This window comes from Photorhabdus stackebrandtii (assembly GCF_011189495.1).
In the GTDB taxonomy this organism is placed as follows: domain Bacteria; phylum Pseudomonadota; class Gammaproteobacteria; order Enterobacterales; family Enterobacteriaceae; genus Photorhabdus; species Photorhabdus khanii.
The window spans coordinates 115,343-163,732 of sequence record NZ_PUJV01000010.1 but is presented as its reverse complement, the minus strand read 5'-3'; the positions used below and the strand labels follow the sequence as shown (position 1 = coordinate 163,732).

Sequence of the window (48,390 nt, the reverse complement as noted above, 5' to 3'; positions counted from 1 at the left end):
TATCACGGCAGGTGTGATGGAGGTGTTCAAGTTCGGCTTTTTGTTCATCGGTAATGAATATTTTCATGACGGATACCCTGAACCTCATTTGGGCGAAAATCAAGCAGTTTCAATGAGCACAGGTATATACCTCTATTTGCATCAGGCCGAAAAGTATTATCAAAGTATGATGTCAGCATGCCGACCAAGTTAAATATTATTGATAATGACAAGACAAATCATAATCCATAGTACGTATTTAAATAAACAACAAATAAGGGAATGACTATCCTGCTAAAGTTAATAATATATCCATAAATTTCATAAAATCTTTGGGATTCATTATCATCTACATTCAATTTTGTATTTGATATTCCAAGACCACACCGACAGGTTGTCTTGATTAATGTAATAACATAAAGAAATATAATTGGATCAGCTACAGATAAAAAAGCATGACAATGCCGTTAATAAAGAACAATAGCATCCTCCATTTTAATATATTTCCGTTGTCAAACAGCTTGCCGAATAATCCACTTGCCACCAAAAATGGAATAGCAAAGCAAGCACCTAATATTCCCATTTCAGATGGCGTAGAATGCAGACTATATATCGCTATGATGATTAAAATAGCGTAATCAAGATAAGTATCAAGTTCATTTACACCTATACTAATGTACTTTTTCATCGGTTATCACCCAGATTAGGATAGGCATAAACATATATTTACACCTATCCTTAGTTTGTAAAAAAAACATATTAGCTAGCCAGAGGTTGGTAATCAATAATTACTCCTTTCAAAATTTAGGTTAACATTAAATCATTTCCCGATAGGGAAACTAAATATAAGCAAACATATTCCTCCATGTAAATTAGCTGTTAAAATAAAAATTTTATTATTGTGAGCCAACTCATATTTTTCTAACTTTCCAATATTCCTTATTCTTGTATTTGAAAAACCATTTAAATACATACATATACCACATGAAATATTGAATAATTTTTCCCGCATTAATCTCATTGCCCACATTTATTTACATCCAGAATTAATAAATGCATTACATATCAACACGTATAAAAAAAGAAGCCCCAATCTTGTATTCACAAAACCGGAGCCTAGTGCCTTTCGCTTTATGTCGGGGATCTGAGCACCATGACAAGATGGGAGAAGAACCGTCAACTAGCTACGCCTTGGAAGCTGGCTCATAACTTGAACCATTTTCACCGAAAAAACATTTACTATCGAGATAACGATCGCACATAAACTGGGTAGTAGCTGCGCAATAAAACCAAGAATAGTTCCCTGGCTTACCGGGGAATGATGATTGAACCTCACCACCCATAGCAATCTGCATGAAAGCGGGGTTTGTCAGGTAAGCATAAACCAGACCGCAAATCCCCGTGACCAGCAGAAAACTTATCAGCATGGCGACCACCGCCCCCACCATCTGAGATAATCTTGTTCTGATTGAATTGATGGTGAGAGCAGTCAGGCAACCTGGAGCAAAACCCCAGCCCAATATATACCAAACAATAATTAACCCCTTCAGCGCAGTGTTGTGCGCCATTTCCAGAATATCGGCACGCCACAATATCAAATTCAGACATGCAGCCAGCACAGCCAGAAATACGGAAATAGCGAAACTGTTGGGTAAACTCGATTCTTTATTCACTAAAACACCTTTAGACAGTCAAGGAATCTTGCACCTTTTATCGAATTAAGAAGAAAACTACCCAAAATGCCAGCAATGAGTGCAGCAGTGTATCCTTTAATAAGGAACAACAACGGCATTTCTATTGAGCCCCAATAATTCAGCCCCACGTTGTGATCCAGCCCCCAGCAAAGTGTCTGGCAAACACTGAAAAACAGAGCGCTACTTACTGCGGTCATGATATAAGCTCCGGCACTTCCAGGCATAAAACGAGCTGAGAGCAGATAGGTCAATCCCCCAACGGCGGCCCCCATGCCGATACCGCATAAACCAAGAGCCCATACCAGACGCCATACCAGCGGACCATTGTCGGGAAATAAAATAAAACTCATTAAAAGAAATCCAGCCTCTGCGATAAAACCCAGAGAAATAAACAGTTTAATCGTGCGTATAGCACGTTTTTCACCTTCTGCCACCGCATATTGCCGATGTTGTTCATTCACAGTTTGATTAGACATTTTTCATCTCCTTAACGTCCGTTAAGCATCACAAAATACCGCGGAAAATGGTCTGATAGAGCTTTTTAAAGCTGAATCCAAATTGTCTTTCTCCAAAACAGAGGAAATTGCATTTCCTTCATAATTTACCTCTAATTTATTTCAATCACTGGTTTTGCTTAATTATATGAACTATTACTGAATAAAGTCCGAATAATAGATCAAATAAATTATTTGAGAATACAAGAAATCAACAGGTCAAAGAAAACAAACTATATATGATGTAATTACTATGGTATGAGGATGAAAACCTGTCAATGTAAAAGAAGAAATTAAGAAAACAGTCCAATATATAGGCTTAATATTTTGATACTTTATCCGGCCAACCTGACAGAGCCCTTGCGTTATTATCATATTGATCTACAGAGATAAACAGCAGGAATAAACACTGAACTTGAGTTGGCAAACAACGGCACGCATATTCTATCTTGTCAATTTAACTGCCACATTCAAAGAACTGGTTTTCAAATGATAAAAAATGTGATCCCATTTATTTCCACAAGAAATAACAGCGTTCATTTCTGCGTTCTCAACTCCCGAATACTCTTAGCGTCATAATTATTTCATCATAGTTAATAACTTGCGATTTGATTTTTTATCACTAAAGTATAATAAATAATTCCGAGCGTTTAATTTTATAATAAAAATATTCAAGTATAGGCACAGTTTCAACTTTATGGATTTGACAATAACCTGATACTTAGTTATGACTTTATTTAAGAAACAACAAGATAATTATTTAATGAACTTATTGCTATCAAGACAGAATAATGACAATCATGATAATCAATAAAGCTCAATATTTAGATTCTACTGCCCCATATCTATAGGGAGAGATATAACTGCCATGAATAAATCCGATCAAGAATTTAATGTTAATGAAAGTACTGTAAAGGTAGATGGAAAGGATGTCAGGTTCTTCACAGCTAAACCTCCGGGCCTAACTAAGGATAATGCCAAGAGTAATACCGTGGTGTTGGTGCATGGTACCAGCGGAAATACAACGCTGCATTTCTGCCATCTATTTCCACTACTTGCCACAAAACACGCCGTTATATCACTGGATTTTTCTCAACCAGTGAAAGCGGGTGAGCCCCTTACTCTTGAACATCTTGAAAAACAGGTCGAAGCCGTTATTGAAACAGCTGCACCAGGGGAATCTGTCACTCTGATAGGTTATTCTCTGGGCGCAGTCGTTGCTGCTTCTGTTGCCGCTAAACGTCCGGATCTGGTTCGTAATTTAGTTATGCTCGCAGGATGGATGAAAACAGATTTACAGATAGAAAGGCTTGTTGCTGTCTGGCGTCATTTATGTGAAACCAACTCACCTGTTCTTACCGAATTCGTCATGTATTGTGCTTCTGGTGTCCCCGGTCATGTGAATATGGTTCCAGACCCGCCTGCAACCGGATTTGAAAATATCAATCCGGGGGAATTCGATATATTGCAACTAGACCTTGATGCCCGGGTTGATATCACTCAGATTGCACCAGCAATAAAAGCTACAACGCTGATTATTGGCTGTACACACGATAAAATAATACCTACCTACCATAGCAAAGCACTTTTCGGCGCAATCCTGGATGCACGCTATACAGAGATAGAAGCCGGACATGCTGTCATTTATGAACGCCCTGCCCAGTTAATGCTGGTTATTGACCAGTTCTGCACGGCACCTTCACTTTACCCTGCCGGGACCATTATTCCCGCAGACCAGCTATAATCCCTTTTACGCTTTGGAGAACTATTATGAATAAAAGTACACCAGACCATAATCCAGAAGCAGATATATCACAGGTCACAGATGCGGAAATTATCATCATCGGCGCAGGTTTTGCCGGCCTTGGTATGGGAGCCCAGCTTAAGCGCCGATCTCAGCACAATTTTCTCATCCTTGAACGTGCCGATGATGTAGGAGGCACCTGGCGCGATAACACTTATCCCGGTATAGCCTGTGACGTCCCCTCACACCTTTATTCTTACTCATTTCGCCCCAATCCTGACTGGTCTCATGTTTTTTCACCAGGGAATGAAATATTCACCTATCTTCAGGATACCGCTCGGGATGAAGGGCTATTGCCTCACATCCACTTTGGCGCCAACGTTGAAAAAGCCTATTGGGATAACCAAAAAGAGCGCTGGATAATTATCACCGCCGCAGGTGTTTTCAGTGGGCGGTTCTTGATAACAGGCACCGGGCATTTAACAGATGCAAATCTTCCACAGATCGAAGGTTTGAGCAGCTTTACTGGGGAAGTTTTTCATTCAGCCCGCTGGAAAAATGATGTCTCTCTTCAAGGTAAGCGAGTCGGTATCATCGGATCGGGTGCTTCAGCAACTCAGATAGTGCCTGAAGTAGCTCAAAGTGTCTCTGAACTTGTTGTTTTCCAGCGAAGCCCATCCTACATTATTCCACGTCCTGACCGAAGTTATTCAGATAGTGAAAAACAGCGTTTCCGACGCGATCCAGAGTCTATTCCCGCTGTTCGTTCAGATATATTCTGGCATTTTGAATCTCTGTACCCAGCCCGTCGTTCCATTCCTCAATATCTGGCAGAATTCAAACGCATAGCCTCAGATCATCTTAAACGGCAAATCCCCGATCCAGAATTACGTGCAAAACTCACTCCCAACTATGAAGCGGGTTGTAAAAGGTTTGTGATTGCAAGCAATTATTATCCTACGTTTCTACGAGATAACGTTAAACTCGAAACATCAGCCTTGCAGCGTATAAATGGGCAAAATGCAATTTCAGTGGCCGGCAACAGTTATCCACTTGATGTGCTAATCTTCTGTACTGGCTTTCAAACCACCCAACCACCTTATTCCCGCCTGGTTCATGGCCGTGATGGCCTCAGCCTTGCTGATCACTGGGCCCAAGGTATGGAAGCATTTGCATCAACCACAGTGACAGGTTTTCCAAACCTATTTATTATCAACGGACCGAATGCAACGCTTACTCATAACTCAATAATTTATATGATTGAGTCTCAAATAGAATACATTCTCGGTGCTATTGAATACAGCAGGAAAAATAACAACTACGTACTTGAAGTTTCTCCCGAAGCTCAACATCGTTATGTAACCGAATTACAAGAGCAAATTAATGGCACAGTATGGGTTGGAGATAATTGTACAAGCTGGTACCGTGATTCCCGAAACAAGCGTTTAACACTGATATGGCCTGATTTTGCTCACACATTCAGGCAACACAATAGCAAATTTGATCCTGCTCCTTATATGTCTCATACGACGACCGAAATCACTAACCCATAAGCTCTCAGCAGCGATTGGATATTCATTCTTTGAGACGGCAAGGGAAAGAGCTTGTCCCCCTTGCCGATACCAACAATCACTTTAGAATGGTTTAGTCGGCAAATACTTCCCGTCAAGCGTAATCACGGCACGGGAACCGCCATTAGGGTCATCAACCTTCTTGATATCAAGCTTGAAGTCAATCGCACTGATAATGCCATCACCAAACTTCTCATGGACCAGCGCCTTTAACGTTGAACCGTAAACTTGCACCATTTCGTAGAATCGATAAATAGTCGGATCAGTCGGTACACCTCCAGGGATGCTGCCGCGCACAGGGATAGTTTGCAGCAAAATGAAAGCATTCTCATCAAGTTCAAGCCGGTCAACCACAATCTTCGCAGCATCGGCAGGCAATGGATGCTGGCCGAGCAGTGCAGCGGTAACGAATGCAAGACTCAAGCCAGTTCCTTGTGCAATATCTTCAAACGTCAAATTCTTGCGTGTTTTGGCGTCGATGATAGCATCGGTAAGGATCTGGCGGGGAGTTTGGGAATATTGAGATTGTGTCATAACGATTTCCTTTGGATTAATGGGCTATTCAAATGCCGTGGTGAAACATGGATTGTGTTGCAGAAACATGCGGATAATCAGCAAGCGAAACAAATTGGCCAAGCAAGCCGTCTAGTGCATCGATCGAACCAGCCTCTATGTCGTAAATCCAGCCGTGTAGATTCAGGTGTCCTTGTTCCAGCGCGAACGCCACGGACGGATGGGTTTTGATATTGGCAATTTGAGCGATGACGTTTTCGCGCGCCATCGAGTCAATTCGAGCAGGCTCACGTTGGGTTAGAAGCTCTGGAACCACATGGCTGTCGGAGCACGCGACAAACAAAATACGCGGATTTTGGCTGGTAGCAAGTCGCTTGAAAAGCTTGCAACGCTTCGGAAATATCTCGCGCTGGAATTGCAAAAAGCCTTCGATAATATCTTGCATGTCTTCACTCCATCGTGATGGATAAGAAAGCTGATGGATGAAGAATGAACGAATTTATCTATAGCGTCAAAGATCGGATTACTATCATCTCTATAGTATTTCCCAATAGTTGATTGTCGTTCTGCGGCGACACATTTGTTAATAATCCAGTAGTCACATCTTTTTATTTCAGGAACTGGCATATAAACTTTGCTACCTACTATTATTAGTCGGTTTTGGAACCATTTGAGAAAGTTGCACGCAATTTCCCAAATGATGCGGATGCGATTATTGCAACGTATAAGCAGTTAAAAGAAAAAGATTTTGACAACCCTGCGGAATTACGAAACCAGTTCCCTAGTCTTGATAATTTCAAGTACAGAAATAAGTGGTGGGTGATAGACATAGGCGGGCAAAACTTACGAATGATTGCCTATATAAATTTCGTTAATAAATGATGCGGCTTTTTTATCGTCTTCATTCTGTTCAAACCTTACCACCGGGTTGCCAAGCAAGCGGCCTATCACTACTTGGTAAACAGGAATAAGCTGCGGGGTAATACCCGGTCTTTCCTACACAAATCTCTTGGTCTATTCGAGGGATTTTTTTGAACTTTTGCTTGTCTTGCTGATCTCAACAAAAAACAGTGATTGAGGTAACTTAGGATGTTTTCAGCCAACACCGAGCAATGGGCAAAAGAGCTCTTTCAACATGCTGAATTAGGCGATACGCGCCGTTCGAAACGTCTGGTTCAGATTGCCTGTTCGCTGGCTAACCACACAGGACAATCTCTCGTGTAATCTTTGAAAGACACCACTTCGCTGCTTTTTTCCCATGCTTCTATGGTTGATGAGTTGGGACATACCACATCCAGCAAATATTCCCGTGGACTGCATGCCCACTCTGTCTTGCTGTTTGCCCCCAATGAACAGCAGGTGGTTGGGCTTATTGAACAACGGTTAAAGACTTACGGATGCAAAGTAAAGAGAATCTGGAGCGGATAAGAGTGATATTGGCTTTCATCGCGGTACGTCTACACCAACTTCGTTACCTCGGACTTAACAGAGAAGCCGCAGAAAAGCAAAGTCGTGAAGAGGTTCGAAGTCCTCTGGCCTGGAAACTTCTGTAGTCTAGGCAAGAGAAGAGTCAACCCTCTAAAACCCCCAGCCTTTATTAGGCCTATATTAGCTTAGGTAAGCTGGCAGGCTGGTATGATTCCAAACGGAGAGGCCGAGTGGGCAGGGATAAGGTTATGGGAAGGATGGTTCATGTTACAAACCATCTAGGAGGGTTACCTGCTAGCTCAGTCTTTTGACCTGTAAATGTGATGCAAGAGACAGCTCCCTGTGGGGGTTTTGCTTTTATGCTAGTGTCAAAAATATCTTGGCTAATTTTATAAGGTTGAATGCCATGTAAAAATGTAAAGAAAGGAGTCTTTTATGGAGCTGTCTACGCGCAGAATTAAGGCTCTGTACACTTGGCAGAATTACTACTGTATTGATGTCAAATCACGTTTTTTGCAAAGTGAGCTACTTCAAGCTCATGAAGTACATTATTTGGGTGATTTTATGCAGAAACCATTAGCCAATGAGTTCAACATCAAGGTTGCCCCTATTTCCCGCCGCCCAAAAACTAAAAGATGCCCATTTTTTTAACTGGGCATATTAGTTTAGCATCTTAGAGTCAACTTATTTGCGCTATAATTTTGTTTGAGATCTCTTCCACCTCATACAATTTGTGGATCGCGATATCCCGGATTAATGTTGGCTTAAGCGGAATGATAATGTCGTGAATTGGATTGTGCAACCATAGAGCCACGAAATGACACCAAGGTAAATTAAGTTGCCGCACTTCATAGCTTTGCTGTTGAACCCTACTATCCATTTCCGCTGCAAGGAGCGCCTCCACTGTCGAGACGGGTATCGGGCCATCAAGAGTCATCGAAGAGACGATGAGATTTGCATCGTGCATGTTCAAATGGAGGTCGGACACGGCAGAGCTGCCTGACAACAATAGATACCTCCAACCTGTAGCATGGGCAGCTTTGGTCAAAGATTTCGTTTTTTCAAATTCATTGCGATCGACATAGTACATTTTAATCGGGTTCGACGATGAGACATCGTTGGTATTTATTTTATTGTTTTTGTCAGCTTCGCTAAGCGAGCCTCCGTCTATAATACCTTGCAAAAAAGAAACGATAACACTGTCCGCTCCGCTTGGATCGTTCACAAAGGAAATAGTCATTTACGTGCCTCATGTATTGTTGGTTGTTTTGTTGGTTGTTTAGTAAAGCAGGTTTGCCTCCAGTCAGCTTCTGAATCTCCATAGTAATATAACGGGAATATATGGGCATTCTCGAGCGTTTTCGTATTGTCCCACGGATTGCAAACCTCCCAAACTGGATATGGATTTGTCGATGATTGTGGCACCAGATCGAATCCGCCTGATATCACTACTGCGTGACCCCCAGTATCACCCAAGGCGGGAATTTTCTTTGAGAAAATAACGGCAACGACAAATGGACTATTATTAGCCAGTTCTTGTGCACAACGGTTAAAATCAGCTTTTCCTTTTATTTCTTCCTTAAGCGCCCCTATCACCTCCAAGGACGTGTTTGGCATTCCCTCCTTATTGCAATTATCACCACCTGGAAAATGGTTGTAGGGAGCTACACAAGATCCAGGGTTAAGCTGTCGGGCACCAGAATAAATCGGCTCTTGTAGGTAACGATACGGTCTCCGCGCATAATAACTGCCTACACTCGCAGCCACAGCGATCCAGCACCAAAACGTTTGCTCCTGCCTCTGCGCGTACCCTTTACGCCAGAAATCCGTGACATAGGGTTGTTTGTCAGCTTCTATGCTACGTTTGGAGGCAGAAAGCGCCACTCTCTTTAAAGAGAGGCATCTTGGTAAATTGCCATTTTGAATATCAGTCATGTTGTCCTCACTTGTTGAAAATGCGACTCCAGTTTTAGAATTTCAGATCACCAATCACATTGGATTTTATGTTCGTAAATTATAAAGATCACATATAAAAAAAGACGTTATATTAACATATTGTGGTAGCGTAGTTAATTTGGCTCTCGGATTAGTTGTTATTTGTTTTGTATAAACATGGGGTTGTGAAGAGACATATTTATACAAAAAATAGCTATTAATCTGATGTTCAAATTAACTATGACGGCATCATAAACAGGATCTTTAGCGCCAACCGGTTATTTTAGATAGAAAAAAGGCTTTATTTATGATCTGATAATTGTCGCCAAACAAAATACCGAGATCAGAGAATAAAGCCGATGACAATTATCCCCACAAAACTTCAGTTAATGCCATTCTTCAGTGACGTTTTTCTTGAAAAAACCGCCCGCCGAGGTGGCTTTATGGAACGGCTCAGAAATATTGGGCCGCTGTTTCTGGTTCTCAGTCTGATTGCCGCACTGAGCAAAGGAAACTGCACCTCCATCGCTGACCTGCACCGGCAATTTAACGGCATGTGTCTGAGTGAAAAACACACTGTCGCCTATAAACCCTTCCATAATCAGTTGCGTAAAAGCGCCTTCGCCGATTTTATGAAGACACTGGTAACTTGGGCGCGATTATTCATCATGCCGGGTCGGAAATAGAACACCCTCTGGATTGGGCCCTGAAATATCTCGCCAAAAATGCGTTGAAGTTGCCCCAAGGAAAATCCAATAAAAATAATGGGTTGGAGGGTATTTTCGAGAGACTTAATGCTTAAGGTTCAGTGTATGATGACGGCATAATATGTTAATTGTGGCTGTTTTTTTATATATGTTTTTTATAATTTACGAGCTTAAAATCCAATGTGATTGGTGATCTGAAATTCTAAAACTGGAGTCGCATTTTCAACAAGTGAGGACAACATGACTGATATTCAAAATGGCAATTTACCGAGATGCCTCTCTTTAAAGAGAGTGGCGCTTTCTGCCTCCAAACGTAGCATAGAAGCCGACAAACAACCCTATGTCACGGATTTCTGGCGTAAAGGGTACGTGCAGAGGCAGGAGCAAACGTTTTGGTGCTGGATCGCTGTGGCTGCGAGTGTAGGCAGTTATTATGTGCGGAGACCGTATCATTACCTACAAGAGCCGATTTATTCTGAAGTCCGACAGCTTAACCCTGGATCTTGTGTAGCTCCCTACAACCATTTTCCAGGTGGTGATAATTGCAATAAGGAGGGAATGCCAGACAAGTCCTTAGGAGCAATAGGAGCTCTTGAGAAAGCAATAGAAGGAAAAGCTGATGCAAGTCTTTGTACAGAAGAACTGTTTAATAGTCGGCCATTTGTCGTTGCCGTTTTTTTCTCAAAGAAAATTCCCGCCTTGGGTGATACTGGGGGTCACGCAGTGGTAATATCGGCCGGATTCAATATGAAGGAGTCACAACCACCGTTACATCCAGTTTGGGAAGTGTGTAACCCGTGGGACAATACGAGATCTTTGGAGAATTACGAGACATTCCCGTTATATTACTATGGAGATCCAAAAGCTCGCTGGGCGCAAACCTGCTTTACTAAACAACCAACAAAACAACCAACAATACATGAGGCACGTAAATGACTATATGGACACCGACTCAATTCAAGTGGGTGAGTAAATTTTTCTGACAACGTAGTCGCAAACATATATTCGGCTTCAATGAGCCCTGATGAAAATCCGCACTCTCTGCCCTAATTATTTCAACAGTCTAAATCCGGTATCAAAGTTTGATACCGGATTTTGAAACCTTTTAAGGATCTGTCAACCGATCAACTGAATCGGCACTACACATTAGCCGGGGTTTATGGCGGTTTTCGCTAAATCTATATAGCAAGCGCTCTAACTCATCTACTTACTACCTTGCTAAGTTTCGTGATCTGCTCAGGGATAAGCTACGGAGTTATACCACCAACTATTAGCACTAACGACAAACCGACGTTGACATGCTCGGGAGGCCCATTATAGTCTTCACTCCATCGTGGCCGATAAGACAGGTGAAGAATGAGCAAATTTTTCTATAGTTTCAAAGATCGGGCTGTCATTATTTCCATATTACTTTCAAATAGTTAATTGACATGCTACTGCGACACATTCGTTATCTTCTGGCGATTGCCGAACATCAGAGCTTCACTCGCGCCGCAGAGGAACTTCATGTCTCGCAGCCGACCCTATCGCAACAAATCAGACAGCTTGAGGAATCACTGCATGTGCAGTTATTCGACCGATCGGGAAGGAGTGTGCGGCTCACCGACGCTGGCGAGGTATACACAAGTTACGCCCGTCGTGCATTGCAGGATCTGGATGCTGGGCAGCGTGCGATTCACGATGTACAGGATTTAAGCCGTGGATTGCTCAGACTCGCAATGACACCCACCTTCACTACTTGCTTCATCGGCCATTGGGTAGAGCGTTTCAACACCCTCTATCCGGGAATTACATTGAATATCAAGGAAATGACGCAAGATCAGATCGAGGTAGCTTTAGTAGAGAACCAGCTCGATCTCGGCATCGCGTTTTCAGAGGTGCGATCCCCCGATATTGATAGCGAGCCATTGTTCATCGAAACACTCAGCCTGATCGTTGGTCAATCACATCGATTCATCGGTCAACAAACATCATTGACAGCGAAGACGCTGGAATATGAAGGATTAGCGCTATTAAGCAAAGACTTTGCAACGCGAAATCATATCGATTTGTACTTCCAAAAACAGGAGATCACACCGCGCATTGCCATTGAGGCTAACTCAATCAGCGCAATTGTAGAGATTGTCCGCCGGGGACGGCTCGCGACTTTGTTACCTGATGTCATAGCCCACGAACAAGCCGGGCTATATTCCATCTTCATTCAACCTCCGCTGCCGCAGCGCAATGCTGTGCTGTTGTGGCGCAGCAGCGCATATCGAAGCGCTGCAAGTCAGGCGTTTGCCAATCTGATCACGCACCGTTTCGACGTACGCTAAGAAAGTAATAATTCCTTTGGTGGCTTCCGAGTTAGGGCAACCAATCCATAAGTTTGTTTCTAATGTAATCAGATGAAAGACGCTCCTGCTCTAAACGTGAAGATTGGAACCGGCCAGAGATGAGATCATTAAACAACTGTGCTTCATCTTCATTTAGCGACAAAGGATTGGATTCAACTGGATTTGGTTCAGAAACCATTCTATCTTCATGAATTTTAACAGTTTCAACATCCATCATCAGCGATTCAATATCCATAAACTTGTCTCTGGCGTCACTGAGAATAGACAAGCCCCAAGTATCAATATCTCCCCAATACCCTACACGCTTGCCTTTCAACCATGCCGCATCCATCCAGGCAACGTTTTTCCCTCCTCCTATCACCGCTACTGTGCCAGGCATGTCGGGTAACGCCAAACCAGACTGTAAGTTTTCGACTACTAATATATTCGGTGCTGGAAGTTCGTGCTGTTTAAGTAATTCACCAGGTATTTGAAGTATCGGAATTCCACCAAGCGCGGCCATCGCAGTATGGCAAAGCGGTCTGATGGTTAACCAACCCTTGGGATTTGTTAAACAACCCAACCAAGCTGTAAGACCGCCAAATGCTGAAACGGCACCTTTGTGAATCACATCGGTCAACTCTTCGATCAGGATTTGGTGGTTCTCAAGAAACTTAGTATCAATACCAATGAGGGGTAATGCTCTTAAATATTGTCCTTCCCCCAAGCCTTGCTTTAATTGTGGAAGCAGCTTTGCCAATAATTCTGCATCTCTCAGAGAGAGTTTTTCCACAATGTCTATACACTTAACCAATGCAGGATAGAGCTCTTTCTCAACCCGCAAAAATGGCTTCATATTTCTTTCCCATACCTTACTTCGGGAAAGGGCATCATTCCCTAAAAATTGAATCAAATGTTGCACCGATTCAATGGCAACAAAAGTTGGGATACGTTGTTCAGACAACTCCCGGAAATTTTTAGAAGACCACTCCACAAGATCTTGATAGGGAAATGATTTCCACTCATCAACAAACCGCTGAAAATGAACCATATCTGATATGGCAGACCTGCCTCTGGGTGGTTTTAAACCAACGCGAACAGGGAATGCTTTGCTGCCCAGTAATCGGGCTTTTAGTGAGGAAAGATTATCCCACTCACGTTGCCTAATGAGGTTCTTAACCTGCGCCGGTAATAACCCCCAGCGCACCCCATTCTGCTCTCTTTTCATATCAGTTTCTCAAGTTCGATACCTAAACCAAAAGCCTCAGCAGCTAACTTTTTCTCCTTCTCTTCACCCATTCTCCGGTCAATTTCTTCCCAAGTGACTTCACATAAATGGCTGTCGTGGTTTTCCTGGTCTCTTTCAGCAATGAGCAACGAGCGGGCCGATTCTCTCGCCAAGTTCAGGTTTTTATAAGGCGTAATCAAATTAACGTGAATATGCAGTTCCCTAAATACCCGGAGCACACGCCGGCTTACTGTTTCGGCCGTATTCGAGAACGCTTCGTCCAGGAAAACAGTACAGTAAACAGGTCGATCATAGCCATTCGGCGTTAAAACATAGGCCAAACTTGCCGCGACAATAGTTGCCGCAAACGACTCTTTCTCCCCACCTGACTTTCCACTGGATGACTCCAATACATCACGAATCTCACCTGTATTGATATCCAATTCTTCGGCATAAAATGACATCTGATAACGAGAATCAAGCAGCCTTAAACTTTCCAGTGTATTTGAGGAACCTGATGCACTCGCTTTCCCAAGGATCTCAACTACCTTAGCCAACTGACGGAACCGTGCTTCATGGTCATCACTGGTTACCTGACTAAGCACCTTACGCAGATGCTGTTCAAACTCATTAACATGCGGGAATTTCTCTCTTTTTGAACCCAGCTTTAAATGTGTCTCTGATCGAAACTCTGTACGCTTGAGGACCCGGTTAATGATGTCAATCCGCTCGATAATATCTTCTCGTTCAGATTCAAGCTTAGTTTTAATTCGTGCCAGCGACTGCGTTGCATGCTTATTCAAACGTTCAATAAACTGCTCTACCAGGTTGGGAAGCCCCTCTTCTTCCAGTTGCCGTAAATGATTAAGATAATCAGGTAAGCTGCCAATATCACTTTGCCAGTCAACTGTGAAGACTTGCCATTTATCATTAGACCTGAACGAAACCATAATACTAATGGCTGATCTTTCTGCTCTGTCTTTATTGTTCCGCCTAGAATCTAATAGACGATCCAACTCTTCTTCAACTTTCGACACCAATTCAGCCATCCGGCTTAAATCGTTTGTATTAAGCACGCCAACCCGAATCGCAAGTAACTGCCTGGCTAAATCAGGTAATCCCTTCGCCGCTTTTTCCCGCGCTTTATTCCATTCTTCTTGTGCATTTCTCAGCGTATTTTTAACGCCACCAGAATCAGAGTTGAGTTGATTTAATACCGATTGAATTTGAGCCAATTGCTCTTTAGCTGATTCCCAACGCTCTCTGGCCTTATCAAGATCACCGCCTGATTGTTCCAACACCTTAAGGTCAGCTTGCAAATCAGAAAGCTTTTCATGCCAATAAGGAGCATTAATATCATCCCAACGGTAACTTTGGATCTTCTCCCAAAGTATTTTACGATCAGAAACAGAATTCAAATCCTGACGGGCCTGGCTCACCTTTTTTCCGGTTTCTTCCAGTTTCAAGTCTAAATCTTTTTTATCGTTATTAAGAATGGCTAAACGTGATTTGTTTGAAAAGCCCAGACACCAGCGTCTTCTATCATCTATCCGGTGCTGATCTTTTTTCTCAAAGCGACCTTTATCCATGTGCATTAGTCCCTGCTGTGTCATCGAAAACGGTGTTTGATCCAATTCTTCCGTATTCGAAACACATTGCAGGTCAAATCTCTGCAAGTGATGCTTGAGCCACTCCCGATAAGGGTGAATGCGCCATACCAGTTTCCTTAAATAACCATCAGGCTTAAACTCCGCCGATTGACCCTGGTTAGTCACAGCATCATTCACAACTTGAACGCGTACATGCAAACCCGTATGCCGGGTATTTAACCAGCGAGTTACCATCGAATAACAATGATGTGGCACAGCAAGTGTTGTTCGTAATCCGCCTAACGCCCTCTCTATCGCGCCTTGCCATCTCTTTTCATGATCTTCGACGTCGATAAGCTCACCGATAAATACACATTGGTCTTTACTTAATTCTAAGGAATTAACCAGTTCATCCCGCAGTTGCTGATATTTCACATCAATATTAGAATCCGGCCTTGCCTCGATTTCCCGAATTTCCTGAGAGATATCATGGATATTTGCTTGCAACTCACTGAATTTGGCACTGATGGTGGCAAACCTGTCCTGATACTCTTCTTCGTCACGCTGAATACTGGCAAGCCTGGCTGATGCTTCGGATTGATTTTTGAGAAATACAGCCTCCTCTAATACAGAAGGAAGAGCCAGTTCATTAGCATGAGTTTGATATTGCGATGAATTTCGAACCACACGATTCAATTGATCTTGGGTATGACCCATTTCTTTTCGAAGCGATTCTATTTTATCCCCGCCAAACTGAAGATATTCCTCATGTCTTCGTTCAACCAGCTTATCGGCATCAACTTTCTGCCCTTCAGCTTGCTTAATTTTTAGGGATAGTGCTTCAAGTTCAGCCTCAATATCGGCAATTTTCTCATTCCACAATTGCGCGAAGATTTCCCCAAAGTAGACCGGGAGACTACTTCTTTCGACCGTCAGCTCCTCAAATTCTTTCGTCGTTTTTTCGATAATTGAGCTGAGCTCAGGTAATTTAGATAAATGCACCTGTTGTGCTCTTGCATCCACTAATTGACTATGAATCGCCACCAGATCAGCAAACTCTTCCACTACCTTTTTGGCATCATCTTTGACTGTACTCGGTTCAAGTACCAATTCACGAATCAACCCGGTTAAATCATCAATTTTTTTCAGGCCCAACGCCCGCGACAACAGTGCAGGCGCATTTTTATTATCCATATACAGAAGCTTTCGGTACAGCTCCTGATAATCAGAAAAATTATCATCACAGCATGTAATTGCCGGGTCATCACGAAGCCATTGCTTGAATGCCCGAGCATTGCCTTCCCCAAAGGCATCAAGCATTTCCTTAAGTGTCAGATCTCTTTTAGCGACAACATAAACTCGAGTCACATCCGCCAATACATTCGTCGACTTAGTGATCCAGAAAAGCGCCGCAAGCGTGATTTTTGAGCCATCATCACCCTGATATAAAGCTCTAAGCCCAGTCACCACTCCAGATTCACGCTTACTTCTGACTCTCGTACCCGCGCCATCATGGGCAGATCCAAAACTTCCCCGCATATAAGAAAGTAAAGTCCGGTCAGAACGATCACCCTGCGCCGCAGCCACATTAAAGGTTGCCTTTCCGGCAGGAAGGAGCAAAGCCATAAGGCCATCAATAAAAGTCGATTTTCCCGCGCCGTTATCCCCAGTGACCAGGGTTCCCATAGGATCGATCAACGCGGTATGCAAGCCGTTAAATGACCCCCAGTTATAAACTGAGAGTTCGGCTAATCTGATTTGACCAACATGAAATAATGAATCAGCCGAAAGAGTTTGATCAGTCATTTTCATCTCCTGTTTCCTCCTCTCCATTTTGATAATCAACAGCGTTGCTGCCATTTTTATTTAGCTCAATACCCTTCTCATCCGCCATTTTCAGGTATTCATTCAGCATACTTTCGAGAAATTCAGCACTGACTACGTAGCGGATCACCGGTGTAATTTCGAAGCGATCCTCACTTCCCCGCACTGAACTCAATATTTTTTTCGTCACCATTTTCTCAAGAGCACCCTTGAGTTTTCTCCGGTCAGATTTAGTACTGTTTGTCAGCGGTAAAAACGGTGTCAAATGGGATTCTATACGCTCGATATCAATGATAATCCTTTGCTCACCTGACGTTTCCCGATCCTGGTAGTGTTTGCGCAGCACTAACAGCAACAACGTATCGTATAAAGAGAGCGTCCTTCGGCTAATCAGAGAGACAACCTCTTCATCATCTATACCCAATGACTCGGTATCTTCCTCATTTTGAAAACCGGCTATAAAGGCGACACCCGCTTTCTCATCTAAAACCAGCTTCAAATAGACTTCTGACAGATGTTTGCGTACAGCACATTGGTATCGACAAAGCGATTCAAACAACTTGGCTTTCTGCGAAGACAATATAACGCCCTGACGCAGCAAGCTAACCAGCACCCGGCGCGCATCAGGTGGCATGCTACTACTTGAACTTTCAGAGTGATCACTGGCTAACACATCATCAACTTCAACGGATGAGCTTTTATTGGCAGCGACATCAGATTCAACAGCGGATGTGCCTGTAAGCGGGTTATACCCTGATTGAGTATGATGTTTTATCAACTGATCGAAGAACCCTGTTTGCTGTTCTTTCTGAGGATCTGAATCAGACTTCTCGAGGGTTGCGGGGGTACCATTATCTTTATTCAACTTTTTGTCTTTATGCATTCCAACCCTCACACAATGATATCTACAGCCACTTTCTATTCACCATTACAGGACCAATTCATCCAAACTGTCTGGAAACAGGTCGGCACTCAGAAGAAAAGTGGGGATAGACGCCCGCAAGCGAACTCCCTGTTTGTCACTAATTTCAATTGATTCCTTCTCTTCCAATAATGCCGCCCCGACAGATTTCGCAACCCGTAAATAGGCAACTAACTCCTCCAACCCTGAATTAAGCGGGTGATAATGTGCAATAGATGCAATCGTCATTGGACCAAACTCTTTTAACGTTTCTAATGCCCTCTCAGCGATCAATCGGATTTGAACAGTATCAAGGCAATCCAGCATCTGTATACTCGGTTCTCGAGAGTTAAACCGCTCTTCAACACCAGAGGTATCCAGCTTTTCATCGGGTGATTTAAGGAGCATGCTTTCGGGAGAACTAATACTTGCCGCCCCAACGGGCAATGAAAGAGCTGTTGTTGTTTGCAAGTCGCAATCAGCATTCCTCAATTCAACAGCAAGTCGTTCCAATTGACCAAGCAATCTATCAACAGCACGATTTTCTTGAGCAGTGCCACTCTCTATGTAAGCACGCAAGCTCTCTTCTGTTCTTCGTCTGATTTGAAAAACTCGGTCACTCTCACGGCTCAATTCTCGCATGAGCTGACTTAAGAATTGCCGTTGCGGGGTACTTAAGTGTTCTGCGACCGGGCGATTTAAAATGCTTCGAAGCTGATCCCGCAACTCCATAGTTCTATTTTGATCACATAACAAATCAAAAAAGCTTTCAAACGCACTACCGGCATCCGTTTTAGCCAATAGCGCTTCTTTTTCCAAAACAGAGAGAAGAACATCTCCTCTGGTGGAATCTCCCTCAATAATTTGAATACGAATTTCCTGATCCAACCGACGAATTTCATCTTCAACACGGCGAAAATCACCCGTTAAAACAGAAGCCAACTGGTAGATTTCACGAATTCTTTCCCGCTGCTCAACCTCGGTCAGTTCGGTTACAACGCCAGCCCTTAGAGCATCAATCTCTCTCTGAATTTCAGATTTTCTATCTTCCAAAAGCGTAACACGCTCATCGACATTTGGGCTAATCGCCACCGCAAAGTCCCTGACCGCTTCCTGAACAATTCGAAGATGAGACGCAGTAGTTCCTGAACTGCGCTCATCAAGTCCCTGACTAAAACGGAGCGCAATTTCACTGGCATCCGTTTTAGTTAATGTGTCATCCATCTCACGCAACCAGCCTTCCCGAATCCATTTATTGAGATAAGTGCCAGCCCCCGTTTCCGTTTCCCAAAGACCAAGTTCACGACAGCGTACCAGCTCTGCATCAAGTGACACACGGGCACGACTAAAAGGGACTTCACTATCCTCCGAAAATAACTCACCCAAAAATGCCAAAATTAAAGGGGAATTATCAGCTCTTAACAGTTTCCAGGCTGCACTTTCCTGAAATAGACGGCGGTACTTTGCCTGTAACCCTTGGAAGTTCAACTTGCCTCCCTCTGTGTGGTTATGAGTAAAAAGCGATTAAATGAGTACTGGCTCGTCACCACCCTTTCCAAAAAGCCACCACTAAGAATTTTGTATAATTCACAATCAAATAAAAACCATATCATCATGTTTTTTATTATGTCAACGCCTGTTATTAACTCTTGTAATTATTAGGCGCTGTGATCAGAGAGAATTAAGCTTATAAAGCCATCCATTTTTTGAAGAAGGCAGTAAGATGATGAAAAACAAAAGCGATTAGCGCAGATAATTTAAGGTGATAAACAATGTCTCAATTATCATCAGCAAGGGAAGCGGCGGGAATCCCCCTTTGAAGTTAAAGATGGGCGGTCTGTCCAGACCGCCCCGATGCAAACAGTGGAAAATTCCTGCGCGTTACTTCCTGCGGACAGGCAAACCAGTACCGCGAACGCCATCCTGTGGTAAAACCAGCACCGCTACCGACCAAGCCGGCAACGTAACCGCGCCATCTTTTGCTATTTTGATACCAGCCGCCAGCGAGGTGTTGCCCAGCTCGCTTTGAATATCGTTCAACTTCAATCCCTTGACATTAAGATCTCTCACCGTAGCAAACCATGGTGCAGCATTGATCACCACCACCAAGCCGTCAAACCGCAAATCGCGGTCATCATCGATGGTATTACCATCATCTATCGTCATCACCAGTAATCCGAGTTGCTGATTCGGCCCGATATTACGGAAATCGACACGTTGCTTAACCGATGCACCATCACCAAGCGTCATCAGTGGTGAAAATTGACGCAGGCGCAGCAGTTCCTGATAAAAAGCGGTCATCTGCAATAACTCAGTTTGGCTTGGTTTATCCACTACGTTTTTCACTCGTTCAATCAATGCGTAATTTCCACCATCATCACGCAAGCCTGGCATACCAACATCATAGTTATTGTCTTGGTAAGTGTAGCTGACACGGTTAAACCAATCGCCGGCATTATAGGAATCACGGGTAAAAGATTTAGAACGTAGTAGTTCCGAGCCATGTTGGGCGAAGGCCAATCCCTGCCCAAGGAATGTAGTAGCAAGGGATATTGCCTGCATGCGAACCCTGGTTGCCAGATCCGCCTCGCGTGCAGCTTTGTAGCTGATTATGTCCCATAACGTTTGATTATCATGCTTGGAGACATAATTGATCACCTCAATTGGATCAGCGGCATAACCCGCTATAGCTCCTTTATAGTCAATTTCTCTGCCGGTTTTCACCGCCCCATCTTTATCGATCAACACGAAATCAGCCAAATTGCCCGCCATACCCAAACGTACCAGATCCGCCAAATGACGTACCTCATTAGCATTTAACCAAGTCTGTTCGTTAGGTAACGTTCCGGCACCATTACCCACTCCCTGGTTAATACGAATGCTGTCAGCGGAATCGAACGGTCCTCCACCCTGTACTGCGTCACGCAATCGATCAGAGAAAGTACCGATCCCGGTGCCTTTAAGATTAATCTGTGAAGCGATTTCGAAACGGTCACCCTGCCCGGAATTCCAACCTTCACCGAAGAAGTAGACCGATGGGTTAATTGCGCGTACTTTTGCCAGTGCCAATAATATCTGTGCCTTAGGATGAAAGCCCATTAAGTCAAATCGGAATGCGTCGATCTTATAGTCTTTAACCCAGGTAACCAATGAGTCTTCGATTAGTTTAGCGAACATGCGATGCTCTGGCGCTGTATCGTGACAACAGGTATTAGATTCAACATTACCGCTGATTTCATTCAGACGATGATAGTACCAAGGGACTATCTTATCTAATACGGAAGATCTGTCTGTTGGGCCCGCAGCATTGGTGTGGTTGTACGCTACATCCATAACCACATTCATTCCCAATTGCTGCTTGATGGCCTGAATCATGGCGCGAAACTCTTTTATACGTACCGAACCTTCCGCATCTGTGGCATAAGAGCCTTCTGGTACTGAATAATGGAACGGATCATAGCCCCAGTTGTAGGAATCGGTTTCTGCAATCATTGCATTCAACTCTTGTACCTGTGGATTACTAGCGCTATCACTGCTCTGCAACTCCTGCAACACTTCACCCACAGTTTGTGAACTATTACAGTAATCAGCAAAGCGACTATTTCTCACCATAGTGTTGACCTGACATAAGCGACTAAATGGGTGGTTAAGGTCAGCCACTTGGTCGCTGAATTCATTAACGGAAGCCAAATCAAATACCGGCAACAGCTCCATATGAGTGACTCCTGCCTGGCTCAGTGCTTTAAGATGCTTGAACATATCGCTGTTGTTGGCAGTCAGAGCCAGATATTTACCGCGCCAGGCTTCCGGTACTGTGCTATCTGCAACGGAGAGATCACGGACATGAGATTCGTATATGGTCATGCGCGCAATGTCCGCCGGTGTACTTTGCGAACGCGGCATAATCAGGCTATCCCAGTTTTGTGGTTTCAGTGCCTCATCATCCAAGTTAACGACCTGACTGTATTCCGAATTGGTAGACAGACTATGGGAATAGGGATCAGTGACCTCATAGTGCTCCACATTGCGGGAACGGGGATGGTATACCGTTAGAGCATAACGGTAGTAAGCACCAACCAGCGCCTCATCACCTTGCCATGACCAAGAGCCACTTGCAGGATCACGGCTCATTGGATGGTTGGCGATTACCTGTTTATTTGCATCATAGATAACCACTCCGACATTCTGAGCAGTAGGCGCCCACAAGCGGAAGGTCACACCTGCATCGCTGATCAGCGCACCATATTCCAACGTCTCAGCTGCATCAGCAAAACGGTCATCTAGCACTCCGGCAGTTTGTACTTGAGTTGCCGATAATAACAAGCCTTCTTTATTGGTCGCCAGCGCGACCAGATCACCGGTGAGTAACGTCTCGACATCCGTATCTTCTGGCAGGTGGAATGCTGTTAATTTCTTCAAGTGCGGGAATCGATCAGCCGTTTTCTGGTTCAGAGTAGTCGGTGTTAATGCCAGATAGCTATCGGTGAAGTCTCCCTGGTCATTGGCTACCACTTTACTTCGGCTATGATATAAACGGACATAAGGCTTATCTGCTCCGCCTGACCACAGCAGTGTCTGGTTGTCGACCCAATGTGCCGAAGCCTGGGAAACACCGAACACAGATTCAAAGGCTGCCGCCCGACTACTATAGATTTGGTTACTGCCTGGTACCACAGAGACGGTACGGTCACTGAAATCGGAGAAAGAAATTTTCAGGTCACTGTCGATCAATTTAATGTTGTTGCCATCACGTACAATAAAGTTGATACAACCTTCATTCTTAGTTAACGGTACGACCCAGTAAGGACCATAACTATCACTGCCAGTGGGAGTTGCGCTGGTATCGTTCCAATTTAATGAAGGGAAAGCCAGTGCATCACAACTGCTATCATTCCACAAATAGAGGCTATTGGTACTGTAGTCACGATTTGTTGTCGGGTTGTTTTGACTTAATTCAGCAATGTCCACCAGATGGATCACGGCTTGTAAATCACCAGCACGGGCCGCTTCACCCGGTATTTTGATAGAGAAATGTGCCATCGGTTCTTCCAGGGTATCAAGTAAAGGGTTATTGTTATCACAGCCTGCCAGTAAAACAAATGTACCACTCAATAGGGCTTGGTAAGCCTTTTTATCGAAGTGAGTTACCATAATCAGACCTTTTAATAATAGTAAGAATGATCGACGATATTATTGTGAATTCAATGAAACCGAAATATTAAATAATGTCTCAAATAGAGCAGCATCCTCCCTATCTTGATACTGATAGGGAGGAGGAGTCAGGAGGAGATACTTTTTCGTGATATCGCGCACGATAATGGTGTAATAAAATTTTATTACATAAGGTTTGTTTGAGTTTATTTGTATCATGACACCTACTATAGCCACAAAATATCACCCGGCACATTGATTGCCATTTTTATATATTTTAGAAAATTTTATTGTTTCTAAAAAAATCATTTATTGTGATGAAAAATTATGAACTATGATATTTTTCCCAAGCCTGAATTTCTCTCTTATGTTAGATATAAATGTAACTTGTTACAGGCTCCATACCTGTGTAAAAAATATACCAATAATATAAAAATTTATGAAATCGCTATTTTTAAATAGAGTCAAGGCTAAATAAAACCTATTTACCACAAATAAAAACAATTAGAGACAATAATTTAAATTATTGTCTCTGTGCAGAGATATGACGATGTAAGGTATTAAACCTAAATTCTATATTTTACAAATCAACATAACGAATATTATATTCATCAGTAGAAATATAGATTTAATTCACCATTATCGTTATGACTGAGATAACTCCGATGAAATTTTTTGAATTGCATCAAAAGCACATTGTTGATCTAAAGAACCACTCGGTGCACCACCAATACCAATTGCCCCAATCACGTCATCACCAGATTTAACCGGAACACCACCACCTAATAATAGGAAACCTGGGATATGCACTAAATTTTGAGCACCAAGATTTGATTGTGCAGCTTTCATTACTTCATCTGACGTTCTTTGGGTAGATAATGCAGTATAAGCTTTCATTTTGCTCGCTTCAACGGTATGCAAGCCCGCTTTATCCATACGCTGAACAACTTTCACAACCCCACTTTTATCAACAACAGAAACAGTTACGTTGTAGTTATTCGCCGCACAAGATTGAATTGCCTCAGCAGCTAATTTATTTGCTACTTCAAGCGTAATATTACGTTCAGTAATTGTTGATGTAGCAAAAGCTGTTTGAGCAAATAAACCTGCTGCCAAGATAGTATAGAGAAAAGAATGTTTCATAGGTAAACCTCATTAAGTTGATGAATGATCAAACCCTAACTTAATGAGATTTATAAGCTATCTCTATTCGGTTGATTACTTATCCGGCCTAGTAGAAATACTTAGTCATAAGACAATGACTTAAATAGCTCATATTCTTTTACTAATTGTGGTAAGGAATGAATATCTAATTTATGAAATATATTAGCCCGATGAACTTCAATTGTACGTGGTGATAGCGCCAATTGTTGAGCAATTTGCTTACTGGTTTTTCCTTCCAGAATGATTTCCATTACTTCACTTTCACGCTCAGATAACTGGCTGAATTTAGTTTTCAACTGCTTATATATCTGCCATTGCTTAAATATTTTCTGATGAGATAATAATGCATTTGAAACTGTTTCAATTAATAAATCCGCATCAATAGGTTTAGTTAAAAATTCAAAAGCCCCCTTTTTAAAAGCACGGCGACAAATATCAATATTCCCATGTCCTGTCATAATAATCACCGGCAATGTATTATTGAGTTTTAGAAGTTCATCCTGCAATGTCAACCCAGGTTTTCCCGGCATACGAATATCCAGTAAAATACATCCCTGAATCTCTGAAATGTTTGTTTTATCAATTTCATCAAGAAATTCTTGAGCACCAGAAAATGAAGTTACCGGCCAATTCATTGTTTCTAACAACATGGATATTGAATCACGAATCGCTTCATCATCATCAATGAGATAAATCACTGCTGCCATTACTCCTCCTTACTCTTATGAACAGGTAACCAAATAATAAAACGAGCACCGCCTGTTTCACCATTCTCAGCACGAATATCACCACCAAGTTTCTGAATTAATGTCTCCGTTAGGGTCATACCTAACCCCATTCCCTGCTGACGTGTTGTAAAGAATGGAATAAAGATGTTTTTCAAAACCTCATCACTTAATCTTGGTCCACCGTCTGAAATCACGATTTTTATCATGCCACCAGCATAGGTAATATCAATACAGATCCAATTCTGATAGTTTGTGTGTTCTTGCTGCGCCTGAATTGCGTTATTTATTAAATTATGGAATATCTGTTCTACCCATAACGGTTCGGAAAATATTATTGGTAAATCATCACAAATATGCTTTATGACCTTTATTTTCCCTGCTTTGATTTCATTTTCGAGTAATATTTCAACCCGACCTAATATCGATACAACATTCACAGCCTGTAATACAATACTACCTGTCGTCAACTTTTGGCGGTATTGAGTTAATAAATTTGCGATGCGTTGAGTTTGCAGGATTGATGAATCCAGTATTGAAGTGATTTTATCATATTGCTGCTTTCCCATTAGCCGTAGTGCAGTTTGATTATAACTCATAATCGCCGTCAAAGGCTGGTTTAACTCATGAACGATACCCGTTGCCACTTCATCCATAGTATTCAAACGGGTGAACTCAAAGAAATGTGCCCGTAAATCAGAAATTTTCCTTAATCTCTTATTCTTTTGAATTAAAAAGATAAAACAGATAATCACCCCCCATAAGAAACTGAGACAAGTAATGTAACCCCACGGCAGTTGCGCCCATTGTTGATTGTTACTGGCTTTAAGCACAAAAGGCTGAAAACGACTGGTCAGCTTTTTCTCCCAGTTCCAAAAATGTTGTTCTTTCTCCAGCCCATGTGTAATCAATGGACGGTTATTCCAATCCAGTTGTACCCATCGAAATTGTGACAATAATGATAATTTCTTCATAAGGATATTGAGATCAATCAATAACCGGATACTGTTGTTTGTACTATTAAGCCAGTATCTTCCATCTCCTTCTTCACTGATTACAGGAAATATTAATACATTCACCGGAATCTCTTGTAATCCGATGATTTGCGGAAAATTTTCCTGTAACTGCTCTAATCCGATATTAGCATCCATTAGCGATACAATGGCATCATGCTGTGCAAGCTTTTCACTCAATTCCCGATAAAGGATATTAAATGAAACAGTTTGTTGTTGATAATTTTGCTCTAATGAATGACTAATCATTCCCCAGGCCGTTAAGATTGTTAACACGATCCACGCAAAAAAATGCCACATATGATTACCGAAAAGGATATATTTCATGATGTTAATATGTAGTAAGAATATATAAATGAAACAACTATCAGAACAAACAAATTCAAGGTGAATTGGATTTTAGATAACGTTTGTAATTTAGTGTCACACTAAAATTCATTACAACGTAATTATTTCATCAACATATTCCTCAAAGCTACGATAATGTTAAATTTCAATACCAGATTCGCGTTGTTCATTCTACGAGAATTTTTTGGCTCCTAATAAAATAATTTCGATAGATGAATACTGGATAAGAATTTACAGTGGTTTTTACTAAGACTTTTAATATCATGTCAAATTTCCTGAATAATTTAAGGCAACCACTTAACAAATCGACTAAATGAAATGGTTCTCATTCTCTTTATCATCACTCCAAACCTATAAAAATATCAATATTTATCAAATGGTTGATAAAATTCCCCACAATTATCCCCATTTGATCAGAAAAAACACTTTACAATCGATAGTGATAATTATTATCATTCGTATCGCTTTCAGACGAACCGCCTTCAGGGTAAAGATGAAAGCACGACATTGCTCACATTGCTTCCAGTGTTTACTTTAGCCAGCCGGGTGCTGGCTTTTTTTTATCGATCAATCAGGTTGTTACAATTTCAAAATATTTGAATAATTAGATTAGGTTTTTAGACTTTTATGTTATCTCTTCTCAACTAGACTGTAAAAACCATTGAGGAGATTTGAATATGATCTATTTACGCAAAGCATCAGATCGCGGCCACGCTAATCATGGCTGGCTAGATAGCTGGCATACTTTCTCATTCGCCAATTATTACGATGCCAATTTTACGAATTTCTCAGCACTAAAAGTGATTAATGAAGATTTCATCGAAGCAGGTCAAGGTTTTGGTGCCCATCCACATAACGACATGGAAATACTCACCTATGTGCTTTCCGGGGCTGTTGAGCATCAGGATAGTATAGGCAATAAAGGACAGGTACCCGCCGGTGAATTCCAAATTATGAGCGCAGGTACCGGTATTTGTCATTCAGAATACAACCCGAACAACGATCTCCAGTTACATCTGTATCAAATCTGGATTACCCCAGATAAAACCGGCTTGGCACCGCGTTACGAGCAGCGACGTTTTGATGATGTGCAAGGTCGCCAGTTAGTACTTTCCCCCGATGCGCGGGATGGCTCACTAAAAGTATTCCAGGATATGACCTTGTGGCGTTGGGTACTTAAAAATCATGAGACTTCCGAATATATTACAGAGAAAAACCGTTATATCTGGATACAAGTGGTACGTGGAGAAGTGACTGTTAATGGAGTGAGGGCAACCACCAGCGATGGTCTGGCGATCCGGAGTGAAACCCATCTTCAACTTAACACAGGTGATGACAGTGAAATATTGCTGTTTGACCTTCCTCCGACATAAATCCCCAATAAGCCTCACCCATGTGGATGAGGTTTATTTATACAAAAAGAAATTCACAATTACAGTTTAGGGCCCGCTTTTACCAAAGCTTCTCCTACTGGGGTATCCGTGTATTTATCAAAGTTGTCGACAAAACGATGTGCCAGGTCTTTCGCCTTCTCTTCCCACTGGGATTTATCTGCATAAGTATTACGCGGATCAAGGATATTGTTATCAACACCAGGCAACACAGTCGGAACCGCCAGATCGAAGATCGGTAATGTAATGGTATCAGCGTCCTCAATATCACCGTTCAAGATGGCGTCAATAATTCCTCGGGTATCCTTAATAGAAATTCGTTTACCCGTACCATTCCAGCCAGTGTTCACCAGATAAGCCTTGGCGCCTGCTGCCTGCATACGTTTTACCAAAACTTCCGCGTATTGGGTTGGATGCAGACTTAGGAAGGCCGCACCGAAACAGGCCGAGAACGTTGGTGTTGGTCCAGTCACACCGCGTTCTGTACCAGCCAGTTTTGCCGTGAAGCCAGACAAGAAATGATATTGAGTCTGCTCCGGTGTCAGACGGGATACCGGAGGCAACACGCCAAACGCGTCCGCTGTCAGAAAAATCACCTTGGTCGCGTGACCTGCTTTAGAAACCGGCTTAACAATGTTTTCAATATGGTAGATAGGATAAGAAACACGGGTGTTTTCAGTTTTTGAACCATCATTGAAATCAACCGTTCCATCTGCCAGTACAGTCACGTTTTCCAGCAATGCATCACGTTTAATCGCATGGTAGATATCAGGTTCCGCTTCTTTGGATAGATTGATGGTTTTCGCGTAACAGCCACCTTCAAAGTTGAATACGCCGTCATCATCCCAACCGTGTTCATCATCACCAATCAGCTTACGTTTTGGATCAGTAGAAAGCGTGGTTTTACCTGTACCTGATAAGCCGAAGAAAACAGCAACATCGCCCTTCTCACCCACGTTGGCAGAACAATGCATTGAAGCAATACCTTTCAATGGCAGCAGGTAGTTCATCATTGAGAACATTCCTTTCTTCATTTCACCGCCATACCAGGTACCACCGATAAGCTGCATACGCTCTGTCAGGTTGAACGCGACAAAGTTTTCAGAATTCAAACCCTGCTTTTGCCATTGTGGGTTAGTGCATTTTGCACCGTTCATCACAATAAAGTCTGGTTTGAATCCGGCCAATTCTTCATCTGAGGGGCGGATAAACATGTTCTTAACGAAATGAGCCTGCCATGCAACTTCTGTAATAAAGCGGACTTTTAGGCGTGTATCTGCATTCGCACCACAGAAAGCATCGACAATAAACAAACGTTTGCCTGAAAGCTGTTGAGTAACCAAGCCTTTCAGATGTGTCCATGTTTCCTGTTGCAATGGCTTGTTGTCATTTTTGCCTTTTCCTTGGTCAGCCCACCATACAGTGTCACGGGTGACATCATCACGGACAATATACTTATCCTTGGGGGAACGACCAGTGAAGATCCCCGTATCGACAGCCACAGCCCCCAGGTTGGTCAGAGTGCCACTCTCGTAACCTTTCAGTGAAGGTTTAGTTTCTTCTAAAAATAACAGCTCATAGCTTGGGTTATAAACAATCTCACTAACATCATGGATTCCATAATCCGCGAGTTCCTGCGGGGTAATGCCTTTAACACTCATGTTATTGCTCCTGGGTCCTGGATAGTCACACTTTTTCTGTGAGCAATAATAAATAGTTATGATTAATTAACAGCGATTGTTATCAAAAAATTGAAAACCTATCATTTTTTTAGGGGTAATCTGAGACGAAAGGCACGAAAGAAGCCTTTGAATATTATGAAGATTGATAGAAAGGCGCGGATCCGCGCCCTAAAAGGTAAAAACACCTGTTCAGACAGATATTATTTGTATTAGTGCAACCAGCTCTTTTTTTCTGACTTGATTTCAACGATATCATCAGCATCAAAAATATAGTGCGTACCGCAGTATTCACACTCCATATTAATATTGCCATCTTTCTGCAAAATATGATTAACATCCTCATCGGAAAGTGTGACTAACGTGTCAGCACAACGTTGGCGAGAACAAGTACAACGAAATTCAACGGGTTGCGGCTCATATAATACAACATCCTCTTCATGATAAAGACGATGCAAGATCTCCCTAACTTCCAGTGAAAATAACTCTTCACCTTTAATGGTTGCAGTAAGCTGCACCAGATGATCAAATACGTCTGCACTACCTTGCTCCGCTGCGGGCAAAATCTGTAGTAGCATACCGCCGGCAGCGATACTTCCATCCTGCATACCGGTACGGATAAACAGACGGGTTGGTAACTGTTCAGACTGCCTGAAATAATCATCCAGACATTCCGCCAGCGTTTCACCTTCCAGCGCAACGACCCCCTGATAACGCTCACCATGAGTTGGTGTAACGGTAATGACCATATAGCCAGTGCCAACCATCTGCTTTAGGCTGCTATTTTCAGCAACTAATCCGTCAATACGGGCGACACCGCGCATTTGTTGTTGATGGTTACCATTAATGACTGCCAGTTTTACCGGGCCATCGCCCTGAATTTGAACAGTAATATCACCATCAAATTTCAGTGTCGCCGTTAATAAACTGGTTGCGACCAACAGTTCTCCTAATAATTGCTGTACCGGCTGCGGGTAATCATGATTTTCCAGAATATGCTGGTAAGTTTCACTGGCTAAAACCAGCTCACCACGTACAGAATAATTCTCAAACAAAAAGCGGTGTAATTGGTCTTGTTTAAACATAAATATCTCTCACTGGAGCAGGTTATTCCTGCTCACTTAATTTGGTGTTCTTAAACTTAATCAACGTGCGTCTTTCTTTTTTATCCGGCCGGCGATCAGGATGAGGCATAGTTAATGCGTTCATTTTACGGGCTATTGCTAGTTTTTCCCGGTTAGCCATACTCGCTTCAGTCTCCCGGTAAAGTTGTTGAGCTTCCGGTGCACCGCACCGATGGCTGCTTAACGCAAGAACTTCAACAGTACGTTGATCATTACCCTGACGCAGTTTAATTTCAGCCCCGAGTTCAACCATTTTACTCGGTTTACTTCGTTGACCATTATAGTGAACTTTACCGCCATCTATCATTTCCCGTGCCATAGCCCGTGTTTTATAAAAGCGGGCAGCCCACAGCCATTTATCCAGACGGACTGCTTGATTGGAGTCTGAGTTATCTTTCAATTTTCCTCCCAATATCAGCTCTGGCGAAAAAGCAAAGCCTAACACATCATTGCTGATTATCGCCAACACGCAGGCGGGAAAGTCGTACTGAAACAATTATCGTAATACTGCCTGATTTTGCTGAGACGTTGTTTGTTTTGCCGATTTTTCTTAACAGCTAACACCAAATTAATGACTAAAGCCGCAGAAAGAACCAAGAGTAAAAACGTTGTGCCAATACAACGGATCAACGTCATGGAATCCAGTTCACTATGTAACACAATCCGGCGGGCTCCATTAGTATCTACGGACAACTCTGTAATAATTCCTACTGTCTCAAATGGTGTTTGCAACACCGTATCCGATAACCGCTGTAACTCGCGCCATTGTTCTAACGCACTATGGTCATAAGAGACAATTGCCGGCGTTATATATTCAACCAACTGTTTGCCTTCATCACTGATCAGCAGAACACCGCCCGGAGAAGGGCTATTAAGCAGGATTGCTATTTTATCTATTTCCCGGTAGATAAATGATGATGTAGTCACATCAACCAGCTTTCCTAACGCTTCAGCCCCTGCCGGACGCAATAAAACATGAATGTCATCAAACTTGCCATCCTCTGTATTCTTTAACAAAGTTGTCCAATCATTGGCACTACCCAGGTTAACCAAAGCATTCTTCAATCGAAAACAGTCTGCTTCTTTTCCACATAATTTTTTAGTTTTCAAGATGATATCAGGAAAATCATCCAATAAAATCATACCAGATTTAGCAATTTCCTGAGCAAGACCTGGATTAATTACATCGCTATTTTCCTGTAAACGTAATTGCTTATTAACGGTTGCAATCAGTTTAGCCGCATTTTCTATAACTTCTGATTCTTGGATTACCAGTGAATTAGCGCTATTCCAATATATACCTGAGCAATCAAATGGAGAAAAATAGATGTTTCCTTTGCCGGTCATATTATTTGGTGGCATATAACACATACCAACCCCTTTTGCTTTCAGAACATCCCCGATCCGCAGCTCCATCTCTTTCATCGTATTAGCATCAGTGACAACCTTTGTACTGCTACCACGCAACCAAGCAAAACTGAGTTTCATGGGTACACTAACCGGCTGATAAAAATAGAGCAGCAGCATAATAAGCAAGCTGCCACCAATCATCATTAGATTTTTCCCATAACGGTGATAAGGGTAATTTTTCTCTTCATCATGCAAAGAGAGATAATTCCCTTGCCTGACTACCTGGCCGTTAGTGTAAATATCGATATTGGTTTTTTGATCGAGATCATAGGTAACATAAGATTCCCAATGAGGTGGGTAAATTAAATCAATCCCACCAAGAGAAATATTATTCATTTGCCCTTGTTCAAATTCCCCAAATAATCCCCATCGTTTTGGCATACCGGTAAAACAGTGGATATCCTGGTGCCTGCGCCTTGAAGACAGGCAGAACAACGGCCAGAAACTGACAACCATTAAACTGCCAGCAATCAACATTAGCCACGGTAAAAACAGTATCGGTGAGAGTAATGCAAGAAACCAAATAAAAAATCCGAGACACAAGAATCCTCCCTCCCAAATACCCGATGAGTGATTCAACCGGTATTCTTCTGCTGTCTCTTTGCGGATATTTTGTAATTTTACGCTGGTATCGCCATTTTTTTGGATCGATGCCTGCTGATGGGATACATCTGAAACTACCGGAGCGGAAGGAAAATCCCGTTGAAAATCTTTCAGGAAGTGACCATTAATCGAAATAACAAGGGGTATTCTCGCGGTGAGAACGACATCAATAATATTCTGTTGTTTAACAAAAGGCTCAAGGAAAAATGGCAAATGAACTTCTACCATATCAATATAATAACGCCAGCTATGTGGTTCATCTGAGGCAATAGAAAACCGGGTAATGGAATTACAGATAGTATAAACCGTGCCATTTTTGTCCGTCAGAATTGACCCGCTTGTTTTATTGATACGGTCGGTTAAAACCAGTGGCAACACCTGTTTCAGATAATATTCAATGGCCTGATGTTCATCAGCATGAAGTTTACGATGGATCGGGTCAGCAACAGAAGGCAGATAACGGGCGTTATCATGCGGCTTCCATCTGAAAATCAGAAAAGAAGCCATTATAATCAGGCTAATTATCAAGATAGCCAATATAACAGCTGTTGAGTTCATTTTTCCCCCACATCCATGACAATATTGCTATTGCTGCTTGCAAAATAGCAACCACACGTTCAGTTCTGAATCAGGTTATTCCCATCTGTTTTTTTAATTTATTTTACAACAAGTTATATAATCACCCGCTGAACTATCTATGATACAGATCTATTTCCAGAGAGGATAAAGGTAACAGTAACAACAATGACAAGCGATAATCACTATCATTTATCAAAATAATCGGCCATATTTAGTCAAGCTATGGAGTGTACCTAATTTCATCATAAAACCTAAGGTTAATGAAATAATTTATGACGTAATAATGCACAGACACTCAAATCAACCAAATATTAATGCCATCAGGGGCAACTATGAATGACCCGAAAAACCCTAAAATCCTGAACATAGAGAACATTGCCCATTCACGTTTATTTCATATTCAGTCAGTCGATCTCGAATTCAGTAACGGTGTAAAACGCGTTTATGAACGGATGCGCCCAGCAACCCGGGAAGCGGTTCTAATCGTCCCGGTCATTGGAGATGAATTGATACTCATCCGTGAATACGCAGTAGGTATTGAGCAATACGAATTAGGCTTTCCCAAAGGCGCTATTGACCCTGGTGAAAATGTCCCTGAAGCAGCTAACCGCGAATTGAAAGAAGAAATCGGTTTTGGGGCTAGAAAAATAGAGCAATTAGCCAAACTCACTATGGCTCCATCCTATTTTTCCAGCAAAATGAACATTGTTATTGCTGAAAATCTCTATCCGGAAAGCCTGGAAGGGGATGAGCCTGAACCATTGCCACAAATACGTTGGCCAATAGCCGATATGATGTCATTACTGGATCACGCTGATTTCAACGAAGCGCGAAATGTCTGCGCCCTGTTTTTGGCGCAAAAATACTTACACTACCGCTGAAGTTAACAGGCACAACGGATTTCCCGTTGTGCCTGATTTATTATCAGAATAGCTCGTGACTTTCACCATTCTCGATCAACGTTGTGCCAACTTCCTGCACCGCACTCTCTGTAGGCTGAGTTCCGTCAATAAAATACTCACTGCGAGTATCTCCACCTCCACTAGCAAGTTTACCTGTTTTACGATCTATCACGACGGAAACAATACCCGGGGGGACGGCTACTTCTTTTTCAGGAATACCCTCCAGTGCAATTTTCATAAAGTCATCCCAAATTGGCTGCGCACTCTTAGCACCCGCCTCACCGCCACTAGCTGCTGTACGACCAAGGCTTCTACGGTGGTCATCAAAACCAATCCATACGGTCGTCACAATATCCGGTCCATAACCTGAAAACCAGGCATCCTTTGAACTGTTGGTTGTTCCGGTTTTACCACCAATATCGCGACGTTTCAGATCGCGCGAAGCGCGCCATCCCGTACCGCTCCAACCTGGCTCACCAAAGATATTGGTATTCAAAGCATCATGGATCAGAAATGCCAAAGGGGTACTGATAACGTGAGGAGCATACTTTTGCCCATCTTCACTACCGTCAATTAACGGAACTTTTTCTAACTCAGGCAGCGGTAATATCTTCTGCTGCCCGACCTGAGATTGAGCTACATTTTCAATCGAGTTTTCAGAAAGTTCGATCGAACGCACAGTATCACCATAAATCACCGGAATATCGCATTGTGGACACGCAATCTTCGGCTTTGCCTCAAACAGAATATCCCCATCTTCATTTTCAATTCGGGTAATGAAATAAGGATCTATCAAATAGCCGCCATTGGACATAACCGAATACCCACGCACCATTTGCATTGGTGTAAATGATGGGGATCCCAAAGCCAGAGATTCTGTACGAACGATATTTTGTGCCGGGAAGCCAAACCGTTGCAGGTAATCAGCGGCATAATCAACTCCCATCGCACGCATTGCCCGAACCATCACAACATTCTTCGATTGCCCTAATCCCTGACGCAAACGAATTGGCCCCGCATAAGTTGATGGGGAATTTTTCGGACGCCAGTCAGTACCGGCGCCCGCATCCCAGCGGCTGATTGGCAGGTCATTAAGCAATGAAGCCAGCGTCAGCCCTTTATCCATCGCAGCAGTATAGAGAAACGGTTTAATATTGGAACCAATCTGACGTAATGACTGCGTAACTCGGTTAAACTTACTTAAACTGAAATCGAACCCACCCACCAGCGCCTTTACAGCACCATCATTAGGATCAATAGAAACCAAAGCCGCATTAACTTCCGGCATTTGTGACAACCACCAGATATCTTTTACTTTCTGAACCCAAACCTGCTCACCTGCCTGAACCACTTCATTCACACTACGTGGAACCGCACCCTGCACACTATCAGATTTGAATTTTCTGGCCCAACGCACACCCGCCATTGGCAATTCCGCACTGCTGCCATCAGCCAGCATCACTGTCGCTTGATCAGCGCCTGTTCTGGTCACAACCGCTGGCATTAACGGCCCATAATTTGGCAAAGCCTTAAGCTTCTTAACAATCTGTTCCCTATCCCAGGCAGGTTCACCCACTTTCCACAACACCTCCTGCGCCCCGCGATAGCCATGACGCATATCGTAATCAATGATGTTATTACGTACCGCATCCGTAGCAGCTAATTGAAGTTTACGGGTAATCGTAGTGTAAACTTTATAGCCGTCGGTATAAGCATTTTCACCATAACGCTCAATCATGTCCTGACGTACCATCTCAGCTAAATAGGGCGCAGAAAACGCAATCTGAGGCGCATGATAATTCGCCACCAGCTTTTCACTTCTGGCTTGATTATATTGCTGCTGAGTAATATAGCCCTGATCGAGCATACGGCTCAGAACCACATTCCGACGGTTAATCGCCCGACCATAAGAATAAAGCGGGTTAAAAGTAGAAGGCGCTTTTGGCAGACCGGCAATCATGGCCATTTCACTCAATGTCAACTCATTAACATTCTTACCAAAATAAACCTGAGCCGCAGCCCCAACACCATAAGCTCGGTAACCAAGATAAATTTTATTGAGATAGAGTTCGAGGATCTCATCTTTATTCAGTAACTGCTCAATCCTGACGGCCAGAAAAACTTCCTTGATTTTACGCATCAATGTCTTCTCAGGACTGAGAAAGAAATTTCTCGCCAGTTGCTGAGTAATGGTACTGGCCCCTTGAGAAGCACGGCCTGAAGTCATCGCCACAGATGCCGCCCGAATAATTCCTATAGGATCAACGCCATGATGTTCATAAAAACGACTGTCCTCCGTTGCAATAAATGCCTTCACCATAACAGGTGGAATTTCGGACAGCGTAAGAGGCATACGACGCTTCTCACCATACTGAGCAATAAGCTCACCATCCGCACTGAACACCTGCATTGGTGTCTGTAATCGAACATCTTTTAATGTCGCCACATCAGGTAACTGAGGCTCGATATATTTGTACATGCCAAAAATCGAGGCTGTTCCCAGAAAAATGCAACTCACGACAAAGATTAAAAAATACTTTACGAACTTCACCTGAAATTTCCCATGCCACGTTAGTTGGGTGGTTTATAAACAATCGGCGCGTAGTATAAAGGTTACACAGCACCTTGAATATGGTCTTTTATTAAAATTACTGATATGGAGATCGTCATATGTACTCACCAAAGTGGTATGTCGGACTGGACATCCAAAATGGAGCCATTCGTGCCGTCGCAGCCATAAAACGCCGTAATGGCTGGCAGCTTCGCCACTGCTGGCAATATCTTTTATCTGATGCGGTTATGCCAGAAGGTCGTTTACAGCGACCAGAGATATTATGCGATATATTAAATCAATGGCGCCAAAAATTACCCAAAAAAATCAGTTTCAGACTCGCCTTACCTGTACAACAAACATTGCAGCGGAATCTGACTTTACCCTCAGATATCAGTCTGAAAGAGCCGGAACAAGGCTGGTTTATCAATGCCAGCGCCGAAAAACAATTTCCCTTTAACACCCGTGAACTGGCTCTGGATTACCGTATTATCGAGCAAAACGCTTATATCAGCGCAGCCCGTCAGAAAGATCTGGATATCTGGCTACAATGCCTTGCGCAAGCAGAAATCTTCCCGGACGCCATTGATATTGCCCCCTGCGCACTACGCTATATAGCGCGATATGCTGGCGTTCCGGCTGATAGCTGGCTGTTACACCGACAACAATCCAGTTGGTTGTGGGTATCTCCTGCCAATGCACCCTTTGCTTATGATCTGGTATCAGCAAATACCGCAGCTTCTCCACTACAGGTTATTAGCCAATTACCGGCCTCATCCATAACTAAAAAAAGTATTTATTACAGCAGCTACCAGCAGGAAGCACTGCCTGAAGGAACTTACTCCTGGGATATGCTGGCAGCATTCCGTCACTATCAACCACCGCTCCCGGTTCAACTGATGGAATATGTGATAGCCGGTGGCTTGGCGCTCAGACCGGATGATAAATGATGTATCAGGTTAATTTTCTGCCCTGGCGACAAACCCGGTTGAAGTCCCGCTATCGTTGGTGGGTCATTCTTCTCCTATTGCAATTAGTGTTGTGGCTGGCAGTGCTCGTTTGGATGTCGTTTAAACAACTGGAAACAATTAACAAGCATCAAAGACAATTACAACAACTCAACCAGCAACAATTACATTTACAACAACAGATAACTCAGACAGAAGAGGCGTTCAATCTTCACAACAAACTGGCCTATAAATTAAAACAACAACAAACGCGGCTGAAACAGAATCAGCAACATTTGAGATTATTCAATGAATTACCTGAGTTACTACCGGAAGGAAGTTGGCTAACCGCTTTCGATGACCATGCAGGTCAATTGAAATTGGTTGCTAACAGTCTGGATTATTCCAGTATGACATCGCTGCTGGATAATCTCGAAAACAACGGACAACTATCTGAAATTCAACTGAAAAAAATGACCACCACTGAGCAGCAAATCAGGCAGTTTATTATTGACGCGAACTGGCAGACGGAGATACCCGATGATAAAAAATGACTGTTTATGGTGGTTTGACAAACCCACCTGGCTGCTTTTTATTTGGCAGCAAACTATCATCATCTTGGCCCTAATCCTGTTTTATCTTTTCTTCTGGCAAGAGAAAGCTGAACGGGAAATTGGACTGGCACAGGAAATAATCGCCCAACAAACCAATACAAAATCAGCCAATAACCAGCTAAATCAGTTACCTCGGTTGGAAGATATACAGCAACAGATAAACCAAATAGAAAATGAACTTAACCAACCACCACAAAACACGGTAAAAATTACCGCAGTAAAACAACTGCAACAACCGTTGATAAATTCTGGCGGGCAAGTCATTGAATGGCAGCGTAAAAATGAAGGAGAAAAAACACTCTGGCAAATAACGATTTATTTAAACTATGAACAAATGCTGGATTTTCTTGATGCATTACAGGCGTTATACCCGCCGCTGCTGATTAAACAGTTTTCTGTTTCTCCATCAGGCGAATTTCTAAATGTCAAAATGACCTTGTCAGAAACCTCATATGAGGAATTTTATGACTAAAATATTTATTCTGTTTATCATTTTTCTGCCTGCTATTTGCATTGCAGAAATAAGAAACCCTTTTGCTCCACCAATAACAGAAACAGAAAAGCAACCTATTGAGTTATTTGATCAATCAGTCAACGAAGCTGAAATTCAGCACCTCTCAACAGCATTACAATATGCAGACGCAGAAAAAATTGCCCTTAATCTCAGACAAAATATACCTGCACTGATGACCAAAGAGGGTAAAGCTGATTTTGATCCTGAAACTAACAGCTTGATTTTACAGGATAGCCCCATCGCCATTGCTCAGATAAAAAGCTGGCTGAAAGAAATAGATACACCACAACAACAGGTACAGATTACCGCACATATCGTAACCAGCAGCAGGGAAGCATTGCACGAATTGGGAGTCTATTGGGGGATGCCGATAGGAGATCAACTTAATACATCAACAGGTATAAACCGCCTGAATATCAACCAGGCCGCCAACGACAACATGCACCGATTCGCGTTCAATATTGCCCGCATCCATACCCGTTTGCTGGAAATGGAACTCAGCGCCTTAGAACAAGAAAACCAACTGGATATTATCGCCAGTCCAAGACTAACCGCTTCACATCAACAGTTAGCCAGCATTAAACAAGGTTCTGATATTCCCTATGTCAGTCAGGACAAAGAGAAAAGTACCGTGCAATTTAAAGAAGCCGTACTTGGAATGGAAGTCACACCTCATATACTGAGAAAAGATAAAATCAGACTCTCATTGAAAATCAGCCAAAACATGCCGGGAATCTCAATCAGTCAAGGTGGAGGTGAGAATTTAACCATCGACAAACAGGAAATAGTGACTCAAGTTACTGTAAAAAATGGTGAAACACTTATTCTCGGTGGAATTTTTCAACAGAAAAAAAGTGAAAAAACCCAAAAAGTGCCTTATCTATCAGACATTCCTCTGCTCGGTTCATTATTTAGCCAAAAAGGTTATAAACACAGCCGACGTGAACTGGTGATATTTATCACGCCTCAATTGATGGATATTTAATCGAATTAAAAAATATAACCACTATATCAGTGATGTTGGCAATAAAAAATTCAGCAATTAGGTATGATTATGCGCAGATTTTTTCATCTAACCCTGTTTATAGATTTGACGCTGAGTCCAATTTAGCATACAAGAGTGAGCTAATTGAATGGTCGGGTTAATATCACAATAATAGCCAGAGCTTCTGTTACAAGAAGCTCATCGCTGATTTATATAGTTGCAAAACTGGCTGGTGTACTGAGATAATTTTCTCATCAGTCGGCCTCCGAGAAACCTCGTTCTCCAGGACGGGGAAGAAAGGAAGTGGTTTTCCCACTAACGATTAATTTTTGCATTTTTACATTTTCCTATGTAGTGTGTGACCCTATGAAACACGCATATAAAACGCGAAATATCAAAGCTGTCGGGCTGACAGTGTTAGCCCACGGAGAGAAGGTAAGCTTGGGCTCGCGTCACTGCGAGTCAGGCACGTCTCTGTGAAGTGGGAATCCTCTTCCTTTTAGGAAGAGGAGCAGTCAAGAGGGTTTCAGTTTAGGTCCCGCTGCTAATTTGATTGGCGGGGCGGGTTATCATTAACGAATAGTCTTAGTAATACCAAAAACATGGCAGAGAAACGTAATATCTTTCTGGTTGGGCCTATGGGTGCCGGCAAAAGCACTATTGGTCGTCAGTTAGCTCAGCAACTCAATATGGAGTTTTATGACTCCGATCAAGAAATTGAGCGACGTACCGGAGCTGACGTGGGCTGGGTATTCGATGTGGAAGGTGAAGAGGGCTTCCGCGAACGCGAAGAAAAAGTGATTAACGAACTCACTGAAAAACAAGGCATTGTACTAGCGACTGGCGGGGGCTCGGTTAAATCCAGAGAAACCCGTAATCGCTTGTCTGCCCGTGGCGTCGTAGTCTACTTGGAAACCACCATTGAAAAACAGTTAGCACGTACCCAGCGCGATAAAAAACGTCCTTTACTTCAAGTTGATGCACCAGCACGTGAAGTTTTAGAAAATTTAGCAAACGAACGTAATCCTCTGTATGAGGAAATTGCTGATGTCACTATCCGTACCGATGAACAAAGCGCTAAAGTTGTCGCTAACCAAATCATTGAGTTACTGGAAAAGAACTGATTCAAGCAAGTCTGTACAGCGATAAATAATAAAGGCGAAGGCTGCTATGGAAAAGATTACTGTCACTTTAGGGGAGCGTAGTTACCCAATTACCATCGCAAAGGGGTTATTTGGTGATCCTTCTGCTTTTGCACCACTAAAAGCAGGTCAGCAGGTTATGCTAGTGACGAATCAAACTCTGGCTCCGCTGTATCTGGCAAAAGTAAAAGCCACCTTGCAGCAAGCCGGGATTCAAGTAGATGAAGTTATTCTGCCTGATGGTGAGCAGTACAAATCTCTTTCCGTATTAAATGACGTATTTTCTGCTTTGCTGGAAAATAACCATAGCCGGGACACAACCCTTATCGCTCTCGGTGGCGGCGTAATCGGTGATTTAACTGGTTTTGCCGCTGCCTGTTATCAACGTGGTGTCCGTTTTATTCAGGTTCCTACCACCCTTCTTGCTCAGGTTGATTCCTCTGTTGGAGGAAAAACCGCAGTAAACCATCCTCTTGGCAAAAATATGATAGGTGCGTTCTATCAGCCTGTCTCTGTGATGGTCGATCTTAATTGCCTGCAAACACTTCCAGCCCGTGAGCTTTCTTCAGGTCTGGCTGAGGTAATTAAGTACGGTATCATTCTCGACAGCGAATTCTTCAGCTGGCTTGAAAATAATATAGATAAATTGCTCAGTCTTGATAACCAGGCAATGGCTTATTGCATCCGTCGCTGCTGCGAATTGAAAGCAGAAGTTGTTGCAGCGGATGAAAAAGAATTGAGCGGCCTGCGTGCCTTGCTGAATCTTGGTCATACATTTGGTCACGCAATTGAAACAGAAATGGGATATGGCGTCTGGCTACACGGAGAAGCTGTTGCCGCAGGAATGGTTATGGCAGCAAGAACAGCCCAACTGGCTGATAATTTCTCTGAGCAGGATACTCAACGTATTATCCGATTGCTGGAGCGGGCAAATCTGCCTATACACGGGCCGAAAAACATGCAACCGGAAATTTATCTCCCGCATATGATGCGAGATAAGAAAGTTATGGCAGGTAAATTATATCTGATTGTTCCGGCAAAAATTGGTCAAGCTAATCTCCGTTCAGACATTGGATATGATTGTGTCCTTGAAGCTGTCCGCCAGTGTTTACCGCCTGAAAATGTGTAATTATCAATAAATCAAATGTTTTTTTGCATACATCTGGTTGTTGTGTCATAAAATAGCTACTTTATCAGACAAATTTTCATTCATTCTAGTTAAGTCGGCCTGTCGGCCCGGTCTTAATTGCAATTGGCAGAATTAGCTCTGTTTGGAGGGCATATGGACGAATTTAAATCAGAAAATGAACAAAGGACAGATAACGAGTTTAGGCCAGATACATCAGACCGCCGTCCTTCACGATCACGCCAACCATTAAACAAACCCAAGTTTGCGGTTTCACGCCAACAAATGATGATTGGGATTGGAATTTTAGTACTGTTACTGCTGATTATGGCTATCAGTTCTGCTTTAAAAGCGCCAACTGAACATGAGAAACAGCAATCTCCAAATGTTGCAGAAAAAAATATTGATTTATCAGGCTCACCATCCGAAAACAATAACAATCAATCCGTCACATCGGAGAATACCACTGCAAATACAATTAACGGACCACAGGAAATGAATATTCCTCCTATCAGTGGCACGCCAACGCAACCTCAGCAGCCTCACACTAACAATAGTGAAAACCAGCGCATTGAACTACCTGGACATACTCCTGATGCACTGACTCAACAACAAAGTAATATAAATCATGCAGTGCAGAATCTGAATCAGACCCAGCAACCGCAGACAGTAACACCGCCACCAGTGGTACAACAGAAACCGGAAAATATCCGTCCACTGAAACCAGAAACACCCGCTAAATCAAAACAATCTACAAGTCATACCAGCAACAGTAAAAACAATGTGACCAACAGTAATCCGCTGAAAGCCCCGGCAAACCACTACACTTTGCAATTAAGTAGTGCCAGCCGCTCAGATACACTGACTGCTTTTGCCAAAAAGAATAACCTCACTCATTACAAAGTTTATGAAACTAAACGTAATGGAAAAACCTGGTTTATTTTGATTCATGGTGATTACAATTCTGTTTCTGAAGCTAAACAGGCCGTTTCATCTCTACCAACCGAGATTCAGGCAAAAAAACCTTGGGTCAGAACGATGCAACAAGTGCAACAAGATCTGAGAAAATAAAACAATATTTATTAGGCGCTGATATGCTGTCCTAAACAGAGTACAATCTGCGGCTCTGGAATGATTGAGTAATTAACTGACAGCATGAAAAAAAAACGCGCTTTCTTAAAATGGGCCGGTGGAAAATACCCGTTGGTAGATGATATCAAACGTCATCTGCCAGCCGGTAATTGTCTGATAGAGCCATTTGTTGGCGCAGGTTCTGTTTTTTTGAACACAGACTATGATTCTTATATCCTCGCTGATATCAACAGTGACCTAATTAACCTGTACAATACAGTAAAATTCAAGGCTAATGAGTTTATTACTCATACACGCCCCCTATTTACCCAGGAATACAACACCGCCGAACATTTTTATCAGTTACGAGAACAGTTTAACCAAAGTACCGACCCGTTCCAGCGTAGCGTGTTATTCCTTTATCTCAATCGCCATTGTTACAACGGCCTCTGTCGTTATAATTCTCATGGTAAATTTAATGTACCGTTTGGTCGTTATAAAAAACCCTATTTTCCTGAAGATGAATTACACTGGTTTGCTGAAAAATCCCAAAATGCCACTTTTATCTGTGAGCACTATCAACACACTTTGAACAAAGCACGGGAAGGTTCGGTTATCTATTGCGATCCGCCTTATGCTCCTTTGTCAGCAACAGCAAACTTTACGGCGTATCATACCAACAGCTTTAACATTGCAGATCAGGAAAATCTGGCCCGTATTGCATTTGAGCTATCATCAGAGCGTGCAATTCCTGTTTTGATATCCAATCACGATACGCCAATGACACGAAAATGGTACCATCAGGCTTCACTTCATATTGTCAAAGCACGTCGTACTATCAGCAGGAATATCCTTGCCCGCAGTAAGGTAGACGAACTTTTGGCATTATACCGCTAGCTTATCCCCCCCTTTTTGCCTCGCAATTAAGGGATGATAAAAACGATTTGGAGAAGATAATGAAAGATTTTCTGATTGCCCCATCTATTTTATCTGCAAATTTTGCGCGGTTGGGGGAAGACACAGCAAAAGTACTGGCAGCAGGTGCTGATGTTGTTCACTTTGATGTGATGGACAACCATTATGTTCCTAACCTGACTATCGGTCCTATGGTCTGCCAGGCTCTACGGGATTATGGCATTACCGCGCCAATTGATGTTCATCTGATGGTAAAACCGGTTGACCGTATTATCCCGGATTTCGCCAAAGCAGGAGCGACTTACATTACCTTCCATCCAGAAACCAGTGAACATATTGACCGCAGCTTGCAACTTATCAAAGAGCATGGTTGTAAAGCCGGCTTGGTATTCAATCCTGCAACTCCATTGAGTTATCTTGATTATATTTTGGATAAACTGGATATCATTCTATTAATGTCAGTAAATCCCGGTTTTGGTGGACAATCTTTCATCCCTGGAACACTGGAGAAACTGCGTCAGGTTCGTAAAATCATTGATGAAAGTGGTTATGATATTCGTCTTGAGGTAGATGGTGGTATTAAAGCCAGCAATATCGCAGAAGCAGCCGCTGCTGGTGCAGATATGTTCGTTGCTGGCTCTGCCATTTTCAGTCAGCCAGATTACAAAACCGTCATTGATAATATGCGTAGTGAATTGTTAAAGGTATCTCATGGCAAGTAAGGTATTAAAAGGTATTCGTGCTATCGCTTTTGATCTGGACGGCACGCTGGTAGACAGTGCCGGTGGTTTAGCTGATGCACTGGATCAGGCTCTGTTAGCCAAAGGTTTCCCTGCTCCGGGAAAAGAACGGGTTGCTGTCTGGGTAGGTAACGGCGCGGATATTATGGTCGAACGTGCATTGACATGGGCCAAAGTCAAATTGACCACACAACTGCATCAAGAAACCCGTGAGTTGTTTGACCATTTCTATGAAACAACGGTCACAACAGGCAGTCAGTTGTTCCCGGAAGTCAAAGTCACCTTGGCCGAACTGGCAAAACACAACCTGCCAATGGGTATCATCACTAATAAGCCAACACCTTTTATTGCTCCTTTGCTGGATTCTTTAGGTATCAGTGAATACTTTTCATTGGTGTTAGGCGGTGATGATGTTAAAAAGAAAAAGCCACACCCGGCACCAATTTATCTAACAATGGGCACATTCGGACTATATAAGGAAGAACTGCTCTTTGTCGGTGATTCCCGTAATGATATTTTAGCAGCACAAGCGGCTGGTTGCCCTTGTGTTGGTTTAACCTATGGATATAACTACGGTGAATCTATTGAATTAAGCAATCCAGACTGCCTATTAACGAATTTCTCGGATCTGCTATCCACAATTGGACTCCCATCTTTGAAACTTCAGGAAGCATAATAAAATGAATAAACCCACTGTATCTGAAAAACTAAACTCCCAAAAACCTATTGTATTCAGCGGCGCGCAGCCTTCCGGTGAATTAACCATCGGTAACTATATGGGGGCGTTACGTCAGTGGGTTAAAATGCAGGATGATTATGATTGCATTTATTGTATCGTTGACCAACATGCAATCACTGTCCGCCAGGACCCAAAAGAATTAAGAAAACGTACTCTGGATACACTGGCGCTTTACCTGGCTTGTGGCATTGATCCTGAGAAAAGCACCATTTTCGTTCAGTCCCATGTACCACAGCACGCTCAATTAAGCTGGGTCCTGAACTGCTATACCTATTTTGGTGAACTCAGCCGTATGACTCAGTTCAAAGACAAATCTGCCCGCCATGCCGAAAACATCAACGCAGGTCTGTTTGATTATCCGGTACTGATGACTGCGGATATTTTGGTATATCAAACAAACCAGGTTCCGGTAGGTATCGATCAGAAACAGCACCTTGAACTGAGCCGCGATATCGCTCAACGATTTAATGCTATCTACGGCGATATCTTCGTTGTACCAGAGCCGTTTATCCCAACGGGTGGCGCTCGTGTTATGGCTCTTCAAGACCCAGAAAAGAAAATGTCCAAGTCAGATGATAACCGCAACAACGTTATCGCTCTGTTGGAAGATCCAAAATCAGCGGCTAAAAAGATAAAACGCGCAGTCACAGATTCAGAAGAACCCCCTCGTGTTCGCTATCATCTGGAACAAAAACCGGGTGTTTCCAACTTATTAGATATCCTCGCGGGTGTTACTGGCAAAACCATTCCTGAACTGGAAACAGAATTTGAAAGCCAGATGTATGGCCATCTAAAAAGTGCTGTTGCTGATGCAGTTTCCGGTATGTTGACTGAGTTACAAGAGCGTTTTCATCATTTCCGTAACGATGAAGTCCTGCTGAATAAGATCATGGCGGAAGGTGCAGCGAAGGCAAAAGCCCGCGCCCAGATTACGCTAGATAAAGTGTATGAAGCTGTTGGCTTTATTGCCCATCCTTAAATCAATAAAATGTGCACGTTCACTACGTGCACATTTCAAGCTACAGAAAAGCAATACGATTGGACAGATTAAAACAGTGTAAAGCAAGCTTAAACTGACCTATTTAAGGTATTCCAATTTTTCATATTCGATTATTTAACTGCTTTATTAAAAAGTTTATTCTGCGGTTGAAAATATTATTAAAGCGGTTCATTTTGGAAAATATACTACCTGATTAACCTATTCATATTATTATTTACTTTTTTCGGGGGATATAACCATTAACAAAACCAATTTTTGCTTCCCATTTTCCATTGATAGTTTTATGACGGGCAAATTTTAAGCCATTTATTAAATGGCCGTTATTTTTACCACTTTTAACGCCTGCTTTTTATTAAGTTTAATCGGAAGTTTTTTGGCATCCTGATACAGATGTACTACGGCGACCACAACTCACCTCACTTTCACGCCTACTACAATGAACATGAAGGGATGCGCTTAAAAAACGGAAAATATCCTAGAACAATCTTGTTTTTTGTACAGACCGATATCTGATTCACAAAAATAAGTCATTAAAAATCAGTTAACTATAAAAAAATCATTTTTTTTCTCATATTCACTGTAAGAAATTGATGCGCAGTGCGACTAATTGAGTGAAGCAAATGCTTGTTTCAGCAAAGCAGTAATTCACCTTCTACACAAATATAAAAGGAACGTTCTATGACTAAGCAAACGACAAAAGCATTACTGGCCCTAGCCTTAGGCAGCGTATTTATTGCGGGAAGCACTTCAGCAATGGCGGATTCCGGCAGCAAAATGGAGAAATGTTATGGCGTTTCTCTGAAAGGGAAAAACGACTGTAAAGCAGGTGCAGGCACCACCTGTGCTGGTACCTCAAAAATCGATTATCAGGGCAATGCCTGGAAAATGGTACCGACGGGTTCCTGCGTAAAAATGAAGTCCCCGACCTCCCCGACCGGTTTTGGTCAACTAAACGCATTTAAAGAAGTGTAATTCCGGCACCAGGCACATCAGGCAGGAGCTCATACGATGACAATTTCTTTACCCCCACACAGCGTCTCTCGTGACGCTCCTGACCGCCTAATGCTAAATAGGCTTCCGACCAGAGCAGGGATCGGGTTAAAGCCGGAGCATTTTCGCGCTATCTTGCGCGATAAACCCGACATCGGTTTTTTTGAAATTCACGCGGAAAATTATCTGGTTGCGGGAGGTCCGTTTCATCAGGCACTGACCGCCATTCGCCAGGATTATCCGCTCTCTATTCATGGTGTGGGCATGTCCATCGGAGGAGAAAACCCTCTGAATCAGTCCCACTTACAACGTGTTGCTGCGCTGGTTGAACGCTACCAGCCGGCCGTTTTTTCTGAACACCTTGCCTGGTCGACACATAACGATCTATTTCTCAATGATCTGCTGCCGCTGCCTTATACCAACGTCACGCTGACGCGGGTCTGCGAACACATCGATCAGGTACAGAATGCGCTGCGTCGCCCCATTCTGCTGGAAAACCCGTCCACCTACATTGAGTTCAGTGCCTCAAACATGAGCGAAACTAACTTTATCTCCGAGGTGATACGCCGCACCGGATGCGGACTACTGCTGGACGTGAACAATCTCTATATCAGTGGCGTCAACCATAATCGCTGCCCGTGGCAGATGCTATTCGAGCTACCGCTTCACTGTGTCGGTGAAATTCATCTGGCAGGCTATACGGAAAGCCGCGATGGGGCAAACGACCTGCTGCTGATTGATTCACACGACAGTCATGTGACCGAGCCTGTCTGGGATCTCTATAACAAGACCCTGCGTGAAACGGGGCCGATCGCCACCCTGATCGAATGGGACAGCAATATTCCACCATTAGACGTGTTGCTGAACGAAGCCAGCCATGCCCAGCGTTACATTACGGAGAACGCGAAAAATGCAACAACAACTGTATCAAGCACTTCTTGACCCCGACCTCACAGTACCAAAGGGGCTGACAACCTGGAACGATAGCGATCCGGCGGTACGTTTTGCGATTTATCGTAATAATGTCATAGCATCGCTGATTGAC

At 42.8% G+C, this 48,390-nt stretch carries 46 protein-coding genes and 4 pseudogenes (1 of these 50 running past the window's edge); 29 read left to right on the top strand and 21 right to left on the bottom strand.

What is annotated here, in order from left to right; genetic code table 11:
• The coding region (locus C5470_RS22480) for a hypothetical protein (RefSeq protein ID WP_207626960.1) at positions 1 to 193 on the top strand (193 nt) is incomplete at its 5' end.
• A gap of 225 nt (positions 194 to 418) precedes the next feature.
• On the opposite strand, the gene C5470_RS11195 is transcribed toward C5470_RS22480, so the two are convergent.
• The 4 genes from C5470_RS11195 to C5470_RS11180 form a co-directional block, all read right to left on the bottom strand.
• Entirely contained in the window at positions 419 to 667 is a 249-nt protein-coding gene (locus tag C5470_RS11195; RefSeq protein WP_166288888.1) for a hypothetical protein, read from the bottom strand.
• A 132-nt stretch (positions 668 to 799) separates the two neighbouring features.
• Positions 800 to 1,009: a hypothetical protein gene (locus tag C5470_RS11190; RefSeq protein WP_131601492.1), complete on the bottom strand. Its 210-nt coding sequence runs from the start codon at positions 1,007 to 1,009 to the stop codon at positions 800 to 802.
• A 154-nt stretch (positions 1,010 to 1,163) separates the two neighbouring features.
• Positions 1,164 to 1,652 carry a hypothetical protein gene (locus C5470_RS11185; RefSeq protein WP_242687931.1) on the bottom strand — a complete coding sequence of 163 codons (489 nt, stop codon included), beginning with the start codon at positions 1,650 to 1,652 and terminating at the stop codon, positions 1,164 to 1,166.
• Entirely contained in the window at positions 1,652 to 2,149 is a 498-nt protein-coding gene (locus C5470_RS11180) for a hypothetical protein (protein ID WP_036846435.1), read from the bottom strand. The genes C5470_RS11185 and C5470_RS11180 overlap by 1 nt, the downstream gene beginning before the upstream one ends.
• Before the next feature lie 886 nt (positions 2,150 to 3,035).
• On the opposite strand from C5470_RS11180, the gene C5470_RS11175 reads away from it, so the two are divergent.
• Positions 3,036 to 3,911, top strand: coding sequence for an alpha/beta fold hydrolase (locus tag C5470_RS11175; protein WP_166288885.1), 876 nt, complete (start codon positions 3,036 to 3,038; stop codon positions 3,909 to 3,911).
• 26 nt (positions 3,912 to 3,937) lie between these two features.
• Positions 3,938 to 5,464 (top strand): flavin-containing monooxygenase, encoded by a 1,527-nt coding sequence (locus C5470_RS11170; RefSeq protein ID WP_166288882.1) that lies wholly within the window; start codon positions 3,938 to 3,940, stop codon positions 5,462 to 5,464.
• An 81-nt stretch (positions 5,465 to 5,545) separates the two neighbouring features.
• Here C5470_RS11170 and cynS read toward each other — a convergent pair whose 3' ends face one another.
• Positions 5,546 to 6,016: a cyanase gene (gene cynS, locus C5470_RS11165; protein WP_166288879.1), complete on the bottom strand. Its 471-nt coding sequence runs from the start codon at positions 6,014 to 6,016 to the stop codon at positions 5,546 to 5,548.
• Between the two features lie 28 nt (positions 6,017 to 6,044).
• Positions 6,045 to 6,440 (bottom strand): carbonic anhydrase, encoded by a 396-nt coding sequence (locus C5470_RS11160; protein WP_166288876.1) that lies wholly within the window; start codon positions 6,438 to 6,440, stop codon positions 6,045 to 6,047.
• Between the two features lie 215 nt (positions 6,441 to 6,655).
• Between C5470_RS11160 and C5470_RS11155 the strand changes: the two are divergent.
• From C5470_RS11155 to C5470_RS11145, 5 genes and pseudogenes are all read left to right on the top strand, one after another.
• Positions 6,656 to 6,874: pseudogene (locus C5470_RS11155) on the top strand (type II toxin-antitoxin system HigB family toxin); the annotation flags it as partial.
• Positions 6,875 to 7,084: 210 nt separating this feature from the next.
• Positions 7,085 to 7,219 carry an IS4/Tn5 family transposase DNA-binding protein gene (locus C5470_RS23650; RefSeq protein WP_422631068.1) on the top strand — a complete coding sequence of 45 codons (135 nt, stop codon included), beginning with the start codon at positions 7,085 to 7,087 and terminating at the stop codon, positions 7,217 to 7,219.
• 3 nt (positions 7,220 to 7,222) lie between these two features.
• Positions 7,223 to 7,423 (top strand): hypothetical protein, encoded by a 201-nt coding sequence (locus C5470_RS23645; RefSeq protein ID WP_422631067.1) that lies wholly within the window; start codon positions 7,223 to 7,225, stop codon positions 7,421 to 7,423.
• Positions 7,372 to 7,705: pseudogene (locus tag C5470_RS23640) on the top strand (IS4 family transposase); the annotation flags it as partial. The gene C5470_RS23645 and the pseudogene C5470_RS23640, both read left to right, overlap by 52 nt.
• A gap of 153 nt (positions 7,706 to 7,858) precedes the next feature.
• Positions 7,859 to 8,074: a hypothetical protein gene (locus tag C5470_RS11145; RefSeq protein WP_166288870.1), complete on the top strand. Its 216-nt coding sequence runs from the start codon at positions 7,859 to 7,861 to the stop codon at positions 8,072 to 8,074.
• Between the two features lie 28 nt (positions 8,075 to 8,102).
• Here C5470_RS11145 and C5470_RS11140 read toward each other — a convergent pair whose 3' ends face one another.
• Together C5470_RS11140 and C5470_RS11135 are read right to left on the bottom strand one after the other, a co-directional pair.
• Positions 8,103 to 8,663 carry a hypothetical protein gene (locus tag C5470_RS11140; RefSeq protein WP_166288867.1) on the bottom strand — a complete coding sequence of 187 codons (561 nt, stop codon included), beginning with the start codon at positions 8,661 to 8,663 and terminating at the stop codon, positions 8,103 to 8,105.
• Entirely contained in the window at positions 8,660 to 9,307 is a 648-nt protein-coding gene (locus C5470_RS11135; protein WP_166288864.1) for a C39 family peptidase, read from the bottom strand. The genes C5470_RS11140 and C5470_RS11135 overlap by 4 nt, the downstream gene beginning before the upstream one ends.
• Positions 9,308 to 9,717: 410 nt before the next feature.
• On the opposite strand from C5470_RS11135, the pseudogene C5470_RS11130 reads away from it, so the two are divergent.
• The 3 genes and pseudogenes from C5470_RS11130 to cynR all read left to right on the top strand — a co-directional run.
• Positions 9,718 to 10,005, top strand: a pseudogene (locus C5470_RS11130) (IS4 family transposase); the annotation flags it as partial.
• A 300-nt stretch (positions 10,006 to 10,305) separates the two neighbouring features.
• Positions 10,306 to 11,001: a hypothetical protein gene (locus tag C5470_RS11125; protein ID WP_166288861.1), complete on the top strand. Its 696-nt coding sequence runs from the start codon at positions 10,306 to 10,308 to the stop codon at positions 10,999 to 11,001.
• 494 nt (positions 11,002 to 11,495) lie between these two features.
• Positions 11,496 to 12,380: a transcriptional regulator CynR gene (gene cynR, locus C5470_RS11120; protein WP_166288858.1), complete on the top strand. Its 885-nt coding sequence runs from the start codon at positions 11,496 to 11,498 to the stop codon at positions 12,378 to 12,380.
• A 31-nt stretch (positions 12,381 to 12,411) separates the two neighbouring features.
• On the opposite strand, the gene C5470_RS11115 is transcribed toward cynR, so the two are convergent.
• The 8 genes from C5470_RS11115 to C5470_RS11080 all read right to left on the bottom strand — a co-directional run bounded on the left by C5470_RS11115 (position 12,412) and on the right by C5470_RS11080 (position 26,251).
• The gene (locus C5470_RS11115) at positions 12,412 to 13,608 is read right to left on the bottom strand and encodes a DUF3322 domain-containing protein (RefSeq protein ID WP_166288855.1); all 1,197 of its coding nucleotides are present in this window, start codon (positions 13,606 to 13,608) and stop codon (positions 12,412 to 12,414) included.
• Positions 13,605 to 17,003: an ATP-binding protein gene (locus C5470_RS11110; RefSeq protein ID WP_242687927.1), complete on the bottom strand. Its 3,399-nt coding sequence runs from the start codon at positions 17,001 to 17,003 to the stop codon at positions 13,605 to 13,607. The genes C5470_RS11115 and C5470_RS11110 overlap by 4 nt, the downstream gene beginning before the upstream one ends.
• A complete protein-coding gene (locus C5470_RS11105) occupies positions 16,996 to 17,904 on the bottom strand; it encodes a DUF4194 domain-containing protein (RefSeq protein ID WP_051477373.1) in 909 nt (302 codons plus the stop codon). Before C5470_RS11105 ends, C5470_RS11110 begins: the two co-directional genes overlap by 8 nt.
• Positions 17,905 to 17,949: 45 nt before the next feature.
• Complete coding sequence (locus C5470_RS11100; protein WP_152963211.1) at positions 17,950 to 19,410, bottom strand: DUF3375 domain-containing protein; 1,461 nt, start codon at positions 19,408 to 19,410, stop codon at positions 17,950 to 17,952.
• A gap of 393 nt (positions 19,411 to 19,803) precedes the next feature.
• Positions 19,804 to 23,073, bottom strand: coding sequence for a pullulanase-type alpha-1,6-glucosidase (gene pulA / locus C5470_RS11095; protein WP_166288849.1), 3,270 nt, complete (start codon positions 23,071 to 23,073; stop codon positions 19,804 to 19,806).
• Positions 23,074 to 23,718: 645 nt separating this feature from the next.
• Positions 23,719 to 24,216 (bottom strand): GlcG/HbpS family heme-binding protein, encoded by a 498-nt coding sequence (locus tag C5470_RS11090; RefSeq protein ID WP_166288846.1) that lies wholly within the window; start codon positions 24,214 to 24,216, stop codon positions 23,719 to 23,721.
• A 101-nt stretch (positions 24,217 to 24,317) separates the two neighbouring features.
• A complete protein-coding gene (locus tag C5470_RS11085; protein ID WP_166288843.1) occupies positions 24,318 to 24,944 on the bottom strand; it encodes a response regulator transcription factor in 627 nt (208 codons plus the stop codon).
• On the bottom strand, positions 24,944 to 26,251 hold the full coding sequence (locus tag C5470_RS11080; RefSeq protein ID WP_339916451.1) for a sensor histidine kinase: 1,308 nt from the start codon (positions 26,249 to 26,251) through the stop codon (positions 24,944 to 24,946). Before C5470_RS11080 ends, C5470_RS11085 begins: the two co-directional genes overlap by 1 nt.
• A gap of 448 nt (positions 26,252 to 26,699) precedes the next feature.
• Here C5470_RS11080 and C5470_RS23635 point away from each other — a divergent pair.
• Both C5470_RS23635 and C5470_RS11075 read left to right on the top strand, forming a co-directional pair.
• Positions 26,700 to 26,889: pseudogene (locus C5470_RS23635) on the top strand (hypothetical protein); the annotation flags it as partial.
• Positions 26,890 to 27,000: 111 nt separating this feature from the next.
• Positions 27,001 to 27,696 (top strand): pirin family protein, encoded by a 696-nt coding sequence (locus tag C5470_RS11075; protein ID WP_166288837.1) that lies wholly within the window; start codon positions 27,001 to 27,003, stop codon positions 27,694 to 27,696.
• Positions 27,697 to 27,755: 59 nt separating this feature from the next.
• Here the strand turns inward: C5470_RS11075 and pckA are convergent, their stop codons facing one another.
• From pckA to C5470_RS11055, 4 genes are all read right to left on the bottom strand, one after another.
• On the bottom strand, positions 27,756 to 29,375 hold the full coding sequence (gene pckA / locus C5470_RS11070) for a phosphoenolpyruvate carboxykinase (ATP) (protein ID WP_166288834.1): 1,620 nt from the start codon (positions 29,373 to 29,375) through the stop codon (positions 27,756 to 27,758).
• A 230-nt stretch (positions 29,376 to 29,605) separates the two neighbouring features.
• Positions 29,606 to 30,478 (bottom strand): Hsp33 family molecular chaperone HslO, encoded by an 873-nt coding sequence (gene hslO, locus C5470_RS11065; protein WP_166288831.1) that lies wholly within the window; start codon positions 30,476 to 30,478, stop codon positions 29,606 to 29,608.
• 22 nt (positions 30,479 to 30,500) lie between these two features.
• Positions 30,501 to 30,917, bottom strand: a complete 417-nt coding sequence (gene hslR / locus C5470_RS11060) for a ribosome-associated heat shock protein Hsp15 (protein WP_166288828.1) — start codon at positions 30,915 to 30,917, stop codon at positions 30,501 to 30,503.
• A 56-nt stretch (positions 30,918 to 30,973) separates the two neighbouring features.
• The gene (locus tag C5470_RS11055; RefSeq protein ID WP_166288825.1) at positions 30,974 to 33,088 is read right to left on the bottom strand and encodes an IgaA/UmoB family intracellular growth attenuator; all 2,115 of its coding nucleotides are present in this window, start codon (positions 33,086 to 33,088) and stop codon (positions 30,974 to 30,976) included.
• A gap of 353 nt (positions 33,089 to 33,441) precedes the next feature.
• On the opposite strand from C5470_RS11055, the gene nudE reads away from it, so the two are divergent.
• Positions 33,442 to 33,990 (top strand): ADP compounds hydrolase NudE, encoded by a 549-nt coding sequence (nudE, locus tag C5470_RS11050; RefSeq protein ID WP_166288822.1) that lies wholly within the window; start codon positions 33,442 to 33,444, stop codon positions 33,988 to 33,990.
• A gap of 43 nt (positions 33,991 to 34,033) precedes the next feature.
• Here the strand turns inward: nudE and mrcA are convergent, their stop codons facing one another.
• A complete protein-coding gene (gene mrcA, locus C5470_RS11045; RefSeq protein ID WP_166288819.1) occupies positions 34,034 to 36,562 on the bottom strand; it encodes a peptidoglycan glycosyltransferase/peptidoglycan DD-transpeptidase MrcA in 2,529 nt (842 codons plus the stop codon).
• A gap of 119 nt (positions 36,563 to 36,681) precedes the next feature.
• On the opposite strand from mrcA, the gene pilM reads away from it, so the two are divergent.
• From pilM to C5470_RS10970, 15 genes are all read left to right on the top strand, one after another.
• Entirely contained in the window at positions 36,682 to 37,512 is an 831-nt protein-coding gene (gene pilM / locus C5470_RS11040; protein ID WP_166288816.1) for a type IV pilus biogenesis protein PilM, read from the top strand.
• Positions 37,509 to 38,063: a PilN domain-containing protein gene (locus tag C5470_RS11035; protein ID WP_166288813.1), complete on the top strand. Its 555-nt coding sequence runs from the start codon at positions 37,509 to 37,511 to the stop codon at positions 38,061 to 38,063. The genes pilM and C5470_RS11035 overlap by 4 nt, the downstream gene beginning before the upstream one ends.
• Complete coding sequence (locus C5470_RS11030) at positions 38,050 to 38,595, top strand: hypothetical protein (RefSeq protein WP_166288810.1); 546 nt, start codon at positions 38,050 to 38,052, stop codon at positions 38,593 to 38,595. Before C5470_RS11035 ends, C5470_RS11030 begins: the two co-directional genes overlap by 14 nt.
• The gene (gene pilQ / locus C5470_RS11025; RefSeq protein WP_166288807.1) at positions 38,588 to 39,622 is read left to right on the top strand and encodes a type IV pilus secretin PilQ; all 1,035 of its coding nucleotides are present in this window, start codon (positions 38,588 to 38,590) and stop codon (positions 39,620 to 39,622) included. Before C5470_RS11030 ends, pilQ begins: the two co-directional genes overlap by 8 nt.
• A gap of 602 nt (positions 39,623 to 40,224) precedes the next feature.
• Positions 40,225 to 40,746, top strand: coding sequence for a shikimate kinase AroK (gene aroK / locus C5470_RS11020; RefSeq protein ID WP_011144496.1), 522 nt, complete (start codon positions 40,225 to 40,227; stop codon positions 40,744 to 40,746).
• Between the two features lie 46 nt (positions 40,747 to 40,792).
• Complete coding sequence (aroB, locus tag C5470_RS11015) at positions 40,793 to 41,893, top strand: 3-dehydroquinate synthase (protein WP_166288804.1); 1,101 nt, start codon at positions 40,793 to 40,795, stop codon at positions 41,891 to 41,893.
• Between the two features lie 153 nt (positions 41,894 to 42,046).
• The gene (locus C5470_RS11010; RefSeq protein WP_166288801.1) at positions 42,047 to 42,961 is read left to right on the top strand and encodes an SPOR domain-containing protein; all 915 of its coding nucleotides are present in this window, start codon (positions 42,047 to 42,049) and stop codon (positions 42,959 to 42,961) included.
• Positions 42,962 to 43,045: 84 nt separating this feature from the next.
• Entirely contained in the window at positions 43,046 to 43,858 is an 813-nt protein-coding gene (dam, locus tag C5470_RS11005) for an adenine-specific DNA-methyltransferase (RefSeq protein WP_166288798.1), read from the top strand.
• 59 nt (positions 43,859 to 43,917) lie between these two features.
• Positions 43,918 to 44,598, top strand: coding sequence for a ribulose-phosphate 3-epimerase (rpe, locus tag C5470_RS11000; protein ID WP_166288795.1), 681 nt, complete (start codon positions 43,918 to 43,920; stop codon positions 44,596 to 44,598).
• On the top strand, positions 44,588 to 45,292 hold the full coding sequence (locus C5470_RS10995; RefSeq protein WP_166288792.1) for a phosphoglycolate phosphatase: 705 nt from the start codon (positions 44,588 to 44,590) through the stop codon (positions 45,290 to 45,292). The genes rpe and C5470_RS10995 overlap by 11 nt, the downstream gene beginning before the upstream one ends.
• Positions 45,293 to 45,296: 4 nt before the next feature.
• A complete protein-coding gene (gene trpS, locus C5470_RS10990) occupies positions 45,297 to 46,334 on the top strand; it encodes a tryptophan--tRNA ligase (RefSeq protein WP_166288789.1) in 1,038 nt (345 codons plus the stop codon).
• 363 nt (positions 46,335 to 46,697) lie between these two features.
• Positions 46,698 to 46,868, top strand: a complete 171-nt coding sequence (locus C5470_RS23630) for a DUF4160 domain-containing protein (RefSeq protein ID WP_414477556.1) — start codon at positions 46,698 to 46,700, stop codon at positions 46,866 to 46,868.
• A 165-nt stretch (positions 46,869 to 47,033) separates the two neighbouring features.
• Entirely contained in the window at positions 47,034 to 47,327 is a 294-nt protein-coding gene (locus tag C5470_RS10980; RefSeq protein WP_166288786.1) for a BufA1 family periplasmic bufferin-type metallophore, read from the top strand.
• 36 nt (positions 47,328 to 47,363) lie between these two features.
• Positions 47,364 to 48,287 carry an MNIO family bufferin maturase gene (gene bufB, locus C5470_RS10975; protein WP_207626957.1) on the top strand — a complete coding sequence of 308 codons (924 nt, stop codon included), beginning with the start codon at positions 47,364 to 47,366 and terminating at the stop codon, positions 48,285 to 48,287.
• A protein-coding gene (locus C5470_RS10970) for an HvfC/BufC N-terminal domain-containing protein (protein WP_166288783.1) crosses the window boundary here: on the top strand, positions 48,256 to 48,390 show its start. 615 nt of this gene lie beyond the right edge of the window; the window shows 135 of its 750 coding nt (coding positions 1-135); it begins with the start codon at positions 48,256 to 48,258; its stop codon lies off the right edge, out of view. Before bufB ends, C5470_RS10970 begins: the two co-directional genes overlap by 32 nt.

What these genes read in the sequence shown, in the direction of transcription:
- C5470_RS11195 (WP_166288888.1), bottom strand. Translation starts at nt 667, where the DNA reads ATGAAAAAGTACATTAGTATAGGTGTAAATGAACTTGATACTTATCTT.
- C5470_RS11190 (WP_131601492.1), bottom strand. Translation starts at nt 1,009, where the DNA reads ATGTGGGCAATGAGATTAATGCGGGAAAAATTATTCAATATTTCATGT.
- C5470_RS11180 (WP_036846435.1), bottom strand. Translation starts at nt 2,149, where the DNA reads ATGTCTAATCAAACTGTGAATGAACAACATCGGCAATATGCGGTGGCA.
- C5470_RS11175 (WP_166288885.1), top strand. Translation starts at nt 3,036, where the DNA reads ATGAATAAATCCGATCAAGAATTTAATGTTAATGAAAGTACTGTAAAG.
- C5470_RS11170 (WP_166288882.1), top strand. Translation starts at nt 3,938, where the DNA reads ATGAATAAAAGTACACCAGACCATAATCCAGAAGCAGATATATCACAG.
- cynS (WP_166288879.1), bottom strand. Translation starts at nt 6,016, where the DNA reads ATGACACAATCTCAATATTCCCAAACTCCCCGCCAGATCCTTACCGAT.
- C5470_RS11160 (WP_166288876.1), bottom strand. Translation starts at nt 6,440, where the DNA reads ATGCAAGATATTATCGAAGGCTTTTTGCAATTCCAGCGCGAGATATTT.
- C5470_RS23650 (WP_422631068.1), top strand. Translation starts at nt 7,085, where the DNA reads ATGTTTTCAGCCAACACCGAGCAATGGGCAAAAGAGCTCTTTCAACAT.
- C5470_RS11145 (WP_166288870.1), top strand. Translation starts at nt 7,859, where the DNA reads ATGGAGCTGTCTACGCGCAGAATTAAGGCTCTGTACACTTGGCAGAAT.
- C5470_RS11140 (WP_166288867.1), bottom strand. Translation starts at nt 8,663, where the DNA reads ATGACTATTTCCTTTGTGAACGATCCAAGCGGAGCGGACAGTGTTATC.
- C5470_RS11125 (WP_166288861.1), top strand. Translation starts at nt 10,306, where the DNA reads ATGACTGATATTCAAAATGGCAATTTACCGAGATGCCTCTCTTTAAAG.
- cynR (WP_166288858.1), top strand. Translation starts at nt 11,496, where the DNA reads ATGCTACTGCGACACATTCGTTATCTTCTGGCGATTGCCGAACATCAG.
- C5470_RS11115 (WP_166288855.1), bottom strand. Translation starts at nt 13,608, where the DNA reads ATGAAAAGAGAGCAGAATGGGGTGCGCTGGGGGTTATTACCGGCGCAG.
- C5470_RS11110 (WP_242687927.1), bottom strand. Translation starts at nt 17,003, where the DNA reads ATGACTGATCAAACTCTTTCGGCTGATTCATTATTTCATGTTGGTCAA.
- C5470_RS11105 (WP_051477373.1), bottom strand. Translation starts at nt 17,904, where the DNA reads ATGCATAAAGACAAAAAGTTGAATAAAGATAATGGTACCCCCGCAACC.
- pulA (WP_166288849.1), bottom strand. Translation starts at nt 23,073, where the DNA reads ATGGTAACTCACTTCGATAAAAAGGCTTACCAAGCCCTATTGAGTGGT.
- C5470_RS11090 (WP_166288846.1), bottom strand. Translation starts at nt 24,216, where the DNA reads ATGAAACATTCTTTTCTCTATACTATCTTGGCAGCAGGTTTATTTGCT.
- C5470_RS11085 (WP_166288843.1), bottom strand. Translation starts at nt 24,944, where the DNA reads ATGGCAGCAGTGATTTATCTCATTGATGATGATGAAGCGATTCGTGAT.
- C5470_RS11075 (WP_166288837.1), top strand. Translation starts at nt 27,001, where the DNA reads ATGATCTATTTACGCAAAGCATCAGATCGCGGCCACGCTAATCATGGC.
- pckA (WP_166288834.1), bottom strand. Translation starts at nt 29,375, where the DNA reads ATGAGTGTTAAAGGCATTACCCCGCAGGAACTCGCGGATTATGGAATC.
- hslO (WP_166288831.1), bottom strand. Translation starts at nt 30,478, where the DNA reads ATGTTTAAACAAGACCAATTACACCGCTTTTTGTTTGAGAATTATTCT.
- C5470_RS11055 (WP_166288825.1), bottom strand. Translation starts at nt 33,088, where the DNA reads ATGAACTCAACAGCTGTTATATTGGCTATCTTGATAATTAGCCTGATT.
- nudE (WP_166288822.1), top strand. Translation starts at nt 33,442, where the DNA reads ATGAATGACCCGAAAAACCCTAAAATCCTGAACATAGAGAACATTGCC.
- pilM (WP_166288816.1), top strand. Translation starts at nt 36,682, where the DNA reads ATGTACTCACCAAAGTGGTATGTCGGACTGGACATCCAAAATGGAGCC.
- C5470_RS11035 (WP_166288813.1), top strand. Translation starts at nt 37,509, where the DNA reads ATGATGTATCAGGTTAATTTTCTGCCCTGGCGACAAACCCGGTTGAAG.
- C5470_RS11030 (WP_166288810.1), top strand. Translation starts at nt 38,050, where the DNA reads ATGATAAAAAATGACTGTTTATGGTGGTTTGACAAACCCACCTGGCTG.
- pilQ (WP_166288807.1), top strand. Translation starts at nt 38,588, where the DNA reads ATGACTAAAATATTTATTCTGTTTATCATTTTTCTGCCTGCTATTTGC.
- aroK (WP_011144496.1), top strand. Translation starts at nt 40,225, where the DNA reads ATGGCAGAGAAACGTAATATCTTTCTGGTTGGGCCTATGGGTGCCGGC.
- aroB (WP_166288804.1), top strand. Translation starts at nt 40,793, where the DNA reads ATGGAAAAGATTACTGTCACTTTAGGGGAGCGTAGTTACCCAATTACC.
- C5470_RS11010 (WP_166288801.1), top strand. Translation starts at nt 42,047, where the DNA reads ATGGACGAATTTAAATCAGAAAATGAACAAAGGACAGATAACGAGTTT.
- dam (WP_166288798.1), top strand. Translation starts at nt 43,046, where the DNA reads ATGAAAAAAAAACGCGCTTTCTTAAAATGGGCCGGTGGAAAATACCCG.
- rpe (WP_166288795.1), top strand. Translation starts at nt 43,918, where the DNA reads ATGAAAGATTTTCTGATTGCCCCATCTATTTTATCTGCAAATTTTGCG.
- C5470_RS10995 (WP_166288792.1), top strand. Translation starts at nt 44,588, where the DNA reads ATGGCAAGTAAGGTATTAAAAGGTATTCGTGCTATCGCTTTTGATCTG.
- trpS (WP_166288789.1), top strand. Translation starts at nt 45,297, where the DNA reads ATGAATAAACCCACTGTATCTGAAAAACTAAACTCCCAAAAACCTATT.
- C5470_RS10980 (WP_166288786.1), top strand. Translation starts at nt 47,034, where the DNA reads ATGACTAAGCAAACGACAAAAGCATTACTGGCCCTAGCCTTAGGCAGC.
- bufB (WP_207626957.1), top strand. Translation starts at nt 47,364, where the DNA reads ATGACAATTTCTTTACCCCCACACAGCGTCTCTCGTGACGCTCCTGAC.